At 50.1% G+C, this 57,671-nt stretch carries 59 protein-coding genes and 1 pseudogene (2 of these 60 only partly in view); 4 read left to right on the forward strand and 56 right to left on the reverse strand.

Going from position 1 to position 57,671, the window contains the following annotated elements; all coding sequences use genetic code 11:
* The 6 genes from BFJ94_RS08290 to BFJ94_RS08315 all read right to left on the reverse strand — a co-directional run.
* Nucleotides 1-693, reverse strand: partial view of a pyruvate, water dikinase regulatory protein gene (locus BFJ94_RS08290; RefSeq protein ID WP_120462235.1) — the 5' portion only. The gene continues 117 nt to the left of window position 1, outside the view; 693 of the gene's 810 nt are visible here — the first part of the coding sequence; it begins with the start codon at nucleotides 691-693; its stop codon lies off the left edge, out of view.
* A gap of 18 nt (nucleotides 694-711) precedes the next feature.
* A complete protein-coding gene (locus tag BFJ94_RS08295) occupies nucleotides 712-1,335 on the reverse strand; it encodes a helix-turn-helix transcriptional regulator (RefSeq protein WP_188831493.1) in 624 nt (207 codons plus the stop codon).
* A 196-nt stretch (nucleotides 1,336-1,531) separates the two neighbouring features.
* Nucleotides 1,532-4,231: a pyruvate, phosphate dikinase gene (gene ppdK, locus BFJ94_RS08300; RefSeq protein WP_120462237.1), complete on the reverse strand. Its 2,700-nt coding sequence runs from the start codon at nucleotides 4,229-4,231 to the stop codon at nucleotides 1,532-1,534.
* A 267-nt stretch (nucleotides 4,232-4,498) separates the two neighbouring features.
* The gene (locus tag BFJ94_RS08305) at nucleotides 4,499-5,614 is read right to left on the reverse strand and encodes a hypothetical protein (protein WP_120462238.1); all 1,116 of its coding nucleotides are present in this window, start codon (nucleotides 5,612-5,614) and stop codon (nucleotides 4,499-4,501) included.
* 19 nt (nucleotides 5,615-5,633) lie between these two features.
* Entirely contained in the window at nucleotides 5,634-6,086 is a 453-nt protein-coding gene (locus tag BFJ94_RS08310; RefSeq protein ID WP_120462239.1) for a hypothetical protein, read from the reverse strand.
* Complete coding sequence (locus BFJ94_RS08315; RefSeq protein ID WP_229717146.1) at nucleotides 6,086-6,709, reverse strand: RNA polymerase sigma factor; 624 nt, start codon at nucleotides 6,707-6,709, stop codon at nucleotides 6,086-6,088. The genes BFJ94_RS08310 and BFJ94_RS08315 overlap by 1 nt, the downstream gene beginning before the upstream one ends.
* Nucleotides 6,710-6,935: 226 nt before the next feature.
* On the opposite strand from BFJ94_RS08315, the gene BFJ94_RS08320 reads away from it, so the two are divergent.
* Both BFJ94_RS08320 and BFJ94_RS08325 read left to right on the forward strand, forming a co-directional pair.
* On the forward strand, nucleotides 6,936-8,126 hold the full coding sequence (locus BFJ94_RS08320; RefSeq protein ID WP_120461011.1) for an IS256 family transposase: 1,191 nt from the start codon (nucleotides 6,936-6,938) through the stop codon (nucleotides 8,124-8,126).
* A 678-nt stretch (nucleotides 8,127-8,804) separates the two neighbouring features.
* Nucleotides 8,805-9,632 carry a lytic polysaccharide monooxygenase gene (locus BFJ94_RS08325; RefSeq protein WP_229717067.1) on the forward strand — a complete coding sequence of 276 codons (828 nt, stop codon included), beginning with the start codon at nucleotides 8,805-8,807 and terminating at the stop codon, nucleotides 9,630-9,632.
* A 79-nt stretch (nucleotides 9,633-9,711) separates the two neighbouring features.
* Here the strand turns inward: BFJ94_RS08325 and BFJ94_RS08330 are convergent, their stop codons facing one another.
* The 22 genes from BFJ94_RS08330 to BFJ94_RS08435 form a co-directional block, all read right to left on the reverse strand.
* Entirely contained in the window at nucleotides 9,712-10,404 is a 693-nt protein-coding gene (locus BFJ94_RS08330) for a DnaD domain-containing protein (RefSeq protein ID WP_120462241.1), read from the reverse strand.
* Nucleotides 10,405-10,418: 14 nt separating this feature from the next.
* Entirely contained in the window at nucleotides 10,419-11,714 is a 1,296-nt protein-coding gene (gene asnS / locus BFJ94_RS08335) for an asparagine--tRNA ligase (RefSeq protein WP_120462242.1), read from the reverse strand.
* A gap of 119 nt (nucleotides 11,715-11,833) precedes the next feature.
* Nucleotides 11,834-13,039 (reverse strand): acetate/propionate family kinase, encoded by a 1,206-nt coding sequence (locus BFJ94_RS08340; protein WP_120462243.1) that lies wholly within the window; start codon nucleotides 13,037-13,039, stop codon nucleotides 11,834-11,836.
* The gene (locus BFJ94_RS08345; protein WP_120462244.1) at nucleotides 13,036-13,908 is read right to left on the reverse strand and encodes a 3-hydroxyacyl-CoA dehydrogenase family protein; all 873 of its coding nucleotides are present in this window, start codon (nucleotides 13,906-13,908) and stop codon (nucleotides 13,036-13,038) included. The genes BFJ94_RS08340 and BFJ94_RS08345 overlap by 4 nt, the downstream gene beginning before the upstream one ends.
* Before the next feature lie 136 nt (nucleotides 13,909-14,044).
* Nucleotides 14,045-15,547, reverse strand: a complete 1,503-nt coding sequence (locus tag BFJ94_RS08350; RefSeq protein WP_120462245.1) for an AAA family ATPase — start codon at nucleotides 15,545-15,547, stop codon at nucleotides 14,045-14,047.
* Nucleotides 15,540-16,073, reverse strand: coding sequence for a hypothetical protein (locus BFJ94_RS08355; protein WP_120462246.1), 534 nt, complete (start codon nucleotides 16,071-16,073; stop codon nucleotides 15,540-15,542). The genes BFJ94_RS08350 and BFJ94_RS08355 overlap by 8 nt, the downstream gene beginning before the upstream one ends.
* A 284-nt stretch (nucleotides 16,074-16,357) precedes the next feature.
* Nucleotides 16,358-16,843 carry a cell wall elongation regulator TseB-like domain-containing protein gene (locus BFJ94_RS08360; RefSeq protein WP_120462247.1) on the reverse strand — a complete coding sequence of 162 codons (486 nt, stop codon included), beginning with the start codon at nucleotides 16,841-16,843 and terminating at the stop codon, nucleotides 16,358-16,360.
* Between the two features lie 56 nt (nucleotides 16,844-16,899).
* On the reverse strand, nucleotides 16,900-18,198 hold the full coding sequence (locus BFJ94_RS08365) for an amidohydrolase (protein ID WP_120462248.1): 1,299 nt from the start codon (nucleotides 18,196-18,198) through the stop codon (nucleotides 16,900-16,902).
* Between the two features lie 7 nt (nucleotides 18,199-18,205).
* Nucleotides 18,206-18,838 (reverse strand): redox-sensing transcriptional repressor Rex, encoded by a 633-nt coding sequence (locus BFJ94_RS08370; protein ID WP_120462249.1) that lies wholly within the window; start codon nucleotides 18,836-18,838, stop codon nucleotides 18,206-18,208.
* 33 nt (nucleotides 18,839-18,871) lie between these two features.
* Entirely contained in the window at nucleotides 18,872-21,733 is a 2,862-nt protein-coding gene (gene dinG / locus BFJ94_RS08375; RefSeq protein ID WP_120462250.1) for an ATP-dependent DNA helicase DinG, read from the reverse strand.
* Nucleotides 21,734-21,898: 165 nt separating this feature from the next.
* Nucleotides 21,899-22,528 (reverse strand): tetratricopeptide repeat protein, encoded by a 630-nt coding sequence (locus BFJ94_RS08380; protein ID WP_308424694.1) that lies wholly within the window; start codon nucleotides 22,526-22,528, stop codon nucleotides 21,899-21,901.
* Between the two features lie 120 nt (nucleotides 22,529-22,648).
* The gene (gene panD, locus BFJ94_RS08385) at nucleotides 22,649-23,032 is read right to left on the reverse strand and encodes an aspartate 1-decarboxylase (RefSeq protein ID WP_120462251.1); all 384 of its coding nucleotides are present in this window, start codon (nucleotides 23,030-23,032) and stop codon (nucleotides 22,649-22,651) included.
* The gene (panC, locus tag BFJ94_RS08390) at nucleotides 23,025-23,939 is read right to left on the reverse strand and encodes a pantoate--beta-alanine ligase (protein ID WP_120462252.1); all 915 of its coding nucleotides are present in this window, start codon (nucleotides 23,937-23,939) and stop codon (nucleotides 23,025-23,027) included. The genes panD and panC overlap by 8 nt, the downstream gene beginning before the upstream one ends.
* Nucleotides 23,936-24,805 (reverse strand): 3-methyl-2-oxobutanoate hydroxymethyltransferase, encoded by an 870-nt coding sequence (panB, locus tag BFJ94_RS08395; RefSeq protein ID WP_120462253.1) that lies wholly within the window; start codon nucleotides 24,803-24,805, stop codon nucleotides 23,936-23,938. Before panB ends, panC begins: the two co-directional genes overlap by 4 nt.
* A gap of 284 nt (nucleotides 24,806-25,089) precedes the next feature.
* Entirely contained in the window at nucleotides 25,090-26,064 is a 975-nt protein-coding gene (locus BFJ94_RS08400) for a biotin--[acetyl-CoA-carboxylase] ligase (RefSeq protein WP_120462254.1), read from the reverse strand.
* Nucleotides 26,054-27,388 (reverse strand): CCA tRNA nucleotidyltransferase, encoded by a 1,335-nt coding sequence (locus BFJ94_RS08405; protein WP_120462255.1) that lies wholly within the window; start codon nucleotides 27,386-27,388, stop codon nucleotides 26,054-26,056. Before BFJ94_RS08405 ends, BFJ94_RS08400 begins: the two co-directional genes overlap by 11 nt.
* A gap of 75 nt (nucleotides 27,389-27,463) precedes the next feature.
* Nucleotides 27,464-28,621 carry an N-acetyl-alpha-D-glucosaminyl L-malate synthase BshA gene (gene bshA / locus BFJ94_RS08410; RefSeq protein WP_120462256.1) on the reverse strand — a complete coding sequence of 386 codons (1,158 nt, stop codon included), beginning with the start codon at nucleotides 28,619-28,621 and terminating at the stop codon, nucleotides 27,464-27,466.
* A 40-nt stretch (nucleotides 28,622-28,661) separates the two neighbouring features.
* On the reverse strand, nucleotides 28,662-29,375 hold the full coding sequence (gene bshB1, locus BFJ94_RS08415; RefSeq protein ID WP_120462257.1) for a bacillithiol biosynthesis deacetylase BshB1: 714 nt from the start codon (nucleotides 29,373-29,375) through the stop codon (nucleotides 28,662-28,664).
* On the reverse strand, nucleotides 29,375-29,794 hold the full coding sequence (gene mgsA, locus BFJ94_RS08420) for a methylglyoxal synthase (RefSeq protein WP_120462258.1): 420 nt from the start codon (nucleotides 29,792-29,794) through the stop codon (nucleotides 29,375-29,377). Before mgsA ends, bshB1 begins: the two co-directional genes overlap by 1 nt.
* 13 nt (nucleotides 29,795-29,807) lie before the next feature.
* Complete coding sequence (gene dapB, locus BFJ94_RS08425) at nucleotides 29,808-30,614, reverse strand: 4-hydroxy-tetrahydrodipicolinate reductase (protein ID WP_120462259.1); 807 nt, start codon at nucleotides 30,612-30,614, stop codon at nucleotides 29,808-29,810.
* Nucleotides 30,615-30,635: 21 nt separating this feature from the next.
* Nucleotides 30,636-31,169 (reverse strand): tetratricopeptide repeat protein, encoded by a 534-nt coding sequence (locus tag BFJ94_RS08430; RefSeq protein WP_120462260.1) that lies wholly within the window; start codon nucleotides 31,167-31,169, stop codon nucleotides 30,636-30,638.
* A 59-nt stretch (nucleotides 31,170-31,228) separates the two neighbouring features.
* The gene (locus BFJ94_RS08435; protein ID WP_120462261.1) at nucleotides 31,229-31,561 is read right to left on the reverse strand and encodes a nucleotide pyrophosphohydrolase; all 333 of its coding nucleotides are present in this window, start codon (nucleotides 31,559-31,561) and stop codon (nucleotides 31,229-31,231) included.
* 133 nt (nucleotides 31,562-31,694) lie between these two features.
* Here BFJ94_RS08435 and BFJ94_RS08440 point away from each other — a divergent pair, with 133 nt between their 5' ends.
* The gene (locus BFJ94_RS08440) at nucleotides 31,695-32,561 is read left to right on the forward strand and encodes a YitT family protein (RefSeq protein ID WP_120462262.1); all 867 of its coding nucleotides are present in this window, start codon (nucleotides 31,695-31,697) and stop codon (nucleotides 32,559-32,561) included.
* Between the two features lie 52 nt (nucleotides 32,562-32,613).
* Here the strand turns inward: BFJ94_RS08440 and BFJ94_RS08445 are convergent, their stop codons facing one another.
* From BFJ94_RS08445 to BFJ94_RS08495, 11 genes are all read right to left on the reverse strand, one after another.
* The gene (locus BFJ94_RS08445; RefSeq protein WP_162944221.1) at nucleotides 32,614-33,501 is read right to left on the reverse strand and encodes a sporulation protein YpjB; all 888 of its coding nucleotides are present in this window, start codon (nucleotides 33,499-33,501) and stop codon (nucleotides 32,614-32,616) included.
* Nucleotides 33,502-33,587: 86 nt separating this feature from the next.
* Nucleotides 33,588-34,214, reverse strand: a complete 627-nt coding sequence (locus BFJ94_RS08450; protein WP_120462264.1) for a DUF1405 domain-containing protein — start codon at nucleotides 34,212-34,214, stop codon at nucleotides 33,588-33,590.
* 78 nt (nucleotides 34,215-34,292) lie between these two features.
* A complete protein-coding gene (locus tag BFJ94_RS08455) occupies nucleotides 34,293-35,174 on the reverse strand; it encodes a menaquinol-cytochrome c reductase cytochrome b/c subunit (protein ID WP_120462265.1) in 882 nt (293 codons plus the stop codon).
* A gap of 65 nt (nucleotides 35,175-35,239) precedes the next feature.
* The gene (qcrB, locus tag BFJ94_RS08460; protein ID WP_120462266.1) at nucleotides 35,240-35,911 is read right to left on the reverse strand and encodes a menaquinol-cytochrome c reductase cytochrome b subunit; all 672 of its coding nucleotides are present in this window, start codon (nucleotides 35,909-35,911) and stop codon (nucleotides 35,240-35,242) included.
* A gap of 16 nt (nucleotides 35,912-35,927) precedes the next feature.
* Nucleotides 35,928-36,470 carry a Rieske (2Fe-2S) protein gene (locus BFJ94_RS08465; protein WP_120462267.1) on the reverse strand — a complete coding sequence of 181 codons (543 nt, stop codon included), beginning with the start codon at nucleotides 36,468-36,470 and terminating at the stop codon, nucleotides 35,928-35,930.
* A gap of 196 nt (nucleotides 36,471-36,666) precedes the next feature.
* The gene (locus BFJ94_RS08470) at nucleotides 36,667-37,086 is read right to left on the reverse strand and encodes a DUF2487 family protein (RefSeq protein ID WP_120462268.1); all 420 of its coding nucleotides are present in this window, start codon (nucleotides 37,084-37,086) and stop codon (nucleotides 36,667-36,669) included.
* 93 nt (nucleotides 37,087-37,179) lie between these two features.
* Entirely contained in the window at nucleotides 37,180-37,362 is a 183-nt protein-coding gene (locus BFJ94_RS08475) for an IDEAL domain-containing protein (RefSeq protein WP_120462269.1), read from the reverse strand.
* 143 nt (nucleotides 37,363-37,505) lie between these two features.
* Nucleotides 37,506-38,594, reverse strand: a complete 1,089-nt coding sequence (locus tag BFJ94_RS08480) for a hypothetical protein (protein WP_120462270.1) — start codon at nucleotides 38,592-38,594, stop codon at nucleotides 37,506-37,508.
* Nucleotides 38,595-38,700: 106 nt separating this feature from the next.
* Nucleotides 38,701-39,282, reverse strand: a complete 582-nt coding sequence (locus tag BFJ94_RS08485; RefSeq protein WP_120462271.1) for a histidine phosphatase family protein — start codon at nucleotides 39,280-39,282, stop codon at nucleotides 38,701-38,703.
* A gap of 86 nt (nucleotides 39,283-39,368) precedes the next feature.
* The gene (locus BFJ94_RS08490; RefSeq protein ID WP_120462272.1) at nucleotides 39,369-39,968 is read right to left on the reverse strand and encodes an anti-sigma factor; all 600 of its coding nucleotides are present in this window, start codon (nucleotides 39,966-39,968) and stop codon (nucleotides 39,369-39,371) included.
* On the reverse strand, nucleotides 39,965-40,558 hold the full coding sequence (locus tag BFJ94_RS08495) for an RNA polymerase sigma factor (RefSeq protein WP_120462273.1): 594 nt from the start codon (nucleotides 40,556-40,558) through the stop codon (nucleotides 39,965-39,967). The genes BFJ94_RS08490 and BFJ94_RS08495 overlap by 4 nt, the downstream gene beginning before the upstream one ends.
* A 291-nt stretch (nucleotides 40,559-40,849) precedes the next feature.
* Between BFJ94_RS08495 and BFJ94_RS08500 the strand changes: the two genes are divergently transcribed.
* Entirely contained in the window at nucleotides 40,850-41,173 is a 324-nt protein-coding gene (locus tag BFJ94_RS08500) for a hypothetical protein (protein ID WP_120462274.1), read from the forward strand.
* A gap of 245 nt (nucleotides 41,174-41,418) precedes the next feature.
* On the opposite strand, the gene BFJ94_RS08505 is transcribed toward BFJ94_RS08500, so the two are convergent.
* The 17 genes and pseudogenes from BFJ94_RS08505 to BFJ94_RS08575 all read right to left on the reverse strand — a co-directional run.
* Nucleotides 41,419-41,928, reverse strand: coding sequence for a DUF3189 family protein (locus tag BFJ94_RS08505; protein WP_120462275.1), 510 nt, complete (start codon nucleotides 41,926-41,928; stop codon nucleotides 41,419-41,421).
* A 718-nt stretch (nucleotides 41,929-42,646) separates the two neighbouring features.
* Nucleotides 42,647-43,741 (reverse strand): prephenate dehydrogenase, encoded by a 1,095-nt coding sequence (locus tag BFJ94_RS08510; protein WP_120462276.1) that lies wholly within the window; start codon nucleotides 43,739-43,741, stop codon nucleotides 42,647-42,649.
* Nucleotides 43,742-43,771: 30 nt separating this feature from the next.
* On the reverse strand, nucleotides 43,772-44,869 hold the full coding sequence (gene hisC / locus BFJ94_RS08515; RefSeq protein WP_120462277.1) for a histidinol-phosphate transaminase: 1,098 nt from the start codon (nucleotides 44,867-44,869) through the stop codon (nucleotides 43,772-43,774).
* 28 nt (nucleotides 44,870-44,897) lie between these two features.
* Entirely contained in the window at nucleotides 44,898-45,704 is an 807-nt protein-coding gene (gene trpA / locus BFJ94_RS08520; protein WP_120465155.1) for a tryptophan synthase subunit alpha, read from the reverse strand.
* Between the two features lie 14 nt (nucleotides 45,705-45,718).
* Nucleotides 45,719-46,915 (reverse strand): tryptophan synthase subunit beta, encoded by a 1,197-nt coding sequence (trpB, locus tag BFJ94_RS25805; protein WP_229717072.1) that lies wholly within the window; start codon nucleotides 46,913-46,915, stop codon nucleotides 45,719-45,721.
* A 27-nt stretch (nucleotides 46,916-46,942) separates the two neighbouring features.
* A pseudogene (locus BFJ94_RS25810) lies at nucleotides 46,943-47,587 on the reverse strand (phosphoribosylanthranilate isomerase); the annotation flags it as partial.
* Nucleotides 47,574-48,413 carry an indole-3-glycerol phosphate synthase TrpC gene (gene trpC, locus BFJ94_RS08530; RefSeq protein ID WP_120462278.1) on the reverse strand — a complete coding sequence of 280 codons (840 nt, stop codon included), beginning with the start codon at nucleotides 48,411-48,413 and terminating at the stop codon, nucleotides 47,574-47,576. The gene trpC and the pseudogene BFJ94_RS25810, both read right to left, overlap by 14 nt.
* Complete coding sequence (trpD, locus tag BFJ94_RS08535; RefSeq protein WP_120462279.1) at nucleotides 48,403-49,443, reverse strand: anthranilate phosphoribosyltransferase; 1,041 nt, start codon at nucleotides 49,441-49,443, stop codon at nucleotides 48,403-48,405. The genes trpC and trpD overlap by 11 nt, the downstream gene beginning before the upstream one ends.
* 5 nt (nucleotides 49,444-49,448) lie before the next feature.
* Entirely contained in the window at nucleotides 49,449-51,023 is a 1,575-nt protein-coding gene (gene trpE, locus BFJ94_RS08540; protein WP_120462280.1) for an anthranilate synthase component I, read from the reverse strand.
* 450 nt (nucleotides 51,024-51,473) lie between these two features.
* On the reverse strand, nucleotides 51,474-51,845 hold the full coding sequence (gene aroH / locus BFJ94_RS08545) for a chorismate mutase (protein WP_120462281.1): 372 nt from the start codon (nucleotides 51,843-51,845) through the stop codon (nucleotides 51,474-51,476).
* Entirely contained in the window at nucleotides 51,838-52,941 is a 1,104-nt protein-coding gene (gene aroB, locus BFJ94_RS08550) for a 3-dehydroquinate synthase (RefSeq protein ID WP_120462282.1), read from the reverse strand. Before aroB ends, aroH begins: the two co-directional genes overlap by 8 nt.
* Nucleotides 52,941-54,110 carry a chorismate synthase gene (aroC, locus tag BFJ94_RS08555; protein WP_120462283.1) on the reverse strand — a complete coding sequence of 390 codons (1,170 nt, stop codon included), beginning with the start codon at nucleotides 54,108-54,110 and terminating at the stop codon, nucleotides 52,941-52,943. Before aroC ends, aroB begins: the two co-directional genes overlap by 1 nt.
* A gap of 366 nt (nucleotides 54,111-54,476) precedes the next feature.
* Nucleotides 54,477-54,653: a hypothetical protein gene (locus BFJ94_RS25345; RefSeq protein ID WP_162944075.1), complete on the reverse strand. Its 177-nt coding sequence runs from the start codon at nucleotides 54,651-54,653 to the stop codon at nucleotides 54,477-54,479.
* 72 nt (nucleotides 54,654-54,725) lie between these two features.
* Nucleotides 54,726-55,556 carry a CheR family methyltransferase gene (locus BFJ94_RS08560; protein WP_240431901.1) on the reverse strand — a complete coding sequence of 277 codons (831 nt, stop codon included), beginning with the start codon at nucleotides 55,554-55,556 and terminating at the stop codon, nucleotides 54,726-54,728.
* A complete protein-coding gene (ndk, locus tag BFJ94_RS08565; protein ID WP_120462284.1) occupies nucleotides 55,547-55,990 on the reverse strand; it encodes a nucleoside-diphosphate kinase in 444 nt (147 codons plus the stop codon). The genes BFJ94_RS08560 and ndk overlap by 10 nt, the downstream gene beginning before the upstream one ends.
* 102 nt (nucleotides 55,991-56,092) lie before the next feature.
* Nucleotides 56,093-57,067, reverse strand: a complete 975-nt coding sequence (locus BFJ94_RS08570; RefSeq protein ID WP_120462285.1) for a polyprenyl synthetase family protein — start codon at nucleotides 57,065-57,067, stop codon at nucleotides 56,093-56,095.
* A protein-coding gene (locus BFJ94_RS08575) for a menaquinone biosynthesis protein (RefSeq protein WP_120462286.1) crosses the window boundary here: on the reverse strand, nucleotides 57,064-57,671 show its 3' portion. The gene runs 259 nt beyond the window's last position; the window shows 608 of its 867 coding nt (coding positions 260-867); the start codon falls outside the window, past its right edge; the stop codon is at nucleotides 57,064-57,066. The genes BFJ94_RS08570 and BFJ94_RS08575 overlap by 4 nt, the downstream gene beginning before the upstream one ends.

A 57,671-nucleotide genomic window follows, 5' to 3' on the forward strand; every position in this document is an offset into this window, starting at 1 on the left:
CTCAACAATGCGTTCTAAAGAGGCATATCGCGATAGTACAGGCAACCCCATCGTCTTCAATCTCCCAGAGCGGATCTTTAATAAATGCTCGGCATCCATAGTCAGACCGATGATCTGGCCTAGGGATTTTCGATATAGCTGCTCCGGCGGCTGGATTTCCGGCACGACCGGGTAATTAACCACTTTCTTGCCCTTATGGGCCAGATATACACTAAGTGGCGTCTTGGATGTACGGGACACTCCCAGCAATATAATATCCGCCTTCAGGATCGCACTCAGATCCTTGCCATCATCACATTTTACGGCAAATTCCACAGCCTCAACACGCTGGAAATAATCCGCATCCAAGCGATATTGCAAGCCAGGCTTGCTCTTTGGCTGATCCGCAAATGTGTCCACAATCGCTTGAATCATCGGCCCCATAATATCCACCACCCGCACATTCAGGCGAATGGCATGCTCCTTGATCGACGCCCGTAATTCCGGTTGTACCAAGGTGTAGGCTACGAATCCCCCGGTCTTGGAGGTCTCCTCCATGAGCAGGCGCAGCTCTTCTTCATTCCTTATATTGATATAGCGTTTAATCTTGATTTCCGATGCTTCAAATTGCCGAACAGCCGCCCGTGTCACTGCGTCCGCTGTCTCACCGACGGAGTCGGAACATATGGTTATCGTATACGCCGTTGTACTCATGCTTGTTTGTCCCCCTGCTTATTCCTGCTCCATTTGATCGAACAGCAGCTTGATAATGGTTGTCTTCGTAATCCGACCTACGACATTGAACTCCGAATCAGAGGAAGGCTCCTGATCCGTATAGGATATGACGGGCAGACTATCCACCTGATGATGAATCATTTTACGTGCCGCTTCATAGACCGATTCGTCTGGAGTAATGGTTATAATATTAGGCTGTCTGGTCATCACCATGCTGACCGGCATTGACGCCGCATTCGAATTTCCTAGCGTCACTTTGAGTAGATCCTTGCGGGAGAGAACCCCCGCCAGCTTTCCATTCTCATCTGCAACCACAAGACTTCCGATATTCTCCAGGAATAAGGTGACCACCGCATCCTGTACCGTCGTCTTCACATCTACAACGATCGGTATACCTTGAACTTGTCCGACCTTCATCTTGCGTAGAATATAGGATTCCGACTGCTCTCGTTCGGCCCTTTTTCCAGGAAAATAGCCTACCTTGGGCTTGGCGGAGATATAGTCCAGCATCACCAGGAGCGATAAATCCGCGCGGATCGTCGGACGAGTCACGGTCAGCATTTCTGCGATTTGCTCTCCTGTAATAGGCGCATGCTTCTTGACGATATTAATAATCTCCAATTGCCTGGCTGTTAGTTCGATGGCGCTCTCCTCCTGCTCCTGTCCGTATGATTTGCCTTAAGCATACACTGCCAGCAAGCAATATATTCAGATTATAGCATTCCGGGTGGAAAGCTCACAGCTCCCCCCTATATGAGCTTGAACCTCCACCCGGATTCATCGTTCTATACCTATTCTAATTTATAATTCCCTTGAATCAGACAGCCGTCTGTTCTTCATCCAAACCAGCTTCCACCTGTTGGGCCAGCTCAGATTGCATGATGATCTGCGCTTGTGCTGCGGCGATCCGGCTCACAGGCAATCTGTAAGGCGAGCAGCTGATATAGTCCAGTCCGATCCGAGCACAGAACATGATCGATTCATAATCACCGCCATGCTCCCCGCAGATGCTCGTAGTAAGCATCGGATTACGTGCCCGTCCCTGGGTAATCGCCATTTCGATCAGCTTGCCGACCCCTTCCGTATCTAATACCTGGAATGGATTATTCGGCAGCAGCTTATGCTCGATATAATGCGCCAGGAATTTGCCCTCCGCATCATCCCGGCTATAGCCGAAGGTCATCTGTGTCAAGTCATTCGTCCCGAAGGAGAAGAAGTCAGCGGAGCGGGCTATCTCCCCAGCGGTCAGCGCTGCCCGCGGCACCTCGATCATCGTGCCGACTTTGTACAGGCAATAGCGTTTCTCTTCACCTAACACTTGCTCGGCTACCTGATCTACCATGCAGCGCAGCAGATGCAGTTCATTCACATGCCCGACGAGCGGGATCATGACCTGCGGCAGTACGATGACTCCATCCCATAGACAACGCAGCACAGCCTGGAAGATCGCTTCCACTTGCATTTCGTAAATCTCTGGGAACATAATGCCTAGGCGACAGCCGCGTTGACCCAGCATCGGGTTGGATTCATGCAGATCACGGACCCGGCGGATCATCTGTTCCAGCTTCAACCGCTCAGCCGCAGCTCCCTCGCCTTGGGATGGCAGCGCTGCCAAGCGCTCTGTCAGCTCCTCCATATTCGGGAGGAATTCATGCAGCGGCGGGTCAAGCAGCCGGATCGTCACCGGATGTCCATCCATCTCCCGGAAGATATCCTCGAAATCCGATCTTTGCATCGGCAGCAATCGATTCAATGCCACCTGCCGGTCGCTCTCGGTCTCCGCCATGATCATCTGCTGCACAATCGGCACACGCGCCGGAGAGAGGAACATATGCTCCGTTCTGCACAAACCGATGCCTTCCGCACCAAATTCTCTAGCCTTACGAGCGTCGAGTGGTGAATCGGCATTAGCCAGCACCTTCATTGTGCGCACTTCATCGGCCCAGCTGAGGATCATCATCAGCTCTGGCGGCAGATCAGCTTCCTGCAATTCCAGTCTGCCTGGAATGACTTGACCGGTACTGCCATCGATGGTAACCCAATCTCCCTCGAGGATGATGATTCCGCCTCCGGTCAGTTGCTTATGCTCTTCATCCATCTGCATCGTCTCGCAGCCGCAGACGCAAGGCTTACCCATCCCGCGGGCTATAACAGCAGCGTGACTGGTCATTCCCCCGCGCAGCGTAATGACGCCTTCCGCTGCAATGACGCCGTGTATATCCTCTGGGGTCGTCTCCATACGCACAAGAACGACCTGTCTACCTTCCTTCTTCCATTCATCCGCGGTATCCGCAGTGAATACAACCTGACCACAGGCTGCCCCCGGAGAAGCCGGAAGACCTGTTGCCATAACCGTATGCTCCGCATCCGTTGCAATCGAACGATGCAGCAGATGATTCAAATGCTGCAGATCGATCCGCATCAAGGCTTCTTCCTTGGAGATAAGACCTTCCTCGACCAGATCCGTCGCTACCTTGAGCGCCGCCTTAGCGTTCCGCTTCGCATTACGGGTTTGCAGCAAATACAGCTTCCCGTTCTCAATCGTGAACTCAATATCCTGCATATCGCGATACTGCATTTCCAGCTGCTTGGCACATTGGGAGAGCTCTTCATAGGCTTGAGGCATCGTCTCTTTCAGCTCAGCAATCTGACATGGCGTTCTAGTACCGCCTACAACATCTTCCCCTTGTGCATTCATAAGAAATTCACCGAACATCACGGGTTCACCAGTCGATGGATTTCGTGTGAACAGAACGCCCGTTCCGCTCGTCTCGCCCATATTACCAAACACCATGGACTGTACGTTGACGGCTGTACCCTGGTCGTCCGGGATAAGATGCACTTTACGATACACCTTCGCTCTTGGACTAGACCAGGATTGGAACACCGCTTCAATCGCCCCTTTAAGCTGCTGCTTCACATCCTGCGGGAAGGAGCGCCCCGTCTTCGTCTCGATCAATTTCTTGAATTGATCTACAAGTGAAATCAACGACTCTTCGGACAGCTGCTGATCCTCCAGACAGCCTACGAGCTGCTTCTCCTGTTGAATCAGACGCTCAAAATGAACTCCTTCAATGTTGTACACAACCGAGCCATACATTTGGATCAAGCGGCGGTAACAATCATAAGCGAAGCGACGATGATTCGTCAGCTTAGCCAATCCTTCTACCGTTTCATCATTCAATCCGAGATTCAGAATCGTATCCATCATCCCTGGCATCGAGGTGACTGCGCCTGAACGTACAGACACAAGCAATGGATGCTCTGCATGGCCGAATTCCCGATCCTGCTCCTTTTCCAGCTCAACCAAAGCAGCGAGCACTTCCTCCATTAATCCTTCTGGCAATCGGCAGCCGATACGATAGAACTCTCTGCAGACCTCTGTCGTAATCGTGAAACCGAGCGGAACCGGAAGTCCCACTTTAGTCATCTCTGCAAGGTTGCCACCCTTGCCGCCCAGAAGCCCCACATTCTCCTTACCACCATTTCGAAATGAATTTACTCTTTGTATACTCATGTTGAAGCTCCCTTCCTGTTTTCGGCACTTTGGTTTTTGTAGTTTGTAGCAGGCCCTTTTTCGCCCACCTATATAATACGTCATATTTATCGTAAATTCAATAATTAATACGCACAATAAATAATTTTCCAGTTATATATGCGTTATAAATAAATTTTTAAATATATATTACGTATTATATATCTACACAAATCTGATTAGTACCTATTAATTGCTGCAACACAAAACCCCTCCGCCGGATTATCCAGCAGAGGGGTTCAACTATTTTTATAGCGTCGATTTATTGCGTGTACCGTTTACCAGCTTCAATCCTCCCCCGATCAACAGGAAGGCGATGAGCACCGGACGCAGATAATGATGAATGAAATAGGTAAGCTTAATCCCCGGGAAATACCTCTCCACCATCGGGACTAGTAAATCCATAGATACATAATATATTCCAAGCACAATCAGAATGATGCCGAGCCAGTGCTGGTAATTACGCTTGCCATCGATCAATGGGCGATCCTCCAGCGGCAGAATGCCATAGCGGCTAATCTGCTGCAGACCATCGAACAGACTGAAGAACCAGATGATAGGGATGATGAACAGGAACACCTTCAGTCGTAGTACATCGATGATGTAGAAGCTCCCCAAGAACATCACCATTAACTGCAGACCGCGCTTCTGCAAGCCCAGATACATTTGCCCTGCCCCTGGAAAAGCTGATAGCAGCGTGGCGAGAACCTTACTGCGTCTGCCTTCGCCTCGTCCGGATTCCCACTCATCGAACAAGGTCCGGTCCTGAATACTCATTCCGGCCTGCTTGCGATGGACAAGCCCGACCGCATCGAACATCGAGTAGAGCCAAATGATCGGCAAGAGACCGAGGAACAGAAGGAAGACCGACTCATGGGTAATCCCGGTCACGAACAGCAGCATCGTGAACAGACCGAAGAAGGAAATCAGAAACGAAAGCCCTCTTTGCATCAATCCCATCTGAAAATGACCGAGCCCGGGCACGAATGACAGCAGAATGATATAGAAGCGCTCTCTGTCCTGGTCTTTCTTGCTCATAGGCGGAGGCATAATGCCCAAGGGGTCAAGCGGATCAATCGGTGGTGCTTGCTGCTGAACGGATGGATATACCTGTGTAGGTTCTCGTAACAGCACAATGATCAGATCTAGCATGGAAATACACCAGAGAATAAATGCCGCCACCACCGTAATTCCCAGAAAAACTTCATCGCTTGAAGCTACCGACAGCAGGAATCCAAATAAGATTCCGCCGAAGAAGAACATCGGATAGAGCACCCCTCTTACCTTTTTCCCCCAATATAGATGCCCCAAACCAGGAATCAGGTTCAAAATGAGCGCAAGCAATCTATTGCGATATTGTGTCAATATAATCCTTCCTTTCTGTTCATTTTTTCATTTTGTCGAACCAGCTTGTAGCTGTATCCATTAACTGATCACTCACCGAAATATCGTTAGAATGATGCATCGCCTCATTAGCCCGTGAGAATAAAGCATCGAAAAATCCGCTAGTCATCAGCAATAAAGTAATCGAAGCCGCGATGACGTACTGCAGCCAAGGCTGGGCGAACCATTGGGCGACCTTGCCTAGTTCCTTCGCACGATCCGAGGATGGCTCCGGAACCGCTGGCAGCGCGGACATCAACTCATCAAGCCATAATTCCTCTTCACTCATCAACGGCATTTCATTCTCTAGTAGAGAGAGGGCCTCAGCATAGAGCTGTACGGATTCTTCATCTTCAAGCAGCATTTTCTCCAGCCGCTGTTCTTCCTCCAGGGGAAGCTGCCCCTGAATATACGCCTTCCATACCTGTAGAGATGCATGAGTATGTGATTCCATTACCAATCCTCCTCCTTCCAGTGCTCTCTCATCCACATCCTGGCGCGATATAACTTCGATTCCACGGTCTTCTCGGCGATATTAAGCTCCATCGCAATCTGTCCGTAACTCTTCCCTTGCAAATAAAAAGCAGTAATAATCGTCTGATGTCCAGCCGGAAGCTCCTCGATCTTCTGTCTAAGCTCCTGTCTTTGCTCTTCGTCCAGCAGTCCCTTAAGCACATGCTCGGATGGAGCCGACATATAGGATGCGATTTCCATCACGTCCCCTTGCTGTTCCTTGCGGCGCTCGCGCTTACGCTTCAAATCAATCGCTTTATGTAGAGCAATCCGGGTTAGCCATGTCTTGAAGCCTTGCTCACGGTATTCAGAGAGAGATTTATAGATTTGCAGAAAGGTTTCCTGGGCCGCATCCTCCGCTTCCTGCTCATCATGCAGTACGGAGTACGCTACCCGATAGACATGATTCCGGTAAGTCTGTACGAGCTCGCGGAACGCTTCCCGGTCTCCTTGTCTAAGCTGTTGAATAAAGTGCAATTCGTCCTTTTCGCCAATCTTTCTCCCCTCCTTCTCCATATAATAGACGTAAGCAACACAGGCCACCCCTGCATATTTTTCAAACAAATTTATTTTTTCTAGAAAATCAATTCGATTCGCCGTATTCCACAGAGCCACTTATTCCACAGAGCGCACGAACATAATAGCTGCAGAAATACACTTATTCTAAATAAACCAGCCTGAATCAGATGACGTAAAATAAGTTGTGTACCATGATTTGGAGTCTATCCAAAACATAAAAAAGTAGGGTATCCTCGAGATTGCGAAATCACCAAGAAAGGAACCCTACTCGATGACTATGATACCCGAAAATTCAATCAAAAATCTATTTGAAAATCTTGTCACTCAATTTATAAAAGAAAATCTGGAATCCATCATGAAAGCAGAGATTAAGCACTTCATGGCAGATGATAAGAATGAACATAACAGCCGAAACGGCTACTACAAACGTGCGTTGCACACGAAATACGGACACATTACCGATTTGGAAGTCCCACGGGATCGCAACGGTGTGTTTCAAACCCAGGTATTTGAGCCCTACCAGCGTCGAGATGGCTGGCTAGAGGAGGCCGTTATTCAAATGTACAAAAGCGGCATGGGTACGCGTGATGTCGCTCGATTTATTGAAAGTATGTTTGGCAGCCACTACTCACCAACGACGGTTAGCAACATTACGGCCACCGTTCTGGAGGATATCCAGAATTGGCAAAAGCGTTCGTTAAAGAAACGCTACAGCGTCATCTACCTGGATGGCCTATACGTCAAGCTCAAACGCAGTACGGTAAGCGGAGAGGTCATCTACTTTGCCATGGGAATCGATGACGAAGGACATCGTCAGATTCTAGGTTTTTACGTAGGCGGTCAAGAGAGCTCAAATGGCTGGAAGAGTGTCCTTACGGACCTGTACAGCCGTGGTGTTCACGAAGTGCTGCTGGGCGTGTTTGATGGGCTACCGGGACTGGAGCAAGCCTTTAAAGAAGTCTATCCCCAAGCTGATGTTCAGCACTGTGTGGTGCATAAGGTGCGTTCCACTTTTCCGAAAGTTCGTGTCCAGCACAAGACCGATTTCATTGAAGATCTCAAAACGATCTACAACGCTCTTGACCATGACTGTGCTCTTGCTGCCTTTGATACCTTTAAAAGCAAATGGAACAGATTGTACCCCAAGGAAGTGAAGTCGTGGGAAGAACAACTGTCGACGCTTCTGACGTTCTATCACTATCCCGCTTTAATCAAGGAGGCGATCTATACATCCAATCCGATTGAACGAATGAACAAAGAGATTCGTAAGCGCCTGAAACCGATGAACAGCTTAACGAATATGGATGCGGCTGAGAAGATTGTCTACTTGGATGTGATCGCCTACAACGAGCGTTTTGAGAGCCGTGTGATTCGTGGTTTCGGTGATCCACGAGTACGGGAGGAGCTGAACCAAATGTTTGAAGAACGTTATCCGAGCTCAGACGCACTGAACGAAAACTAACCAAATACTGTACGGCCTGGGTTGGGTGGGGGCGGAGGCCTCCGCCCCCACCCAACCCTCTCGCAACTCCATCTCAGATGGATACTTTACTGGCTTACACAAACTTCTTGACGCTACCCTGAATCAAGAAAATAACTGCGGATGTACAACTATTTCTTTATTTTAGCCGCCTTCAACAGAAAATCCGACCAAGTAAGTGTATAAAAGCAGCTATTTCCCATATAGTGAGCCAAATCCGCCAAAATAGTTGCATATATGCACTTATCATCCTCACCTAACCGCACTTGCTAACTCCGACTCAGCCCCAAAACAGAGGTATGATTTGCAATTATACTAGCGGGCGCTAACTATTTAAATTTAATAATATAGTTGACAATACCATTTTTTAGAAATAAAATAATAGCAAAATTTACTAATCAATCCATGATCTCCAATGATGATGCTCTATCCTGTCATCAATTCCCGGAGAATTCGCCGCAGGAGATGAAGCTACTTACTATAGTAAATAATATAGCCCTCTTCAGGATTTGATAATAATACCAGAATGAAGGGAGGATCGCTGTTTAAAAAGGGACCCCGTGCACTTTTCAGACAGAAGCAATCAGTCATATGTAAGCGCTGACTTTGTATTAACTAGAATAAACAGATTTTTATTTTATTTAAACGAAGGAGGAGTACATGATGACGAACCAAGCTTTTGCCAGCGCCAGAACTCATTTCTCAAGACTGAAAATGCTCTATGTCACCGCAGGTAGCTTATTCCTCATTTTTGCCTGTTCCCTCATCTTTGCCAACAGCGCATCAGCCCATGGCTATGTTGTCGATAGCCGGGCTCATCTATGCTCAACTGGACAAAATACGAACTGCGGAGCTGTCGTGTATGAGCCATACAGTGTAGAAGGCCGCGGCGACTTCCCGGAAATCGGTGTACCTGATGGTAAAATCGCCAGCGCCGGAGTATTCCTGGAGCTCGATGAGCAAAGCTCAACTCGCTGGTCCAAGGTGAATATGACGGGCGGCGAGCATACTTTCCATTGGAAGCTCGTAGCTAACCACAGCACGAATACCTGGGACTACTATATTACCAAAAAAGGCTGGGACCCTAATTCACCACTGAAGCGCTCCGATCTGGAGCTGTTCTGCAGATACGTCGATGACGGAGCCATCCCGCCAGATGATGTCTATCACGATTGCTTCGTACCAAATGACCGCGAAGGCTATTATGTCATCGTAGCTGTGTGGGATATCGCGGATACGGATAATGCCTTCTATCAAGTGATCGATGTAAATCTATCCAAGAATCCTGCGGCACCCACTTATCCAGAGCCTGGATACCCAGGGGACCCAAATCACTTGGGTGAATACTTCCCTTGGAACAGCAACAAGGTGTACGACGAAGGTGATATCGTGCTCTTTAACGGGCAACTCTGGAAAGCGCTCTGGTGGACACAAGGCGAAGAGCCTGGCAGCCCTTGGGGCTCCTGGGAGCTGATAGGTGACGCATAATACTCATTAATTAGCAATAAGAGCCAGGCCCCCTATTGGAGCCTGGCTCTTATACTATTATACTATTACCCCATACAGCTTAACGCGCACCGGTCCGGAACTTCTGAATATGAGCCTTGGCGTCTTCAACCGTCTTGACGCGATTACGGCTCCATTCCAGCAGAATACGGTCGATATAGCGAAAATGAACCTTGCCAGCGAATACCGCTTCCTTCAAAGCCAGCAGAATCAAATCCTCGGGATATCCATCCTGATCTACCCAGCCGGAGATCGTCTCACATTCCATCGGCGATAAAGGGCGAGCAAATTCCCGTTCGAAAATGACGAATATGTTCTGCGCTTGCCCTTCCTTCGGCTTGGGAACAGGGACTTCCTCTTCCGCTGGCCGTCCTGCGGCTGCGCGCTGCTCAGCCAGGCATTGCCCCAGCTTCTCATACATCCCCGACAGATTATACCGTTCAGACCGAATCCCCGTAGACTCGTCTACCAACTCATCGATGCTGAACCAGCCCTCCTTCATCAAGCGCCTGATGACAGGAGATAATTCGCCGGGAGCTGTACCCATGCGCAGCTCCAGTTGATCGATAGAAGGAAAATCATTATGCTCCACCTGTTTGAAAGAAAGCAGCTGAACGAGCAGCATCACTTCCATTTCATCCAAATGCAGCCGCCGGTAATGGACGAATAGAGCATGCGGAATATTCACCATCGCCGCCTCTAGCCCGAAGGAGATTCCCTTCGACCATACTTTCCAGCTATCGTTCATAGCCATGTCCTCTCACCTGCTTATGGATATAGGCGATACAGCATCCGTGGGAATGGAATCGTCTCACGAACATGCTCAATTCCACAGATCCAGGCTACTGTACGTTCCAGACCTAGACCGAAACCGGAATGCGGTACAGATCCGTATTTGCGCAGATCCATATACCATTGATAGGTCTCTGGGGACAGATTATGCTCCTTGAAGCGTTCCTCCATCAATTCAGGATCATCGATACGCTGCGATCCTCCGATAATCTCGCCGTAGCCCTCAGGTGCGATCATATCGGCGCATAGAACGACTTCAGGACGATTAGGATCAGGCTTCATATAGAACGCCTTAATGCCTGCCGGATAGTTCGTAATGAATACCGGCTTGTCATAGCGTTCTGCGATCGCCGTCTCATGCGGCGCACCGAAATCCTCGCCCCATGGGATATCGAAGCCTTGCGTATGCAAATATTCGATCGCTTCATCATAGGAAATACGCGGGAACGGTGCCTTGATATTCTCCAGCTTGGAGATATCGCGGTCCAACGTCTCCAACTCATGACGGCAGTTCTTCAGCACCGATTGCACGATATGAGAGACGAAGTTCTCTTGCACGACGAGGCTCTCTTCATGATCGGTGAAGGCCATCTCCGGTTCAATCATCCAGAACTCGATCAAATGGCGGCGAGTCTTCGATTTCTCAGCCCGGAATGTCGGTCCGAAGGAATAGACCCTGCCAAGCGCCATCGCTGCAGCTTCCATATAAAGCTGACCGCTCTGTGTCAGATATGCATCCTCATCGAAATATTTCGTATGGAACAGATTCGTCGTTCCCTCAGCTGATGTTGGCGTCAAGATCGGCGGGTCCATCTTTGTAAATCCATTCGTATGGAAGAACTCCTGAACCGCGCGGATGATCTCGGCACGAATTACCATAATCGCCCGCTGCTTTGGACTGCGCAGCCATAGATGACGATGATCCATCAGGAAATCTACTCCGTGCTCCTTCGGCGTGATCGGATAATTCTCCGTTAATTGAATGATCTCGATGTCCGTTACGGTCATCTCGTAGCCGGAATGACTGCGAGGCTCCTCGCGAATGACCCCGGTCACATACATCGAGGATTCATGGGTCAGGCTCTTCGCCTTCTCCCATACCTCTTCGCTCACTTCACTCTTCACGACAACCCCTTGAATATAACCGGTACCGTCGCGAAGCTGCAAAAATTGAATTTTACCGCTCGAACGCTTGTTGTTAAGCCAGCTGCCGATTACAACCGTCTCACCGACATGCTCGTTAACTTGACGGATCACACTTTTGATCGTCATGCCATATCTCTCCTCTTAATAGGTCGTTCAAAAAGTCCGCTTTGCATCACAAAATGAATCAAGCCGTGATCTCGGTGCTGAAAGCGGTCTTTTTGAACTCACATTTTAAGTCATTGTTATTATTGGTTCTCTTGAACGATGCGGTACGTATCCCGCGCGATCATCAATTCCTCATTGGTCGGAATAACCAATACTTCGACCTTGGAATTTGGCGTGGAAATACGACGCGGATCACCGGAGCGAACCTTGTTCAATTCAGGATCGATCTCAACGCCGAGATAAGTAAGGTTCTCACAAACCTTCTCTCTCACAATCGCCGAGTTCTCACCGACACCGGCCGTAAATACGATCACATCGACCCCGTTCATAGCCGCTGCATAAGATCCGATGTATTTGCGCAGGCGATATTCGTACATTTCAAAGGCCAGCGTGGAATTTGGATCGCCCTCGGCCATGCCATCGGTGATGTCGCGCATATCACTGCTGCTTCCAGAGATCGCCAGCAAGCCGCTATGCTTGTTCAACATCGAGTTCGCTTCACTCAGCGACAGTTCTTCCTTGTTCATCACGAATGTAACTACCGCTGGATCAAGATCGCCACTGCGCGTTCCCATCATGAGACCCTCAAGCGGAGTCAGACCCATCGACGTATCGGTAGATACACCGCCCTGAACAGCCGTCATGCTGGCACCGTTACCGATATGGCAGGTGATGATCTTCAGATCTTCAATCGGACGGTTCAGGTAATCTGCGGCTACCTTGCTAACATATTGATGAGAGGTACCGTGAGCTCCGTAACGACGAACGCGGTGTTTCTTATATAATACTTTCGGGATCGGGTACAAATATACCTTCTCTTCCATCGTCTGGTGGAAGGCAGTATCAAATGCAACCACCTGTGGTACGCCTGGCATATTCTTCTCCGCAGCGTTAATCCCCAGAATGGCTGGCGGATTGTGCAGCGGCGCCAAGTCGAACAGACGGCGGATTTCCGCTTTTACTTCACTTGTTACGAGCGCAGAGCCCTTGAATGCTTCCCCGCCATGAACGACGCGATGTCCCACGGCTTGGATCTCTTCAACAGACTCAAGCACACCATGCTCTTTATCCGTCAATTTCTCAAGCACCTTGCGAATCGCTGTCGTATGCTCGAGAATTTCACTCACTTCGGTAACTTCCTCTTTGCCAGTCGGCTTATGGGTAAGGATCGAGGAATCCATACCGATCCGTTCTACCAGACCTTTAGCCAATACCGATTCATCCGTCATGTCATACAATTGATATTTCAGAGATGAGCTTCCTGCATTGATTACGAGCAATTTCACACCCGGTCACCGTCCTTATTGTATTTGAAAAATCCTTCGCCTGTCTTCACACCGAGCGATCCGGCGCGAACCATTTTCTTCAACACGAAGGAAGGGCGGTATTTCAATTCGCCGAATTCACGGAACATGCGCTCCAGAGCAGCCAGGATCGAATCCAGGCCAAAGCGGTCAGCCATTTCCAGCGGTCCATATTGGAATTGATAACCGATGCGCATAGCATCGTCGATATCTTCCGCCGAAGCAACGCCTTCGCCAAGCACATGCAGCGCTTCATTGATCATCAGACAGATGATGCGGGAAGTGACGAACCCTGGGGATTCATAGACCATAATCCCATGCTTGTCTACGACTTCTTCCACGAAATGCTTGGTTTCTTCGAAGGTTGCCTCCGAAGTTTTCAAGCCACGAATGATCTCAACCAGATTGATCTTGGCAACAGGGTAAATAAAGTGCATGCCAATCACACGCTCCGGATATTTCGTAGAGCCGGCAATTTCAGTCAAGCTAAGCGTTGACGTATTGCTGGCCAGAATAATATTGCTTGGACATACTTGGTCAAGCTGCTTGAACACCTGTCTCTTGGCATCCAAATCCTCCGAAATGGTCTCGATTACCATATCGCAGGTACCGAGTTCGGCAAAATGAGTTACTTTATGAATTTTGGATAAGATCAATTTCTTCTCAGCCTTCGTAATCGCCCATTTCTCCAATTGCTTATCAAGGCTAGTCTCAATCATGCTGTAGGCATGATTCAGTTTGTCAGTTGTCTCCTCCACGAGTAGCACATCGAGTCCTTTGGCTGCGAGCATTTCTGCAATGCCTTGCCCCATTGTGCCGCCACCAATGACACCTATTTTTTTGAAATTCATGGTCTTCTCGCTCCATCCTTTCATAATCTCACGTAATATTGTACCCCAGATGTCGAATAATACATCTTTTTATACCCAACATATAATAATATCTTAGCATGAGGAAAAAGTAAAAAAAAATAACCGGCATCATGTTTTATGCCGGTAAATTTGTAAATTCACTAAATTGACATCGGAATTGTTCTCCAGACAGTCTTTCTTCCTTCAACAGAATGTCCAGTGAATGCTCGAATACCGCTGCATGATCCAACAGAATTTGCTTGGATTTGGCAGCCAGCTCATCGAGAATCCTGGAATTCTCTCTCATCAGCACTTCCTTGGTCACCATGTCCATATTCATAATGCCCAATGAGGTAAGCCCGGAGGTCATCATCGTCTCCACGATATTCAAGGCCTGCTCGAAATCATTACTGGAGCCGGTACTACGGCCGCCATAATAAATTTCCTCAGCCGCTGCTCCGGCCAATGCAACCATGATCTGACCTTCCATATATTCCTTGGTATACAGATATTTTTCATCCTGGGGATTGTGGCGAACATAGCCAAGCGCGCGCCCCCGCGGACTCAATACCACCTGATTGACACTGCCCGGCGAGACAACCTCGGCAGCGACCGCGTGGCCCAGCTCATGCACGGCGACGCGTCGTTTCTCTTCCACCGTGGACTCGCGATCCGTCTTCTCACCTAGCATCACCTTATCGATGGCCAGCGACAGATGAAGCTGAGTGATCAGCTCCTGCGAATCGCGCAGCGCATAGATCGCCGCTTCATTCATGACGCTCTCCAGCTGCGCACCGGAGAAACCAAAGGTCTCCTCCGCCACTTTCTCCAGATCCACATCCTCTGCCAGCGGTTTATTTCCGGCATGAAGCTGCAGAATGTGCATACGCCCTCTTTTGTCAGGCAGATCTACTTGTATATGACGGTCAAATCGCCCCGGACGGAGCAAGGCATTATCCAGCATCTCTTTACGATTCGTCGCAGCAACTAACAGAATACGTGGCGTATCTGAAGTGTAGATTCCATCCATCTCCGTCAGCAGCTGGTTCAGCGTCTGATCATATTCCCGCTGTTGACCGCCCTCGCGTTTACCGCCAATTACGTCGATCTCATCGATGAAGATTACGGCACTCTCTTTATTCTCCTTCGTGGCCCGGGTGCGCGCCTCCTTGAACAGATCACGGATCCGGCTTGCCCCGACCCCGACATACATTTCAACGAACTCACTCCCCGATGCAGCCACGAACACAGAATTCGTATACTGAGCCGCAGCTTTTGCTAGCAGCGTCTTCCCCGTTCCTGGCGGACCGGTTAACAGAATTCCCTTGATCGGTCGAATCCCGAACTTCGTGATCTCTTCGTAACGGACCATGAAGTCAAGCGCTTCGATTAATTCCTGCTTGGCGCTCTCCTGTCCGCCGATATCAGCGAAGGTCAGCTTGGCAGGTCCCTTCTTTCTACGTCTACGGTCATGGGCTGTACCTATCGCAATCCCGCCACGCATCTTGGCAAGGACGAATACCCCTCCTGCCAACAGTCCAAGCAAGACGACAGGCGCGATATTAACCCCTGTAAAGGCTAGAAAAATGAACAGCACGGGCACAAAACCGATCGTGATCTCAACGATTCTTTTACGCATTAGGCCATACCCCCATTCGCTCTGGAACACGGGGTAAAATAATGAACTTGCTTGCCTGGCCATCCGTCAACGTAATATATACATTCTTCTCATCCATCTCAGCCCGGGCTGTCACTGATTTATGCTGTTGCTGCAGTTTGTCCAATGTCTCATTGATTTCAGTATATTGCTTATTCTCCATCGCTTCGGCGACCGGGAACAGCGCTTCATTCCAGAGCTGGTTCAGCTCATGATTCGATTGATCCTGGATATCAAGCTCAAGCTCACGTTTTCCAATCCACTTCTTGCCATCCTGTCTAATCTGTTGAACCAGCTCACCAAGATTCGTCCCGGGCTTCAAGTCCAGCTTCAAAGCGACCTGCTGTCTATTTATATCCGATTGAACACTGTTCACACCGTCAAATTGCTTCACTATGTTCTCGAATGGGCTCTCTACCGCCCAATGCTGGTAAGCATACCAGCCCCCAAATAACAGCAGCGCCGAAACTGCAACGCTAGCGACAATTGTTCCAATTCGCAGTTTCACGAGATGTCCCCCTTATATAATGATATATCTTCTATATATACTTTCGTCTATCAAAACAACTGGGTTAAGTATATCATATCTTCTATAAGAGGACGAGCGGATGTGTGAAAATTATTTAAAATTCGGGATATTAATTGTTCCCATAACTGCCTGCAACTGACTTTATCCATACAAAAACAAGCCCTGTTCAAAGAAGGCTGATCGGGGCATAACTACGGCTAATTCCGTGCATGCACCTTTTCATCAACCTCTCTTGAACAGAGCCTGTCCTCTTCCTTACCGTCTTAACGATTCGGCAAAGTAAACACTTCCGTTAAGGATTCCCCATTGCTATAGCTGAAGAATCGGTAATAATGGTGAGTCTTATCCTTATAGAATAGTTCCCAGACATATTGATTGTTATATATACCGGGAGTCAACTTTACAACATCGATGTCCGGTAGAGTCTCTTCGATGATCTTGCGCATCTGCGGCTCGGATACCCCTTCAGACAGCGGCTTCTCTTGCGCCTGCTTGCCCTCTGGCAGCCAGACCATAACCTGCGTTCCGTCCGCCGTCTTCCCTTGAACCACCCAGCATACTTCATCCCAGACAAACTTCCAGACGCGCTCGCCTTCTACTAATCCGGTCTCCTGTCTGGCCCGCTGTATCGCCTCGTTCTCTCCTCGCCAAATGTCCTCATGTACGTATAAATAATAACGGTAAAGGCCGAAGAACACGATCAGCAGGAGCACAATCGAGAGCAGAATCCACTTGGTTCTATTCTTCAACCTTCTCTTTCCTTCCCAGCTAAAATATGAACTACAGGCAAGGGGGCAACCCCGCCTTAACGAGTGAGAAGGCCTTCAAAGGCTGCTTGCGCTTCGAAGCGAATGCGCTCTTCATCCAGCGTCAGGCACTCCCCGTGGCGAATCACTTGCTTGCCGTCCACCCATACATGCTCGACATCCTTAGCACCTGCTGAATAGACGATATGTGAAATATAATCCGTCTGCGGCAAGAAATGAGCCTGATCCGTGTTGACAGCGATCATATCCGCCTTCATTCCCGCAGCCAATTTGCCGACTTGGTTAAGATAGAGCGATTTCGCCCCATATTCTGTGCCCATACGCAGCGCCTCCAGAGCAGGAACCGCCGTCGGGTCACCGGACACCCCTTTATGGATCAGAGCAGCCAGCCGAATCTCTTCGAACATATCGAGATTATTGTTGCTTGCCGGTCCATCCGTTCCGAGCGACACAGTAACGCCCGCTTTGAGCAGTTCAGGAACCCGTGCGACTCCGCTAGCTAGCTTAAGGTTACTGCCTGGATTATGTGAGACAGCTACGTTGTGAGCAGCCAGAATCTCAATCTCTTCATCCGTCAGATGCACCGCATGTGCTACCAGAGACGGCCGAGAGAAGAAGCCGAGATTAAGTAGATGTTGAACAGGACGAACACCGTACTGATCAACATTTTGCTGAACCTCCGCCTTCGTCTCAGACATATGCGTATGCAGTGGCAAATCGAGGTCATGTGCTGCTTGGACGAACTTCTCGATATAGTCAGGAGGGCAGGTATACGGAGCGTGCGGCGACATCATCGTAGTGATCCGTCCATCTGCCTTACCGTGCCAATCACGGGCAATACGTATCGCTTCTTGCAATTTCTGAGCTTGTACTTCAGGCGGGCACAGGCCGATTACGCCGCGCATCAATACAGCGCGAATGCCTGATTCCTCAACCACCTTGCCGACTTGGTCCATATGATCATACATATCCAGGAAGGTCGTAGTACCTCCCTTAAGCATTTCCAGCACGGACAGAGCGGTTCCCCGATACACATCCTCAGCGGTAAATTTCGCTTCCATCGGCCACATTTTTTGCTCTAGCCATTCCTGCAGGACCATATCATCTCCATAGCCGCGGAGCAAGGACATCGCCGTATGCCCATGAGAATTGATCAGTCCGGGCATGAAGAGCAATCCTTTGCCATCATAGGTCTCAGCGCCTTCAACGCCTTCAGGACGCTCTTCACCAATATAAGAGATCGTATCGCCTTCAATGAGCATATAGCCCTGGACGATCGGCTGCTCTTCATTAAGAACTACAAAAGTACCATTTTTAACTAAACATTTCCGACTCATTTTCCAGTTATTCCTTTCCACCTTGTAAATAGTAAGCAAGACTAATCAAGTCTGTTGTGAAATCTGCCGCATGGATACGCACGCCAGACGGAACCTTCAGGATCGTAGGCGCAAAGTTCAGGATCGCTTCGATTCCCGCTGCGACGAGCTGATCAGCGACACGCTGCGCTTCCACATCAGGAACCGTAATAATTCCGATCTTAATATGTTTGTCTCTTACGGTCTTCTCCAGCTCATCGATCGGCTGGATCGTAATATCCTTGACCTTCTGGCCCACTTTATCGGGAGAGTCATCGAAGATCGCAATGATCCGCATATTATCCTTGACGTAAGTATTATAGTTGGACAAGGCTTGTCCCAGATTACCGGCTCCGACAAGAGCTACATTAATCTGTTGATCCAGATTTAGAATTTGCCGTATTTTCTCAATCAAATAAGAGACATCATACCCGATCCCCTTGCGGCCGAAATCGCCAAAATAAGCGAGATCCTTGCGAATCTGCGCCGGATTCAGATCCAGCTTCTGTCCGAGCTCCTGGGAAGAAACCGTCAAGACCTCGCGATGACTTAATTCATTAAGGAACCGCAGGTATACAGGCAATCTGCGTACAACCGCATCCGAAATTTTATCTGATTTCATATATTTTCCTCCTACAGGTGCAATTCGAAGAAATTACGACTCTTCGTTATCGTCTAGCCATTCCGAAATACGAGGGACCATCTGTGCTAATGTCATATGTTCCATCTTCGGTCCCGGCAAAGAATACAGGAAGTATTTCCCATAGTAAGATTCCAAGATGCGAGTGTCATATACGACGACAATACCTCGATCTGCTGATGAACGGACAAGACGTCCGAACCCTTGTTTGAAGCGGATGACCGCCTGTGGCACAGACAGCTTCATAAAAGGATTCTTCTTCTCCCGCTGCAGCCGCTCACTCTTTGCCTCGACCAACGGGTGACTCGGCGGCTGAAACGGCAAGCGGACGATCGCCAGGCTGGTCAGCGCTTCACCGGGAATATCCACCCCTTCCCAGAAACTGCTCGTTCCCAGCAACACCGAAGCCTGCTGTCCTTGAAAGCGACGGGTCAGCTTCGTTCGGCTACCGCTATCCATCCCTTGTCCGATCACAATGATGCCCTCGTCAGCGAGGCGCTCTTTGAGCGGATCATATACCTGCCTGAGCATGCGATAGGAAGTAAATAGCACCAGCATACGCCCTTTGGTTACAACAGCAGTGTCCGCTAAAGATTTCACAAGCGTCTGAACGAAGTAATCATCGCCGACACTCCCCTTAACGCTCGGAAAATCCCGAGGGATGACCACTAACGCCTGCTCCCGATAATTGAACGGGGAGGGCAGCATCGCGGTCATGAGCCTGTCAGCGCTATCCGCTTCCTGCAGACCTAGCTGGTCGATCACATATTGGAAGGATTTATCTACCGTTAAAGTGGCGGATGTCATCACTACACTCTTTTTCTTGTCGAAGAAATACGACTTCAATTGGCTGCTGACATCGATCGGAACTGCAAATAATTGCAATGAACGATTGCGATAGTTCCCATTGGCTTCGAGCCAATAAACCGTATTCTCATCCTCCAGCTTCATGAAGAAGCGAAGCGTATCGCGCTCCTTGGCCAAATCCTTGAATAATCCGCTAATATCCGTCAACAGGTTCTCCGAACCATAATCATCCTGTTCCTCACGGAGTTCAGTCAGCATCCGCTCTCCTTTGCGGAGAATGTCCCCTAATGTAATAAATATCGAATTCTCTAATGTAGTAAGAGCATCCCAGGCTTTGGGCTTCTTATCCGGCAGAAGCCGGTTGACGAACTGTCCCGGATCTCCGGGAGCCGCATCCGATCGCTCCGACATTAAAGCAAACAGCATTTCACTTAATTTGTCCCAATTCTCCTTCACTTCGATCAGAGAAGGATACAGGTCATTGATCACCGATATCCATTTCATCGCCGCATCGGTTCCCGCTTGCTGGAGCAGAGTATGCAGGGCTGGAAGCTGCCCTGTCTTGCTGTCCTTGAACAGACGGGTAAGCGTATGGACGACAGAGAAGTATTTCAGCTGCAGGCCGAGATGCTTGCCCGCGACCTCTTCAAGATGATGGGCTTCATCGATGACCAAGCGTTCATAGCCCGGCAAGAGCTGATGTCCGGCCTGTATGTCGGTGAACAGCTTCGAATGATTCGTAATGACTACGTCGGCCACACCCGCTTCATGTTTGGCCCGGTGATAGAAGCATTTGCGGAACCATGGGCAAGAACGTCCCAGACAGGAATCCGAATCACTGGCGACGGTTTCCCAGAAGTCTCCGCCCCGATTTCCAAGATTGAGTTCCTCATCATCTCCAGTCTCCGTCAGGGCAAGCCATACGATCATTTGCGCAGCAGTCATCACCTCTTCTTTAGGGGATGCAAAGTCTCTTCTATTTATTTTATGTTCAAATTTGCGCAAACACAAATAGTGTTGCCTACCTTTGAAGATGGCCGCCCGGAACGGAAAAGACACCACTTCCGTCAATAAAGGAAGGTCCCGTTCTCTGAGCTGCTCCTGCAAATTGATCGTATGCGTGCTGATCATGACCTTCTCATCCTGCTTCACGCTCTGATAAATCGCGGGCAGAAGATAACCGAGGGATTTCCCGGTGCCGGTGCCGGCTTCGATGAGCAGATGCTTGTCCTCCGCGAAGGCCTGAATCACCTGCTCCAGCATGATACTCTGCGCTTCTCGCTCCTCATACTCAGGCAGCTTCAGGCGCAGCTGCTCCCTAACCTGCTCCATGAACTGTTCAAAGGAGATATCCTTAAGCGGATTCCCCATTTGATTCCGGGCTGGCTCAATATCCATCCAATCTTCAATCTGCAGCGCAAATTGGCGATAGTATGTAAAGCCGTCCGGGTTGATCCCCAACTCCTGCTGCTGCTTCTGCTGCAGCATCGCGTCAAAGAACCAGGCCAGATCGCTATCCTCACGATCGAACAGATCGGACAGCCGCTGCAGCGTGAGCAGAGGCAATTGCTCGATCTCCTCCAAGCACTTCAGGAAGATCAGAGCGGTGGCAAGCGCGTCGCTATCCGCCTGATGCGGCCGATCATGCTGAACATTGAATTCCTGGGACACCAGTCCAAGCTGATAAGTCGACAGCGAAGGAAAGAATATCTTCAGGAAGTCCATCGTATCGAGAATGCGCCCCGCGAAGGGCAAATATCCCGTTTTGTCGAGCGCGCTCTGTAAATAATTGAAGTCAAAGGCCACATTATGCCCGACCAGAACTGCATCATTAAGTAATGGAACCATCTCCATCATCACTTCGTCCAGTTCAGGCGCATCTTTGACATCCTCCTCCGTGATCCCGGTCAAGCCCGTAATAAATGGAGGAATCGGGATGCCTGGTTTCACGTAGGAGCTATATACTTGAGTAATTGTCAAATCATGGTCTATAATGGCTAGTCCTGCCTGAATGATCTCATCGGAGGACTGATTACCTGTAGTCTCAAAATCAAGTACAGCGTATTTCATTTCTCGTTCCTAAGTCCCTTCAATCCAGTCTCATTAACAGCATAACAGAATAAAGCCATTTTGAAAATTAACTAACATTTTAATAAACAAAGCGATGCATCATAAATTATGAGTGCATCGCTGGCAAGAAAAACGCTGTTAAGCTCGGCTCGATTCATTCTGGTGTTACATTAAGGGAGACAACTCATCTCCAAATTTCAGCTTCCCCGAGCTGTGATCGCAGGCCTGCAAATTCGCCAGCGGTTCAGGCAGCGTCGGGTCGCTCTGGTGGGCCAGCGCGAAGTATTCCTTCGCTTTCAGGCGCTTCCCCCTCTGTGCTTCGATGCAGCCCAGCGCATTATAAATGATGGAACGCAAGCGGCTGCTGGTCGCCCGCTCCAGCACGGCAGTGAAATGCGAAGCGGCTTCGGATAATTGCTGCAAATGCAGATGACACATCGCTAAATAAGTTCGGCCAACAAGACTGTCCGGATAACCTTGCACAACGATCTTGAACTGCTCCAGCGCCTTGGAGAACATCAGCAGCTTGTAATAGCCCTCCCCTTTTTCATAAGCATCGCATTTCATTTCAGGAAGGACATAGCTGGAAGCATCCGCTTCATTCCAATTCTCCCGGACAGAGCCCATCTTCTCTTCAAAGCTCAGCCATTCTTCAATAATTCCATCGCTCATATTCTTGAGGAGGTTCCATTTATGCGTGAGTTCCTGCTTCTGTGTTCCCTGGGCCATCGGATAAAACTTGGAGATCTCATCCAGCATTTCGTTCATTTCCGCAAACATATGTTGAAACATCATCCGCATCCCACCCCTTAAAAAATGAAATCAGTGCGAGCCTTAAGTTCATTTTTTGTTCCGGGGACGCTTTTCATTCCCGCAGGGATTAATTGCATACCGGTTAGATGGGAGTACAGCTAATTAACGGATGGTCGAATGCAATTCCTTCGAAGCTGTCTCGACCGGCTTATTATCTTCTCCGACGAAAACCACGGTCGGTTTGTAATTTCGGATCTCTTCATCAGATAATTGCGCGTAAGAAATAATAATGACCGTATCCTCAGGTTGTACCAAGCGCGCTGCGGCTCCGTTTAAACAGATGACCCCGCTGCCTCTTGGCCCAGGGATGACATAGGTCTCCAGACGGGCTCCATTGTTATTATTGACAATCTGTACTTTCTCATTCTCCAGAAGATCAGCAGCTTCCATCAAATCCTCATCAATCGTAATGCTGCCGATATAATTCAGATTGGCCTCTGTTACCGTCGCGCGGTGAATTTTCGACTTCATCATCGTTCTATACATGGATAGCCTCCCCCTTTCTGGTTAACAATACATTATCGATCAGTCTCGTGGCCCCGAATTTTACGGCTACAGCGGCGAGAATCCCTCCGTGGGCTTCAAGCTCACTATTCAAGGAATTTGCCTCCTGAAGAGGTTCCATACTCGGAAAAGCCACCATCTCCACATAGTCGATCTCAGCCAGCGGCTCACTGCCAATATGATGGAACAGCTGCCCTTTTGCTTCTCCGGTGGTTATCGATTTGCCACTAGATACTTCGGCTTCCAACTGCTTCAGGCTACGGGAGAGAACCAGCGCCGCCGCGCGCTGCTCAGTGCTTAAATACACATTGCGTGAGCTGAGCGCCAAGCCGTCGCTCTCACGAACGATCGGGCAAGGGACAATCTCTACGTCAAAGTTCAGATCCTTGACCATCCTGGCCACCACAGCGACCTGCTGAGCATCCTTCTGCCCGAAATAGGCCCGCTGCGGGGATACAATATGAAAGAGCTTGCTGACCACCGTCGTTACACCGTCAAAATGTCCCGGACGGGAAGCTCCACATAGCAGCGAGGTAAGTTCCGCCACAGCAACCTTGGTTCTGATCGGCTGGGGATACATTTCCTCCACGCTCGGCATCAATACCGCATCGACGCCTTCTCGCTCAGCAAGTGCCAGATCACGCTCGGCATCTCGCGGATATCGATCCAGATCTTCATTTGGCCCAAATTGAATCGGGTTCACGAAAATGCTGAGGACGACAAGGTCATTCTCCGCCCTGGATTTCCTTAACAGACTGGCATGGCCTTCATGCAAATATCCCATCGTAGGAACCAGGCCAACCTGCAGCTCTTTGCCCTCCCTTGCAGCAGTCATACGCTGCGATTTCAGGAATTTCTTCAATTCAGGGATCTCGGTAAATACTTTCATGAATTACTTTCCGCCTTTCCTTTGCCGTACAGATTGTCCAATACTCCGTCTTCGGCGGCAAACACATGCTCTTCAGCTGGGAACTGCCGTGCTTTTACTTCCTGCACATAAGCTGTGATGCTATTACGGATTTGCTCCCCTATATCTCCATAGGTTTTGACGAACCGCTTATTCCGATAATTTGAAGTATATTTAAGTACATCATGATAGACAAGCACCTGACCGTCACAGCCTCTGCCAGCGCCAATGCCGATCGTCGGTATCGACAGCTGGGATGAAATATAAGCGGCCACTTCCTCGGTCACAAGCTCCAGTACGATGCCGAATGCACCTGCTTGCTCCAGCGCTCTGGCGTCCTCAAGCAGCCGCTTGGCATCCGCTTCATCCTTGCCCTGGATTCGATACCCGCCGATCTGATTAACCGATTGCGGCGTGAGTCCGATATGTCCTAACACCGGAACGCCGGATTGCACGATAATCTTAATCGTATCGGCGATTTCCGCTCCGCCTTCCATCTTTACAGCATGAGCATGCCCTTCTTGCATAATTCTGCGCACGCTGCCAAGTGTCTCGTTAATTCCCCCGTGATATGTCATAAACGGCATGTCAGTAACGATAAATGTGTGCTCGGCACCTCTGGCTACCGCACGGGAATGGTAGACCATATCGTCTAAGGTCACCGGAATCGTCGTATTATATCCGAGCACGACATTTCCAAGGGAATCTCCTACCAGGATCATATCTACCCCTGCTTCCTCAGCGAGCACCGCTGACGGATAATCATAGGCAGTGATCATGGAGATCGGTTCCCCTTCCTGCTTCATCCGTTTCATTTTCACAATATTTAATGCATGTTTTCCAGCCATATTCACATCTCCCTTTGGTATGGGTCGTTTCGACGCGGCAGCACTCGAACACAACAAAAAAACCTTTTAGTTACGTACTAAAAAGGTCCGATTCCAAAGAAGAGTCACTTTCGATCGTCCCTTCTGTCTCGGTCCCTTCGGCTCAGAGCAGAATCCAACGCAATCTGACAGTTATTCACTTATCCTTAAATCTGCTAACGCCATGCAATACCGCTCGAAAGAGTGCAGCTCGGTCTGGCCGATGCCGCCTCCTGCGATCAGTATAACAAATTATTTTTCATTTTTCATCTACCAAGTTGTATTTCCCCTGAGAAAATTGTCCGGGCCTTCCCATGATCATCTGTCATCAGCAATGCACCCGTAGAATCCAGCCCGGTAGCAAGCCCGCCTAGCTCCCCTTCCGGCGTCCTGATCTTCACCCGCTGACCGATCGTCACGGATAAGGCTTCCCATAAATGACTGATCGGAGCAAAGCCCTCCTGCTTGTACAAATCGTATAACTGCTCCAGCTCATGCATGATCTCAGCGATCAGCTTCGCTCGGTCCTGTCGGGCCCCACTCTCGATTCGTAAGGATGTCGCCACGCTGCGCAGCTCCTCAGGGATATCTTCCTGCTGCAGATTAACATCTATTCCAATGCCGACAATGCAATACTTGAGCAGTTCATCCTCGCTGATCGATTCAACCAGAATCCCGCACAGCTTCTTCCCCTGAACGAGCAGATCATTCGGCCATTTAATGCCGACATCGGCTCCGCTCACCTTCCGCATCGCCCGGCAAACCGCGACTGCGGTTAACAGCGTCAGCTGGGCAGCAAAAACGATCGGCTGCCCCGGCCTTAGCAGCAGGCTCATCCAGATGCCTTGTCCGGCTGGAGAATACCATTTGCGGCCATGTCTGCCACGGCCGAGGGTCTGCTCCTCAGCGATCACTAGCGTCCCTTCAGACGCCCCCTGCTCAGCCAACTTGCGAAGCTCCTCCTGGGTCGTCTTCACGACCTCCAGAACATAGAGCGGCTGCCCGAACGCCTTGGTTCGCAATTGGGATAACACCTCGGCGCTCTGGATACGCTCCGGCGTATGAACGAGCCGGTATCCCTTGCGTGAGACTGCTTCAAATTCATACCCCTCCTGCCGCAGCTTATTAATTTGCTTCCAGACCGCGGTCCGGCTGATCGACAAGCGGCGGCTCAGCTCTTCACCGGAAATATATTCTCCCTGATGACCCCGCAGCATCTCTAATAAACGGTTAGATTCCATCTTGATTCATCACGTCCTTCGCATACTCCAGCAAAGCTTCACGCTCATTATTCAGCTTGCCCAGGGCTACCCGCTCAAGCAATTGCTTCATCAATTGCCCAAGCCAAGGCCCCCCCTTCATCCCCAGGCCTTCGATCATATCGCTGCCAGCTACAGCCAAATCTCGCAGCTCATACACCTTCATCTCGTCATGCCACTTACTGGCTTGTTCCAGATATTTATGTAAATGAGCTACAGTTAGTTGCTCCTCTTCCAATACAAGACTGCCAGCTTGTACAAGGGACTGCAGCAGTGCTTGATGACATTGCAGCCATGCAGCTGTCGTAGCTCTGCCGTAGGCCAACTCCAAGGAAATCCAGGCCTTGCGCAGCTCTTCCCGCTCCTTCGGTTCAGCTTCATAAATGACTAGCTGAGCCAACCACTGTTCATCGAATTGGATCAGCTTGGTCGTCTGTTCAGCGATGCGATTGGGAAATGTCCACTGCTTCAGCCATTCAATCGCGTCATCACCGCTCATCCTCACCCCTCTGAGTAGCAAATAGAGGCGCTTCTCCAGGCCCTTAAGCGAAGGCATCTCCAATGTCTGCAAATAGCTCTGACGCAGCGGCAGTTCATAAGTGAGCGGGTATTTGACGTAATTAATCACTCCGCTGCGGTGAATGAGAGCCAGCCCACGCAGCGGGTGAGGGCCTTCGAGCATTCGCTCCAGTTCAGCCCGAATTCGTTCCATCGCGATGAAGGTCAGCTTCTCTCTGCCTATAAGCAGGGCCCGCCACAGACTCTTCACCGGCTTGAAGCCAAATATAGAGGCGAAGCGTATCGCCCGCATCATCCGCAACGCATCCTCTTCGAACCGTTCCTCCGCAGCACCGACACAGCGGATCTGCCTCGCTGCAATATCCTCGCGGCCGCCAAACGGATCGATCAGCCGCCCGTCTATGCTGAGCGCCATCGCGTTCATCGTAAAGTCACGCCGCTGCAGGTCTTCCTTAATCGCATCGACGAATTCAACCCGGGAAGGTCTGCGATGATCCTCATAATCCGCTTCCTTGCGGAACGTGGTCACTTCGAAGGAATGATCCTTCATCAGCACCATGACCGTTCCATGCTGAATGCCTGTAGGGACCGTCCGTTCAAAGAGTGAAATCACCTGCTCCGGTCTGGCGGAGGTAGCGATATCCATATCATGAACCTCGCGGCCCATCAGTTCATCTCTGACGCATCCCCCGACAAAATAGGCTTCATAGCCTTGATCGATTAATATGCGTAGCACCTTTTCCCCCTGATGATACATCAGGGGGTCTACCTGTTTCCAAGAATTCATCGAATTGAAAGCCTCCAAGCGATTAGTCGATCTATCTGTGTGAATTTGCGAACTGAGGCCTGCTTCCGCTGAGGATCAGCTCACCGGTGTCAGATCAGGCACTTCACGATTCAGCACGCGATAATAGATCGCTTCATAGATCGAAGTGATGCGGTCGCTGCTGAAATGATTTCTGGCCCGCTCCAGGCACGCCTGCTTCATATGGCTGGTAAGCTCATCATTCGTTAATAGCGAAATGCAGAGCTCTGCCATTTGATCCGTAGCGCCGATCGGCGCCAGGAAGCCGGTCTCACCGTGAGCTACCAGTTCCGGTATGCCACCGGCTATCGATCCAACCGTCGGTACTCCGCAGGCCATAGCCTCCAATGCGACGAGCCCGAAGCTCTCCTTCTCGGACGGCAGGAGAAGTACGTCCGCCATCGAGATCACCTGTGCGATATCATCCTGCTTGCCGAGGAAATGGACCCGTTCACTCAGTCCCATCTCTTTGATTTTACACTGAATCTTCGGCAGATCGGGACCCTCGCCCACTAGCAGCAGCTTGGCTGGTAGACTGGCATTGACTTTCTCGAAGATATCGATTACATCGCTAACCCGTTTAACCGGCCGAAAATTGGAAATATGCATCAGCACCTTTTCCTCGGGGTCGGCAAAATCATTGCGGCACTCAAGACAAGGCCTTGGATAATACACCCGCTCGTCAACGAAATTATAAGCGAGATCGATATCCCTTGAAATATCCAGAACCTCGCGGGTCTCCTTGATCAGATCACGAGAGACAGAGGTAACGGCATCACTATTGTTAATGGCCAAGCGAATCAGATCCTTGAGCGATTCATCCTGAGCCAGTACGGTAATATCCGTTCCATGCAATGTTGTAACCACCTTCAGTTGCTCCCCGACCATCTGCTTGGCCAGATAAGCGCACACCGCATGCGGCATGGCATAGTGTACATGCAGGATATCGAGCTTCTCCATTTTTGCTACTTGAGCCATTTTGGTCGCTAGAGACAGATCATAAGGCGGATAACGGAACACGTAATAGTCGCTGACTCCGACCTCGTGATAGATAATATTTTTATGGAAGCTACCTAATCTGAAAGGTACGCCATGACAAATAAAGTGAACCTCATGTCCTTTCTCTGCCAGCAGTTTACCGAGTTCGGTCGCTACAACCCCCGAACCTCCCAGTGAAGGATAACAGGTAATGCCAATTTTTAGATGCTGGTTCATCGGTGGGGGCCTCCTTTAATGTAGTTGTTTCTGATATAGCTTATGAACTTCGGTTCCCAAATAGATTAACAACATAAGGGGTCTTGACCGCGAACCCCTCTGCATAAGGGATCAGCTTACGCTGGCCTAGCAAGGAATCCCGAGCCTTGACCCGTTCGACATAGCCTTGATTCAGCGGCGTAAGGGCAATGTCCTCCCCTCGCGGATCATGGCCGAACTGCGACCGGTAGCAGCCTAATGCCTGCTCCTTGAGCGCATAGCAGTCGGTAACATCCACGAGTAAATCAGGAGTCCTCCAGTCATTAATGAAATAGAAATATAGCTCCGGCGCAGCGACCGCAGGCTTGTCCGGCATATATCGACGCAGCTTACTATTGAAGGCTGCTTCCTCGACCAGCTTACTGCAGGCGACATGATCCGGATGACGATCCTCCCAATACGGGGCAAAAATAAGCGCCGGCTGATATTCACGGATCACCGCAGTCACAGCCGCAATCTGCTCTGCCGAGCCAGTTATGCCGCGATCCGGTAAGCCAAGATTCATCCGTCTTGTCACACCGAGCACTTCGGCGGCGGCGGCGGCCTCCTGCTTGCGAAGCGTGACATTTCCGTTAGAAGACAGCTCCGCTTCGGTTAAATCGCAAAGCCCGATCCGATAACCCGCCGCAATCTGCTTGGCGATCGTCCCGGCCATACCGATCTCGGCATCGTCTGCATGCGCGCCGAAAATCAATATATCCAGCGGCTCGCTCATTATTTCAGCTCCGGCTTCAATAACTCAACCAGCTCGCGCCAGGCGAAATCTCCGCGATCCAGCGCACGGACCAGAATTTCTGCGGTGGCCATATTCGTAGCTACCGGAATACCGTGAACGTCGCAAAGACGAAGCAAAGCGGTGATATCTGGTTCATGTGGCTGAGCCATCAGCGGATCACGCAGGAAAATAACCAGATCCATTTCATTCTGAGCAATCAACGCCCCGATCTGTTGATCCCCGCCTAGTGGACCGGATAGGAAGCGATGAATCTTAAGATCGGTAGCCTCCATGATGCGCTGTCCTGTCGTACCGGTGGAGAATAAATTTTTGTCCTTAAATACATGTTCATAAGCAACTGCGAAGTTTACGATGTCTTCTTTTTTTCTGTCATGGGCAATAAATGCAACGTTTAGCATTAGACCTCATCCCCTACTCTTCCATAAGATGTTCAAATCCGTAAATCATACCTTTACAGGCCAAAACTTTCTTTACTGCTATATTAACACCTGGCATATACCCAGCGCGATCATAAGAATCATGGCGAATTTTCAAAGTTTGCCCGAAGTCCCCGAACACGACCTCCTCTTGAGCAAAAATCCCTGGCAGCCGGACGCTGTGGATCCGGAATCCATTATAATATCCGCCGCGCGTCCCTTCGATCGTCTCTTCCTCATTAGGATTGCCTTGTCTATGCTCTTCCCGATTCATCGAGATCATTTCAGCGGTCTTGATCGCTGTCCCGGAAGGTGCATCCAGCTTCTGGTCACTATGATATTCGATGATCTCCACATTAGGAAAATACTTCGCCGCTTCGGCAGCAAATTTCATCAGCAGAATAGCGCCGACGGAAAAATTGGGGGCAATCAGCCCGCCCAACCCTTTATCAAGGCATAGCTTGTCCAGATGCTCGATCTGCTCTGGCGTAAAGCCCGTCGTACCTGTAACTGGAGATACTCCATGTCTGATCGCCAGCTCAGTATTCGTATAAGCAGATTGAGGTGTGGTGAAATCGACCATAACCTGCGGCTTGCTCTCAAGCAGAGCCAGCTCCAGATCCGAGGTAATCGCAACGCCGCAAGGCTGCTTGCCAACCAATGTACCCGCATCGAGCCCTTCCTCAGACGGGCTTACAGCCGCCACTAATTGTAGCTCCGGGTCCTCTAGTACCATTTTGACGACTTCTTTACCCATTTTACCGGCAGCGCCGACAACGGCTACTCTTATTTGTTCCCCCATTTTTAATCCCCCTTCACTCAATTAAGATGATGATTTATTCAATCTGTTCTCCAACTGTTGTTCCAATTCGGTGAGCTGCCTCGCAATCCCTTCGTCTTGAGGAAGAGCATAGGCTTCTCGCAATGTGCGCAGCGCGGCTTCATATTGTGCCATTTCTCCATAGGCGATCGCCAGCCAAATCTGCACCTCGACCGATAGCGGATCGAGCTCACCCGCTCTCTCCAGCAGACTGACCGCCCTTTCGGACCTGAATACCCGGTCTTCGACCGAGTTCTCCAGATGATTTCTCGCCATTACAGTCAGTTCCTTGGCCCTCAGCCGATCATAATGCAGCATATATTCCTTATGGTCAGGTGCCAGTGTCGCCGCCAGACGAGCATGAGCCAGAGCTTTATCCAGCAAATTGCTACGGGCACTGGTGATCGAATGACGATAATGGATATCGGCATTATCCGGTTCAACGCCGAGCGCCTGCTCGAACCAATAGAGCGCCTGCTCAAAATCATTCTCATATATGCTTCGGTATGCTTTGCTTAAATATAGTTCTGCCTTCATTTGCTGTCCCTCCCAAACAGAAGTGGGCTAATTGCTATTACAGCATATGAAGGCGCGCCTTATTCGGTGTCCTTTTTCGTCCAACGATCTGCATCGCGGGTTGAAAATTTACGCATTACATTATTATGGGCCTCAGTCAGATCCATTCCGAGCGAGTTGGCGAAGCAAATCGTAATGAAGAGGATATCTCCCAGTTCCAGTTCAATCGAGCCCTCTGGCTCGTCCGGCTTCTTGGGCTTCTCTCCATATGTATGATTCACTTCCCGGGCCAGTTCGCCGAGTTCTTCGCTCATTCGGGCGATTAACGCCAACGGACTGAAATAGCCCTCTTTGAATTGCGATATATATTCGTCTACTTCTCGCTGCATCTCAGCCAGAGTCTTCTCCTTCATCCTATCACCCCATCTTCTTTGTCTAGATTAATTCTTATGTTATCGTAACAGGAAATTGAAAACAAACTCTTTTTGTATATACTAAGGAAAGAAATACGTAAAATGATTATACTACTCACTCGTAAAGGAAGAAATGAGTATTATGAAAAATATCACAATGCATGTGAAATCGGTCATACCGATCATTATTGGGACGGCGATCTATGCTTTTGGTTTACTCTATTTTATAATACCGAACCATCTCATGGAAGGCGGGGTCACAGGGATCACGATTCTGTTGAAATATGCGTTCAGCATATCCCCGTCCGTCTCGAACCTGCTCATCAATATTCCTCTGTACCTGCTCGGCTGGAAAATCCTCGGCGGCCGGCAAATGATTCTGACCGGGGTCGGAATCTGCTCTTTGTCCTTCTTCCTTTGGCTATTCGAGCGTATTCTGAGCCAAGGCTGGATCGATATGCTGGAGACCGATTATATTCTTGCCGCTTTATACGCAGGCGTGACGCTTGGAGCCGGCCTCGGCATCGTCTTTCGCTTCGGAGGCACGACAGGCGGGTCCGACATTATCGCCCGCATTCTAGGGCGTAAATTCGGCTTCAGGATGGGGCAGGTCATTCTGAGTATCGATGTGATCATCATCGGCCTCTCTCTCTTCTATGTACGTAAAGAGAATATTCTATACACGCTTGTAGCTGTATTCATCGCTTCCAGGATGATCGATTTCATCCAGGAAGGGGCCTATGCGGCCAAAGCCTTCATGATTATTAGCGATCATGCGGAAGTCATTGCAGACATCATTACGAAGGAATTAGAGCGGGGTGTTACGCTAATTCCGGCCAAAGGTGCCTATTCCAAGCAGGATAAGCCGATGGCTTACTGCGTCGTGTCAAGGCAGGAGATCAGACGTCTTCAAGGTATCGCCAAATCGGTAGACCCCCGGGCCTTCATCATTATTAGCGATGTCCGCGATGTACATGGCGAAGGCTTTCGCGAAGAATAAAGAAGAGGTGCCCCGAGCGAGATTGATCAGGGGCACCTCTTCTTTCGTGGAATCAGAAGCGAAAGCGGTCATTCTTTTCTTTTTGGCCAGGCGTTGTAATCACCGTTTGGTTCGCCCGATATTTCCGGTAAGCAGTATAGAACAGAGCAAGCAGAATCCAACCACCGATCAATAGACTCCAATTCCAGGGATTTCCGTAGCCAGCAATGGGAACGAAGACGGGTTCATCTGTTTTTTTGCCGAATAACTCCTTCACCAGCTGCTCCCCCTGCTGCAAGGTTCCCGATAGCACGGACTCGTCCTTGTTCTTCTCACTTGTCAGACCATCGACATAGGATAGCCAGGAATCAAAACGATGGATCTCCGATATATTCTTGCGTATGACAGCCGCCGGACGAATTAATTCATAATGCGATCTCAGACTCAGATATGCCTCTCTTAATGAGGTCGCATCGCCTTCTACTCGCGCCTTGATCATCTGCTGCAGATCCTCACTAAGCACCTTGTAATATTGATGCCAGAACGCCTGCTGCGGATGGGTAAGACTGTTAACCGCCAGCCTGAGCCTGGCGGAGGAAGTGATCCAATCCTCCTGACCGTCTACCGCCCTGGCCAATGTCTCTTTGACATCCATAATCGTGCCCGCCAGAGCATGGATCCCCTCGACCGAGGTCAATCCCTTGAATGACAGATGCTCCAGCGCCCCGATCACCTGCTCCATACTCTGATTGGCCTGCTTCGTATTCCCTTGCTGCATATCCTGATATAGCGATTCCGTTGCGGCTTCAAGCTGTCGTAGCCTCTCGGCCCGCTCCTGCTCCGTTAATTCGATATCCGCTGCTGAGCTGACGGACAGCAAGGCAGCATTCGCCTGAGATCCTTGCAGAAGCAGCAGAACGATCGATAAAGCCGCTAATAGACTAGCTCCTTTCCATTTCACGGACATCCCTCCCTACCATCATGCTATGGCAGGCTGTCCATGCTTAGAACCTGATATTTAACACCTTCATCGCCCCGACCTGTCGCCTATCGTCGCTTCGCTCCCCGAAGTGCAGCCCACCCGGCCAACGCGCTGGCACAGGTTAGAGCGAAGGTAAATACCATCACTATATTTACATCATTCCACAGCACCTCAGGGAGCCATGGATAGACTCCGAAGCTGTAGTCGATCATATCATTCAGCAGCGTCCAGCTCCAGGCACCAACCAGCATAAATGTCCCGAATTTGAACAGCCGGACATATAAGAGGGCCTCTACCACCATGGCCAAATGGGAGCCGACCAGCATCCAATGCTGCCACACCAACGGCTCACCCTGCGCCGCTCCGGCGAAAATAATCGCCACCGCCCATAAGCCATATTTGACGCTCGTCACGACAGCCAGGCCCTCGATGATCGTGCGGACGATATAGAATTTCCCTAATCTGTGCGGAAACAATAGAAATAATAACGCCAGCGTAAAGAATAGACTGGCCGTAGGGCTGTCCGGCACGAAAACAATGAGCCAATGCGGCTGCGTCGCCCATGTCTCCCTCAATTGATCATCATACCAAATATAGCCGTAGATCGTCCCCAGCAAATTGACGATGAACAGGCTCCATAATATGTATCGGTTACCTAATAGGGACTTGCCCCAGAATGACGACAGCCTCAAACGAAAAGCTCCTCTCTATAGCAGGATGACAATATGTAAAAAACCTGATCGTCATTTACGATCAGGTTCGTTATACGACTATTCTACTGCCTCTGCCTTCTGCTTCGCAAGCCACTCGGCCAGATGATCGATATCTTCGTCGCTCAGGCCGTTCTCTTTGGCTGCTGAGTACACTTCAGGCATTCTACCGTTCAAGCCTTCTTTAATAATAGTAAGAATTCCTTCCTGATCATGCTTGTCGCCAACGCCGCGCAGTGACGGTCCGCCAGCCCCCTTCAGATCAGCACCATGACAGCTAACACAAGTCGCCTTCTTATAGAACTCCATCGCCGGATCATCTTTGTCCACAATAGCGACTTCCTGATCCTGAATCGCATTGGTCGTCGGTAAGCCTTTCTCTCGATTTTCCCGAGCCTTCTCCTCACGCTGGATATGCTCCGGCTTAAGGCCGCTGGCCTCAAGCTCATTCTGATAATGAGTCCAGGCGAAATTCGTCAGATAGACTAGCGAGGCGATCGATAATAACATCAATGATGAGGCGATCGGGCGCCTGTAGAATCTTCGCTCTTTGCCACGGTCAAGGAACGGAGCCAGCATCAATGCGCCAAACGCGACCCCCGGAATCCCCAGCGTCCCTAGCGTAATATAATCCCCCGAAGCATACGGATACTTCAAATACTGATAGAGGAATAGAAAATACCAGTCCGGCATCGGAATGACCTGAGCATTCGGGTTAGCCGGATATCCAAGCGGTGCCGGCTCCGCGATCGTCAACACCAGAAACCCGACTAGTACGACAACACCGACCATCCATTCCTTGAGCAGAAAATTCGGTATGAATGCTTCTGATTTTCCCGGGTAAGCCGTGTAGTCGGGAGGTGTAACGAAGCCTTCGCCTTTACGGATACGCGAATCACCGACATATACGACCTTCTCTTTCGATTTATCCTCATGAGCCATGTCAATGCCCCCCTTCCTTCATTTTCATAATGAATTTAATTCAGAATGTGCTGAGCAACGGAATTCTATAGAGGACCTGAGATCCCTTGCTTCCGAATGATCAGGAAATGTCCTACCAGGAGAAGCAGCAGCACAGCCGGAAGGAAGAAGACATGGATCGCGAAGAAGCGGGTCAGCGTCTCGGCGCCGACAATAGTTCCACCCTGCAGCAATTCCTTAATTACAGGTCCCAGCACAGGAACCGAATTGGCGATCTCAAGGGTAACCTTGGTCGCGAAATAGGACTTGTTATCCCATGGCAGCAAATAACCGGTCAAGCCAAGCCCGATCATCACGAAGAAGATGAGCATGCCCACGACCCAGTTCATTTCCCGTGGAGCTTTGTAGGAGCCGGTAAAGAATACTCTTAGTGTATGAAGGAACATCATGACGATAACAAGGCTCGCTCCCCAGTGGTGCATCCCGCGTACGATTTGCCCGAAGGCTACCTGGGTCTGCAAATATTCAACACTGGCATAAGCATTCTTAATATCAGGGACGTAATACATCGTGAGGAACATCCCCGATAAAATCTGGATGATCGTAATGAAAAACGTCAAACCGCCGAAACAATATACAAACGCTGAGAAATGATGCGCCGGATTGACATGCTCCGGTACTTCATGGTCAGCAACATCTCTCCAGATCGGCGTGAAATCGAGACGTTCATCTATCCAGTTATAAACATTCTTAAACATCCGAATCTACGCCTCCTTACTTCACTCTTGTATTAGCGATAATGTCGCCGAGATACACCCAATCATCCTTCACCATCACCTTGTACTCGTCCAGCGGCTTCGATGCGACAGCAAGCTGTTTGCCTTCCCTCGTATAATGAGCCCCATGACATGGACAGTGATATTCATCCGGGAAGTTCTTGTCGCTATTCCAGCCCACTGTGCATCCCAGATGTTTACAAATCGGTGAAAGCGCATAAATTTTACCGCTCTCGTCTTTACGAATCCAAGCCGTTAGCGAAGCGATGCTGGAATACCAGCCGTCTTGCTGCGGCAGTTCAAAATTGAACTCCTGCGGCTCATTCGTTATTTTGCTGACCTCAACCACTTTGATGAAGCTGCCCTCGCCCTTCTTATGCAAAATCGGATCTACGGCAAAACGAACCATCGGAAGCGTCACTCCGCCTACCATGAATGCGGTAGCGCCTCCCAAGGTGTATGTAAGGAATTGTCTTCGTGACATTTCCTTACGGATGGGCGGTTTATGCGACGATTCATGCTCGTCATGCTGATTGCTCATACTGTCTTCAACCCCCTTTTACGCCAATTGATCTTTAATGATCTTTCCTTTTCAATGACAATAATCACATGAATATGTAAGACAGTTTAATAATATATTAGCGTTTTGAGAGCGTCAAGAATTGGACACATATTTTCCAAGGATAAACAGTAGGTTTATATCAAAAGTGTCGATAATTTGTCACAATTATTCTACTCTAGCTTTGCCATAATAGCTGAACCGCTTGTCTAATCTGTTCGGATCCTGTAGACTCCTTATAATCTGGAAAAGCCTGCGCTGTAACGATCACATCCGCATCTTCCAATTGCCCCGCCTCCCACTCTACGTCAGCCGAGACGACGATCACATATTTAAACCCCGATAACTTGGTGTTACGGCATATTTCATTGATAAACGCGGCGATCTCCGCTCTCCCATATTGAACTGACGGATAGGTGACAACCCGGCCTTTGAACGGAATCTCCAGGCAATCCATCAAATCCCGCAGTCGCTCCAATTGTTCCGTCACTTCATAAGGCTGTTCCGACCCGGTAAGCCCGGTGACAGGAATCAGACAGGTATCCAGATAAGGACGCAGCTCTTCCCAAGCCGATGCTTCGATTTCACTAAATTTCATATTTATTCCTCCCCGCTCCCCCTATTATAGTCACATATATGACACATTTGGAAGTGAATCCGCATAAAAAAAGAAATGCCCCATGGCATTTCTTTAATGCTCCAATGTCTTCAGTTCATCCGTAAGAAGTCGGAAGGCCACCTCATCGCCTTTAGCCAGAGCGGAGTCAATTTCACTGTATATTTGCTCCGACCGGTGCTTACGCAGCGCCTCATCCCAGACCATTTCCGCCGCTAAACTGAGCATCGCCTCATAAGCAACCTTCATTTGATCCATAGGATGCACCTCCAATTCATTGTCAAGAGATCCTATATTCTTTACTTTTCACTACATAACGATCCTGTTCCTACTAAAGCATATTCACCAGTCTTGGCCTCGTTTTAAGACGATGGCCCCCATCTCGATTAATATACCCTGGCCTATTCCTTATATAGCTGCCGAACCGCTGTTTTGCCAAATCCCGTGGCCTGGACATACCGTTCCCCTGTCTCATCCTCTCCGATTCGGATCATGCCCAGATGCAGCAGCATCCGGAGCACTCTCTCCTCGAATATCGATTCAGGAGTATCATAGAAGAACGGTGAGATCAGGGGTTCAAGTTGCTGATACAATGACCTCTCACTGATCCAGTCTGCGGCCGAGCAGTTGATCCAATAGATGATCGATAGCAGATTCGGGATCGGTATTCTGTATAGTCTTAACCAGAATGCAACGAACTGCTGCATCGCTTCCCGACGCTCTTCCTTCAGATAGGACAGACCGGATGAAGTCAGTGTTAGACTGTCTCCCTCCTCTTTGACCAACCGGATATGAAAAGCGTAGTCATACAGCAAGGAGAAGCGACTCGGGTAATCCTTAAAACGGCGTCCATAACCAAATCTCCAGCCCTTGCCAACTAATGGCTCGCTAACATGTAGCAGCTCCATAATCTGCATCTGGCTGCGCCGATACATGACTCCCTCTGCATTGAGGGCGACATGATGCCCATTCACATATTCAAGGAATAACAGCAAATCAGCGCTCATCAGCTCCGGTTCTTCCCGGTAGATCACCGGCTCGGATTCAGCCCGCAATATCCCCGATTTAATTCGCTGCTCAAGTATCTCGCGCAGCCTTCGCCGCAGATCATCAGGAACCTCGAACAGATAACGGGTCCTGGGAGTCGCTCCTTGAAACAGCCAGGCACGCTGCCTGAATCTGGAGATGATCTCCCGCGGATTTTCCCGCTCCTGCTCGTCCTTTATTTTACGCGACTGCTTGGCGCAAGCCATAAGATCCTCCAAGCTGAATTGCTTGCGTCCATCGAACAGAAGTGTGTTCAAGAAACGCATATCCTCTGTGCTCATCCCGTCCAGATAATGTTCAATGAAGCCGCGTCGGCCAATCGCTTGCAGAATGGACTGGATCAGCTCATGCTTGGAATTTCCGTTGCATTCGCACTGGTAATGGTTAGCGATCCTGCTGAGCTGTGTAATGTCGGCATAAGTTAACATATCCGCCAGATTCATAGGTTACCGCCTCGCCGTTTTAATACCATTATGGGAATTTTGACGGTAATTATTCCTTTATCCATAAAAAAATCCGGCCCCTTAAGGTCGGATTCTCATTCAAAAGCTATTTCTCTTCGAGATGGCGCGAACAATTGTAGAGACGCATATCCCAATTATGGTCATTCTTCTCTAAGATCGTTAAAGATAAATTGCCGATTCGCTCCGTGCATTTATTCTTATAAAGTGCCGTAAACAGCTGTGCCAGCAGCCCACCGTGAGAGATGACCAGCACATTGCTATCGCTATATTTCTCACCCAGCTCCTTCAGAAAGGACAATGCCCTCTCTTGAATGGCCTCATCTCTCTCCTGACCGAGATCATGTTGATTCCAATCCGCTCCCCAGAGCGTCTCCCTCTCCGCCGCCGTCATTCCTTCCGCCTTGCCGAAGGCCTTCTCCACCAGGCGTGAATCGGGATCATACAGCGGAATCTTCAAGGCATCAGCAATGATAGCTCCCGTCTCTTGAGCGCGTGACAGGCTGCTCGTGATGACGAAATCCCACTTATACTCTTCCTTCAATAGACGCTCGGCCAGCTTATGCGCCTGTCTACGTCCTTCATCATTAAGGGGAATATCGCTCTGCCCCTGAATTCTCCCAATCTTATTCCAATCGGTTAGCCCATGGCGTATCAAACCAACTAGCATAATCAACCTCCCAAGCTAAAATCTCATATCAAAAAGAGAACACTCCTCCCCTGGAAGAAGCGTTCATCTTAAGAGCAATTATCACGCTATCTCTTGGAACGGCGTATGCCTTTCCAGGATACAATGGCAAGCACCATTCCACCCATCGATAAATACATCCAATACTGCGGATAAGTCGGGCCCATCTGCACTACGAACGGGTCTACAACGCCGCGGACCTCGGTCGGCAAACTTATGGAAATATCGTTAGTCTTCTCGCTATCCGTCGCGGCCACCGCAGTCGGCAGCACACCGGTCAAAGGCTCATATTTAGCATCCTTCTCCATTCTGCCGCCCATGACGAACAACAGAGCGCTGCATAGGAACACGACGAGAAAGCAAGCCGCCCATATGGAGACACGCCGGCCAATCCGCTTATGGAAGCCGGGATCACGCCGATCCGGAGCCAGCCATGGCGACTCCGCGTAGATCCTATCCATCACCTTGCGGTTCACTGACTCCGCCTGTTCATCGGAAATATCAATCGACAATCCGTGAACAGCTTCCAGGCTTTCCTGCCAAAAACGATATTCTGCTGCACAAGTCTCACAACCTAAAATATGCCACTCCAGCATTTTTCTCCGGGGGTCTTCCTGCGGAAGATCCGGAAGTAGTGCAAATAATTGCTCCGCCTCTCTACAGTTCATCTGCTTTTCATCCCTTCATAATGCTCATAGACCGGCTCGTAGAAATAGGGTTCAAGCTGACTTTTTACGCTGCTTCGTGCTCGGAATAACAATGATTTCACGGCACTGACGCTCTGACCGAGGATATTGGCGATCTCCTGATAATCCAATTGGTCATACTCACGTAAAATTAGAGCCGATCGCTGCTTTTCCGGAAGGTTATTGATCGCTTCACGCACCAGGCCAACGCGTTCATTTCGCAGAATAGCCTGCTCAGGTACGAGTTCGTGCGGAGCAACCGGTATGTACCCACTCTCCTCCAGCGGAACGTTGCCGCTTCGCTGTTTGCGCAATTCGCTAAGAACTGTATTTCTCGCTATCGTGTAGAGCCAAGTAGAGAAGGAAGCATCCACTTCACGGAAAGAGTGTAAACTTCGAAATGCTTTGTAAAATGTTTCAGAACAAATGTCCTCTGCCATTAATTCTAACTGAGCGCTCTTTAACATGTGATATACAAATGCCAATATCTTCCTTTGATACCTTCGCATCAACTCCGAGTACAACTCGGTATTGCCTTCTTTTATTTCACGAATCATCTGGGAATCCGTCATTTAAGTGCGAACCTCCTCGCCCATCCATGCGCTTATTCCCCGTTCGAGCCTTCTAACATTATTACCGAACAGGAGTAAAAAAGTTGCGGTTGCTTATCAAATTATTAAAAAACATCCATATGATGGCGTCATTATCAATTCATACTGCAATCCTTCAATATTATACCATAGAAGTCAGGAGTATAAAAATATGTCCAAGGGGTGACAGCCTCATAGGGTCGAATGGGATAACACTAACTGTGATCGCAGCATATCTATATTTATAATTCACATACGGAAGAAGGTAATGACATGTCTTCTCCCGGCAAGAACAATAAAACTAAAAATGGCAGCTCCAAAAATAGCAACTCAAAAAATAAGTCTACCAAAACAAAGCAGCAAAAGCCAGGCAGTATTGAAGCTGCTGTGGCCGCGCTGCTGTTAACCGGAAAGTTAAAGGTGGATTCAGTCGAATTGTTCAGGGAAGCATCCGTCGTCATCAGCCTGATCGGCCAATATAAAACCCTCGGCTCCGGCAACGGATCAAACATAGATACGCTGGTCTCATTTTTTCAGAGCAACGGCGATCTCACTTTGAATGACGTGTTTTCTGCCATGAAGAAGATGACGGATTAGCTATTTTTTCGAATATTTTATTTTGAGGTAAAGGGGGCCAGTCCAGAATGGGAGAGTTTGACGGTGAAAAATTTGCTGAGTTCCTTATCTTGGTGATCGTCATCGGGTTGCTGTTCTATGGATCAACGGACATCGCCGATTACATAACCGGTCCAACGCCGGTATAATCAGACTGCGATTGGGCTGGATAACGATAACGGCCCAGAAAGGGCCCAGAAACGACTCAAGAACGGATCAAGAGCATCTTAGGGCTTGAACTCCGTATTGTTCAGAAGCAGCACCTTTGCAGGCGCGGTATGGCCGCTCTGGATTGAGGCGTCGACCAAGTTGATGATGTTTTTGTAGGTTTTCTGGGCACCGAGCACCAGGAACATACGTCCAAGCGTTGTCAATTTCAGAGCTCTGGAGCAGAAGCCTCCAACCGTCATCAACCAGGGAACTGTCGGCGAGGTGTTCGATATCACCACCGTCTCTGACAGTTCTCCTCTGTTCTCCATGAGCTGAAAAGATCCGTAAATGCCGGGAATGACCGCCTTGGAGGAGCCACGTCCAACACTGAAGACATCATTGCCCTGATCGTCTTTACCATGATGGATCAATTTCCCATGATCATTAGAGGTCAGCTTATCGAATAAATACGAATTTAAAATTTCTTCCTTAAGGGGCTTGCGATCTCTGGGCAATCGGTTCAAATGATACGCCGCCGCCAAAGCTGAAGTATGCGTCCCGCCATAACAGTTGTAAATATATATCATTTTCCTATCCCTTTCTTGGCTAGTTGTTAAAGTCAATTTGTCCTGTTCCATGCCAAGATATACTTCGCGCCCCTGGTTAAAATGCATGATTTGGAAAATTTGTTGGACATCTGTAATGAAAGCGCTAAAAAAGTGTTGACAGAATGAAAACGGATACATTATAATAAACGTACAGTATGGTTTCTCTCCACTCCTATCCAATATCATTTGCTCGTTGATGAGCATACGTCACTTCAATACGAAGTGGCGTTTTTTTATGTATTTGGAGCCTTGGGCTAGGATGTTTTTTAGAAATTACTGGGATGACGGACTTTTAGGCTGTTGAAAAGTTCTGGGAGGTCCTTCAGAGTTCTAACGAAACTCCATGTCGCTATTTCCACGAAATCAGCGTCCACTCAACTCTAACGAAACACCATATCGTTATTTGGGTAAAAACCTGCATTTTTGCCCCTGATCTGTCCCAGTAGCGCTACCCCGTTTCGTTACAGTTTAGAGCAGCTTAGATTAGTCTCTGTGTTGCGCTCTCAAAGTCTCATATTTTTATCAAAGCCTGCAGGGATTCGCAGAAATTTTCTCACAATGGGCGGTTTTTCAGGACTAAATACCTGCATTTTTGCAACTTTGCTGGAGGCAGTTCGAGCGAGGATGCCGCGCTGGTTGTAATTGCTAATACGCAAAAAGCAGGGCCAAGATGGCCCTGCTGCTGACTAGATCACGGTTAGACATAAACTAGATAGCCCATCGATTGCAGATGCTCCTTGGCGCGCTCCATCGCACTCTCCTGACGGAAGGATAGATGCAGCAAGCCCGGTACATCCTCACGGCTCTCGACGATCTGAATATTGCTAATGTTGATATTCTGCTGACCCAGCTCGGTAGTAATCTGCCCGATAATCCCCGGATGGTCAGGAACATCGATATACAGCTCGAACAACGACGAAATGACACCCTTACGCCGTTCAGGAAGCTCGCTGCGGAACTGGTTCGCCTTGACGAAGGAATCGACGATGCCGTCCCCATTCCGCTCCTCCAGCATGGAGATGAAGCTGCCGATTTCGTCATTCCAATCGTTGAGCAGAGACAGGACAACATCGCGATTGCTGAGCAGAATATCCCGCCATATAATCGGATCACTGGAAGCGATCCGGGTGATGTCGCGGAAGCCACCGGCAGCAAGCGTGCGGTACAAGCCATTATCAGCGTTATAATCGCAAACCTGATTTACAAGCGCCACAGCAATAATATGTGGCAGATGGCTGATCGCTCCCACGATCTCATCATGCTGCACCGGATCAACACGAACGACTTGAGCTCGCGTCAATTGGAGCAGCTCCTCAAGTCGGGTATAAGCCTCCTCGGGAACGCCAGGCGCCGGAGTGAGTACATAGTAAGCATTCTCGAACAACAGTGTAGAAGCAGCCTCTACGCCGGATCTCTCGGAGCCAGCCATAGGATGCCCCCCGATGAAATAGACATCCGGGCGAGACAGGCTCGCGGCAGCCGCTGCGATCGAGGCCTTCGTACTGCCGACATCGGTAATAATACAGCCCGGCTTGAGCGGCAGCTGATACAGCTTCTCCAGATACTCTTCCAGATTGCCTACAGGCACACACAGGAATATGAAGTCGGCATCTCTCACCGCTTCTTCCATTGACAGAGTCGCGGCATCCACGACGCCGCGCTCCAACATCACTTCCAATGATTTAGTACGAGGGCTATGGCCGACGACTTTAAGCCCTGGCTTGCCGCGAAAGCAAAGAGCCAGGGAGCCGCCGATCAGCCCTACCCCAAAAATTGCAATTTTTGTAGTCATAAATCTCCACTCAATTTCTGCTAAGTATAGTTAGACACGAGCCTTGCGCTGCTGGAGCGCCTGCTCCAGAGCCGAAATAAACTTCTTGTTCTGGCTCTCCGAGCCTACCGTAACCCGAATCGAGTTTGGGTATTTGGAGAAACCAGCGCGCACAATGACGCCTAGCTTAAGCAACTCCTCGAACATTTCCTGTGCCGGAGCCTGCACATCCACCATAATAAAATTGCCATGGGCCGGGAAATAAGTCAGATTCAGGCGCTCAAACTCGCCGTTCAGATACTTAATTCCCTTCGCATTCTTCTCTCGGCAATCTGCGACAAAGTCATGATCGGCGATTGAGGCTCTCGCTGCCGCCTGTCCAATCCGTGAGGTATTGAATGGCTCACGCACCTGGTTGATCAGCTTGATCACGGCCGGTTGGCCCACTCCATAGCCGATCCGCAAGGAGGCCAGGCCAAAGATTTTGGAGAAGGTACGCAGCACGATCAGATTCGGATATTTATCGAGCAGACGGATACCGTTAGCATAGGACGGATCGGTCACAAACTCGGCATAGGCCTCGTCAAGCACCACTAATACTTGACCCGGAATACGGTCCAGAAACGCAGTCAATTCCGCCTCGGATACGATCGTACCTGTCGGATTGTTCGGATTACAGATCCAGACCGCCTTCGTCCGGTCCGTAACCGCATCAAGCATCGCGTCAAGATCATGGGTCCCATCGCGCAGAGGAACCTCGATACTGACCGCGCCTTCAATATCAGCATTGCTCTTATAGACCGAGAAGGTCTGGTCAGCCATGACCGTCTCGTCTCCCGGAAGGAAGAAAGCTCTGGCGATCAGAGCGATAATCTCATCCGACCCGCAGCCAAATATAATTTGATCTTGGTTCACGCCCAGATAACCGGCCAACTCCTCGGTTAATTCCACCGCGCTTCCGTCAGGATAAATGCTGAGATTGGCAAGCTCAGCTTCTATCGCTGCGCGAACGCGAGGGGAGCATCCATATGGATTCTCATTCGATGCAAGCTTGACCACTTCAGTAAGGCCAAGCTCCCGCTTGACTGCCTCAATCGGTTTACCAGGCTGATAGACCGGGAGGTTCACGATTTGCGGTTTAGGCAGCATACATATTCTCCTCCTTCGTGCAAATAAATTACACTCTTAATTGTGCCACAAAGTCACGAATTTGCAACAAGCCCTGTTCCTTGGAAGCTTCATTCTGCAAGAGCGACAACGACTCTTCAATCTTGCGGACGATGGCGCTGCCTACGACCACCCCATCACAGAAGCCTGCGAAGTGCTCGACCTGCTGCCGACTGCAGATCCCGAAGCCTACGGCGACAGGAAGAGAGGTTCCCGCCTTCACGGTCTTAATGAAATCATCTACCTCCTGGGCAAAAGAAGCGCGCTCCCCTGTAACTCCAATGGAGGATACACAATATATAAAGCCACGAGCACGGGCTAAAATTTGATGAATTCGCTCTCTGGAGGTCGGGGCTACAAGCGGGACGAGATGAATATTAGCCTCATCGGCCTGCCGCAATACCTCTTCCGACTCCTCATAGGGCAAATCTGGGATGATGAGTCCGCTTATTCCCGCTTCCTTCACCAATCGGAAGAATCGTTCAAGCCCGGTCTGTAGAACCGGATTATAGTAAGTGAACAGGACGATCGGCATTTGCAAGCCTTGCTCGCGGGCTAAGCGAGCTGTCTCAATACAGGTCTCGATCGTCACCCGGTGAACAAGCGCACGCTCCGATGCGCGCTGGATGACCGGACCGTCAGCCAGCGGATCAGAATACGGAACGCCTAATTCGACGATATCAGCGCCGGCCTGCTCAGCCATTCTTAGTATATCCAATGTCGTCTCCATATCTGGATCGCCAGCCGTGATGAAGGGCATCAGCGCGGTTCTGCCTTCCTGGTGAAGCCTGGCGAAGGTCTGATCCAGCAGATTCATTTCCGTTGCACTCATCACGCTTCTCTCCCTTCTGTGTAGGCCATAATCGATTCAACATCTTTATCTCCACGTCCGGATAAGCAGATCACTATAATCTGCTCTCTGCTCATTTCAGGCGCCATCTTCATCACTTGGGCGACGGCATGGGCAGATTCCAGCGCCGGTATAATTCCTTCGGTCCTGCTGAGAAGCTGCAGAGCATCTAAGGCCTCTTTATCGGTAATCGGGTAATAGCTCGCACGCTTGATATCCTTCAAATAGGAATGCTCTGGTCCAATGCCCGGGTAATCAAGACCGGCTGAAATTGAATGTGCCGGCTGAACCTGTCCATGCTCATCTTGCAGCAAATAGCTGAGTGAGCCTTGGAATACCCCCTTGCTGCCCTTCGTCATCGTCGCTGCATGAAATTCAGTATCAACGCCAAGGCCTGCCGCTTCAGCGCCCACAAACTGCACAGACGTATCCTCGATGAACGGGTAGAACATACCGATGGCATTGCTGCCCCCGCCAACCGCTGCGACCAGCATATCAGGCAACCGCCCCTCGGCCTCCATGATCTGACGGCGGGTCTCATCGCCGATAATCCGCTGGAAGTTGCGGACCATCATCGGATATGGATGCGGTCCAGTGGCTGAGCCGAGAATGTAGAACGTATCCTCGACCTGACTGACCCAGTAGCGCAGCGCTTCATTACAGGCATCCTTCAGTGTACGGGTGCCAGATAAAACAGGGATCACTTCCGCTCCCAGCAGCTTCATGCGGAACACATTGAGCTGCTGGCGCTTCGTATCCTCCTCACCCATGAATACCTTACACTCCAGCCCCAGCAAGGCAGCGACCGTAGCGGTAGCCACCCCGTGCTGACCGGCGCCCGTCTCGGCGATCACCTTTTTCTTGCCCATGCGCTTGGCGAGGAGCCCTTGACCGATCGCATTGTTGATTTTATGAGCACCGGTATGATTCAGATCCTCACGCTTGAGATAGATTTTGGCACCACCCAGTGTCTCCGTCAGCCGTTCGGCATAATATAGCGGGGTCTCCCGGCCTGAATACTGCTTCAGCAGGTAAGCGATCTCCGCTTGAAAATCCGGATCATCCTTGAATTTCTTATAGGATTCCTCCAGCTCGATTAATGCGTTCATTAATGTTTCTGGGACATAACGGCCACCGAATGGACCAAATCTTCCATGTTCATCAGGTACTTGTGCCATCTTCCCCTTCACCCTCTCCACAAATGCTGTTATTTTATTTAAATCCTTGACGCCGTCCGTCTCCACACCGCTCGATACATCCACACCGTCCGGATTCATCTTCATGATCAGTTCTGCAACATTATCTGTATGAAGTCCTCCGGCGATCCAGCAAGGAATACCCTGCTCTCTCGCCCATAATTGATAAGGCAACGCCTTCTCCCAAGTGAAGGTCACCCCCGACCCACCCCCATACACCGGGTCATATGTGTCCAGCAGAACGCCCCTCACGACGCCTGCATAATCTTCAATATTCATTCCCCCATGCAGTGTTCCGTTCTCCTGCACCGAGAATGCTTTAATCACCTGAACGCCAAGCCGACTACCAGCCTCCCGGCAGAATTCCGGACTCTCGGCGCCATGTAGCTGAATGATGTCGAGACCGACCCTTGAAGTGATCTCGGCTAACTCCGACATCTCCGGGTTTACGAATACACCGACACTTTTCGGGGCTCTAGCTGACTTCCATTCCCGTAACACTTTTACCAGCTCGGAAGCCTGATCTGCATTGACTTGACGCTTGCTTCTGGCGAATACAAATCCGACATAGTCCAGCGGTAAACGTATCATAGATTTTAGCACTTCAACGGATTGAAGTCCACAAATTTTTATCGTTGTTTCAGCCATGTTCATACCTATCCCTTCCAAAGGCAGCCGGAACTTCAATTTGCTCTGCTGCCCCCAGCAGCTCGTTCACAGCTTCGTCCACCTGTGCCTGCCTCATAAAAGTCTCACCAATAAGCAGCCCCTTCGCACCAGCCCGGGCCAAGTATTGCACATCCTCGCGGGTACGGATTCCGCTCTCGCTAATCAGCGTCACTTCCGGCGGCACCATCGAGGATAATTGGGCTGTCGTCTCCAGCCGCGTCTCAAAGCTGTGCAAATTACGATTATTAATCCCGATCAAGCCTGTATTACCCAGCGCTAGAGCCCGTTCCATTTCTGCCCGGTCATGAACCTCAAGCAGGACATCCAGGGTGAGCGATGCCGCAGTCCGCATAAACTTGCGCAGCTGCGCATCATCAAGGATAGCGGCGATTAATAGAATCGCATCGGCTCCCAGCAATCTGGCCTCATAAATCTGCAGCTCATCGATGATGAAATCCTTCCGCAGTAGCGGAAGTTTGACGTTATCACGGATCTGCTGCAGATAAGAGCCGCTCCCCTGGAAATAGAGCTCATCGGTTAATACCGAGATGCAATCAGCAGCAGCGAGCTCATAGCGTCTGGCAATCTCCACCGGATTGAAATCAGGCCGGATCAGGCCCTTGGATGGCGAAGCCTTCTTGACCTCGGCAATTAACCCTAATTCACGTCTGCGTCCCGTACTGAGCGCCTGCTGGAATCCCCGGGTCGGTGGAAGCAGAGCGATTTGCCGCTCCGCCTCTCCATAAGTCAGCCGCTCTGCTAATTTCTGTACTTCCTGCTTCTTCGTCTCCACGATTCTATCAAGATACATAGCTCAGATCCTCCGTCGTATGAATAAGCTGCTCCAGCTTGCTGTAAGCTTTGCCCGAATCGATGGATTCCGCGGCGATAGCTACCCCCTCACGGATGCTGTCAGCAAGCCCCGACACATATATACAAGCTCCGGCGTTCGCCAGGACAACATCGCGATAGGCTCCCTTCTCGCCCTGGAGCACCCGTGAGATGATCTCAGCATTCGCAGCCGGGTCTCCTCCCATCATCTCATTTAGCGGATAAGCCCTTAAGCCGATATCGCTCGGCTGAATCTCATACGTCTGCACTTCTCCGTCTTTCAGCTCGGAGATCAGAGTCGGTGATGAGATACTGATCTCATCCAGCCCTTCCCGGCTCGTGACAACTAACGCGCGCTTGGACCCCAATTCACGAAGCACGCTGGCGATGGTGTGTGTCTTGTCGGCATCATAGATGCCGAGCACCTGCCGATCTGCCCCCGCCGGATTCGTCAGCGGGCCGAGCATATTGAATACCGTCCGTACTCCCAGCTCTTTACGCGGCCCTGCCGCATATTTCATCGATGGATGATATATCTGCGCGAACAGGAAGCAGATTCCGATCTGGTCCAGACAGCGTTTCGCTTGCTCTGCATCCAGATGGATATTCACCCCTAGCGCTTCCAGCACATCTGCACTACCGGCCCGACCGGAAGCAGAGCGGTTGCCATGTTTGGCTACCCTGACCGATACCGAGGCGGCTACGATCGCCGATGTCGTCGATATATTAAACTTATGAATGCCGGAGCCGCCGGTGCCGCAAGTATCCAGCAGCCGCGTCGTCTCTGTATACATCCGGTTGCCCTGCGAACGCATCGCTTCGGCGAAGCCGGTAATTTCATCGATCGTCTCGCCCTTGATTCTCAAGGCGGTCAGCAGACCCCCAATCTGCGCCGGGGTCGATTGGCCATTCATGATCACTTTCATGACATCTCTGGCCTCCTGCCGAGCCAAATGCTGTCCTGCAATCACCCGCTGCAGCCCGGTCTGTACAATACGTTGTCCGTCCATCTGCTCTACTCCCTTCTCGCCCCAGCAGGCATATATTCGTATAAATAGTCCTGGTTGATCACCGCTTCATCCTCCGCCTGTGACGGGAACATCTGCTCCGCGATCCGAATCGCTGTTAACAAGGCCTTCGCCTTATTGACCGATTCCTGATACTCCATCTCCGGTATAGAGTCCCATACGATCCCACCCCCAGCCTGAACATAGGCCTTACCATCCTTGAAGACGATCGTCCGGATGGTGATGCAAGAGTCCATGTTGCCGGTGAACCCGAGATAGCCAATAGCTCCGGCATAGGTCCCTCTAGCCTGATTCTCCAGCTCAGCGATAATTTCCATCGCCCTTAGCTTCGGCGCTCCGGATACCGTTCCCGCCGGCATGCAGGACAGGAAGGCGTCGAAGAAATCTTTGTCGCTTCGCATTTTGCCAGATACTTTGGAAACCATATGCATGATATGCGAATAGCGCTCGATATTCATGTAGGACTCACATTTGACGCTGCCGAACTCCGAGACTCTTCCCAGATCATTACGACCCAGATCGACCAGCATCAGATGCTCAGCTCTCTCCTTCTCATCCTGAAGCAGCTCCGCCTCTAACAGCAAATCCTCTGCCGCATTCGCTCCGCGCGGTCTGGAACCGGCGATCGGCCTCGTCTCCACGCGATCCCCCACCACCTTCACCAGAACCTCCGGCGAAGTACCGACGATGATCGCATCATCCATTTTCAGATAATACATATAGGGCGATGGATTCAGCGTTCTTAGAACTCGGTACACATGGAGCGGATCGACCGCTGTCTCAATATGGAACCGCTGCGATAGGACGACCTGGAAAATATCGCCGGCACGGATATAATCCTTGCCTTTCTCCACATTCGCTATGAACTGCTCCTTGGTCAGATTAGAGCGAACATCGCCCAGCTCCACCTGCGCCGGTATCGGCTGACGGTTGAATTTCTCTACCGGTCCCTCTTCCTGAAGGAAGGCTGCTGCTTCATCAAGCTTCGATTCGGCCACTTGATACGCTCTTCTAATATCCTCCTCCAGATCGCCGTCCTTGATATGCACATTGGCAATCAGCAGCATCCGCTGCTTCACATGGTCAAAGACGATAATCTGATCACAGAACATAAATTGCAGATCATTCATGTTCAAGTCATCGACCCGATGCTCCGGCAGCCTCTCATAATATTGCAGCAGATCATATCCGAAGAAGCCGATCGCTCCGCCTGTAAAAGGCGGCAGTTCAGGCAACATCGGGCTGCGATAGCCCCTAAGGATCGAGCGAAGCTCTTCCACAGGCTTTTGTGACTGTTTCGTTTCCTTGACGCCCCCACGCTCTATAACAAGCTTTCCTTTCTTGGCGGTAATCATCATAAACGGGTCTTTCCCGATAAATGAATAGCGCGCCCAATTCACACCACCCTCTACACTTTCTAGCAAAAATGCCCGTTCCCGTTCAGCAATCCGCCGAAAAATACGAATAGGCGACTCCGTATCCGCCAACAATGTACGCACGATCGGAATCAAATTATGGTCTTTCGCCAGTACGATTACCTGCTCAACCTGTGGGGTTGTCATGCTCGATCACTTCCTTCTTCTCAACATTTAACTGCCTCTATGGACAACAAAAAAACCTCTACCGAAGTAGAGGTTACGTAAGATTTGCAGTATGAAGTCATAACTGTCCCAATAAACAAGCCAATAGGTGCAGACAGGAAACGAATCCTGGGAGACAGCATACCTCAAATAACAGGCTACCCTTGGAAACAGTGAATACACCTGTCCCCCGCCCATAGATCCCCTATAGATTTATCCTCTGTACTACCTAACTATCCTGGCTTGACTCATTGAACCAGACTATTCTCTCAGCTCAAACTCAGCTCTGCTCATCTCAACTCTACTCAGCTAAAACCATTCTTAACCAAAATCTTAAAATCAATATACATGATTCTTTGCCAGTTGGCAACTTTCTTTTTATGGCCCTTCTTCTTGCCTGCTAAACCATTACTGAATATCAGCTGTCAGCAATTAAGCACGCCCGCTAATATCCGGACGCAAGCGCTTGGCCTCGTTCATATAGATATGCTTCATTTCTCGCTGTGTCTTGTTCGTATTGACATGCAGTAACAGACGGATACATCTAGGAAGACCGGTCTTGACCGGAATCTCAGTTGAACACATCAGCGGAACCATATCGAAGTTCTTGAGCACACGAATCGCCTTGGCTGGAAATGCGGCATCGAGATCCGGGGTAACCGTAATCCAGACACTGCAAATATCCTCTGGCAAAATTTCGTTGGCATCAACTATTCTCTCCAGCAGTTCAGCCGTAGCCGTTAAAATTTCCTGTTCCTCATTGTGAGCTACTGTCGTTGCTCCGCGGATGCCGCGATTATACATTCTGTCCTTCCCCTTTCAATTCCGCGATAACCTGCCGCACCTCTTCCAGCATCACATCGGAGACGATCTCAACCTCTCCGATCCGAACCGGAAGCACGAATACAATCTTATTCTCCGTAAACTTCTTATCATGCATCATCGCAGAAATCAGTTGTTCTTCCTTCAAATGCTGCGGCATCGCTGTCGGAAGTCCGAAGCCCTTCAGAAGCTGGATCGTCTTCTCATACAGCGAAGCGTCTCTGCCGCGATGAACGGCAATTAAAGCGGCAGCGGCCATACCGATGGAAATGGCTTCGCCGTGCAAATATTCGCCATAGCCTCCGGTTGCTTCAATCGCGTGGCCCAACGTATGGCCCAGGTTGAGAATAGCGCGAAGCCCCTGCTCCCGCTCATCGGTAGCAACGACCTTGGCCTTGATACCGCAGCCCTGGATCAGCCCGTATTCCAGGGCGTCCGCGTCCAGGGCCAGCAATTTATCGCAATTGTCCCCGCACCAGTTAGCGAATGGCTCATCCCAGATCAGACCATGCTTCACCATCTCAGACAAGCCGGCGCGAACTTCACGATCCGGCAGAGTCTGCAGAGAGTTGACATCATAGAGAACCATCTCCGGTTGATAGAACGCGCCGATCATGTTTTTGGCCAGGCGATGATTCACTGCTACCTTGCCGCCGACGCTGCTATCATGTGCCAGAATCGTCGTCGGCATCTGTACGAAGGTTACGCCGCGCATGTAAGATGCAGCGACGAAACCAGCCAAATCGCCGACAACGCCTCCTCCCAGAGCAACGACGGAGGATTTGCGGTCTAATCCGTTCTCAATCGCCGTCGTCATGACCTGCTCGAAGACAGCCAGGGATTTGGAGGGCTCTCCAGCCTCCACAATATGACATACTGTGCGATAGCCGCTGGCCTGCAAAGAGGCTTCCACCTTATGCAAATGCAGCGGAGCTACATTCTTATCCGTAACGATCAATACAGGGCTTTTCTTAGTCAATCCATGACGCTCGAAATAGGCTCCAGCTTGCTTGAGCAAATCCCCGCCAATATAGATCGGATAGGATCGATCGCCTAAATCTACTTCCAGCGTTCTCATCAGTAGGCCTCCAATTGAGCAAGGTAACCCTTGTAGTTGCGTTCAACCTCTTCGATCGAATCTCCGCCGAATTTCTCCAGGAAAGCCTTGGCGACTTCCCAGGCTACGACATGCTCCAGCACTACGCTGGCCGCCGGAACTGCGCAAGCATCCGAACGCTCCACCTGAGCCGTGAACGGCTCCTTCGTATCGATATCGATGCTCTGCAGCGGTTTGTAGAGCGTAGGGATCGGCTTCATCACCCCGCGGACGACGAGCGGCATCCCGTTGGTCATCCCGCCCTCGAAGCCACCCAGACGGTTGCTCGCCCGATAGTAGCCGCGTTCCTCGCTATACATGATTTCATCATGTACCTGCGAGCCTGGCAATGTGCCCGCTTCAAAGCCGATGCCGATCTCTACGCCCTTGAAGGCGTTGATCGACATGACGGCCTGAGCGATCCGGCCGTCCAGCTTGCGGTCATACTGCACATGGCTGCCAAGCCCGACTGGCACGCCTTCCACGATACATTCTACGATTCCGCCGATCGAATCGCCTTCCTTCTTGATCCGGTCGATGTATTCTTCCATCTTCTGCTCGGTCGCCTTATCCGCTACGCGAACCGAAGACTGCTCGGTGATCTCGATCAATTCATCCAGAGACAGCTGATGTGGCGGAGCCTCGATCTCGCCGATTCTCTTCACCTGACCGCCGATCTTGATACCGAAGTGGCTCAAGAACTGCTTGGCGATCGCCCCAACAGCTACACGGACTGCCGTCTCCCGGGCACTGGAGCGCTCCAGAACATTCCGCAGATCCTTCAAATTATATTTCAGCCCGCCGTTCAGATCGGCATGCCCAGGACGAGGACGGTGAACCCGGCGTTTCTCCTCATCTGTGCCTTCGACAGGCTCGATATTCATAATGTTGCGCCAATGTGTCCAGTCATTATTCTCGACCACGACGGCTACCGGCGCCCCAGTCGTATATCCATGGCGAACGCCTCCGACAATGCTGGCGATATCCTTCTCGATTTGCATCCGTCTGCCGCGTCCATAACCCTTCTGACGACGGGCAAGCTCGTAATTGAGCGCCTCGAAATCCAGATGCAGATTGCTAGGCAATCCCTCGATAATAGCAGTCAACTGAGGACCATGCGTCTCCCCAGCCGTTAAGTAACGTAATGTCATGCTGCGTTCCCCCTTTAAACTGTTAAACTGTAAAGAACTAAAATCCGATAATTACTCTGCTCATTATAGTATATGATCTTTCCTTTTGACAAGAAAACCGTCTACCCCCGAGCCAGCCCGATCGAATTTAAATTCTATTCTAGCATCTCAAGTAAAATGTGACTATATCACTTGTAACGAAACTGGGCAGCGCTATACGTGCAAAAAAGGAAACCAATGGTGGATTTCCACCCTAATAACGATATGGTGTTTCGTTAGGGCTCCAGATAGCCTGGATACCTGTATGATGATCCACAACAACAAAAAACGCACCCCCTTCTGGCTAGCAAAAGGATGGGTGCGCTTCTAGTGAAGTGCCAAAGATCATTATTTCGATGCTGATGGTCTGTAGACTGCGGCGGCGGAGGAATACCGATAAATGTCATCGGCACTTTCCGCCAGCAAATCATCGAGCTGCTTCCGCTCCACACCCAGCACCTGAGCGCATTCCTGCGGAGTGAGGAACCCGCGTCGATAAGCGTTGATTACCTTTCTCTTATCCATATGCTGACCTCCACACAATACCTTTATACTCCTCATTATCGGATAAGAGCATCGGGAATATACAGCCAGCGATCAAGCTTTTTTGCGATAAAAGAAAGTCTCCGCCGTCTCGAGATCATATTGCCCTGGTGAGAAGATCTGCTCCGTACTGCCCACGAACAGAATACCGCCCGGACGCAGAGCGCGGGAGAATTTATGATAGAGGCTGTTCTTCGCCTCTTCCGTGAAATAGATCATCACATTACGGCATACGATCAAGTCGAAGCCCTCTTCAAAAGAGTCGGCCAGCAAATTCTGCTTCTTGAACGTCACATGCTTCTGCAGCTTCTCGTCGAATCGGTACATCATACCGTCCTGCCTGAAATAGCGCTGGCTGACCGCAGCCGGCACATCCTTCAGCGAGCGTTCCAGGTACAAGCCTTTCGCAGCCTTGGACAGCGCTCCTTCATCAATGTCAGTAGCCAGCAAGTAAGTGCTATGTAGCAATCCTTGATCAGCGAGGATCATGGCCAGGGTATATGGCTCTTCTCCAGTAGAGCAAGCAGCGCTCCATACTCTCAGACGTGATTTGCCGGCCGCAAGACCAGGCAGCACCTTGTCGCGCAGAACCTCCCAGCGATTCGGATTACGCCAGAATTCGGATACATTGATCGTCATCTTGTCCAGAAATTCATAGAATAGACTCTTATTCTGCGTCATCGCATTGAAAAAAGCCGTAAAAGTAGGGTACCCATTCTTGTTGCGCAGCGTGGTCAGACGCCGTTTCATTTGCGCCTCTTTATACTGTGCTAAATCGATCCCCGTGCTCTTCTTAACATTCTGAATAAATCCGACATAATCGGAATCAACATGGCCAGCTAGCTCAGTTCGCGGTGCCCCTAATCCAGTATTGCTCATATCCATGGTGAAATCGACTTCTCGTATCCTAGCAGTTCTTGCGGTTCGAAGAAATTAGCAATCTCGCGCTCCGCACTCTCTACGCCATCTGAGCCATGAATCAAATTAAATGGCGTATGGGCTGCAAAATCACCGCGAATTGTACCCGGAGCTGCCTCCGCAACCTTCGTCTTGCCAATAACGAGCCGGGACAGAGCGATCACATCATCTCCCTCCCATACCATGGCGAATACAGGAGCGGACGTGATGAAATCGACCAATTCCCCGAAGAAGGGTTTGTTCTCATGCTCGGCATAATGCCGCTTGGCTTGCTCCTCAGTTACTTGCACCAGCTTACCGGAAATCAGCTTGAAACCTTTGTCTTCAAATCTGCTAATAATTCTTCCAATGAGTCCGCGTTGTACTCCGTCCGGTTTTACCATTAAAAAAGTACGTTCCAAGACAATCTCCCCCGATTTTTTTACATTGTCATATTGCTTAGAGCTAAAAATAGCGGTTTCATTACATATTTTATCAGAAAAAGGGATCTCCGTTAAGTGGTATCAATAGGTACGTCGGTTAATAAATAAAGCGATTTCCTGTAGGTGCTTTCTCGGTTTGATTTCTGGAAGTCCAGACAATGCATCCATCGCCTTGGTAATATACCGGTCAGCAAGCTGTTCCGCCCGGGCGATTCCGTCGCTAGATACGATCATCTCGATCGCACGGGAGACCTCGCCGCTGCCGTCACCGGCATGAATACCCTGGATTTCCTTCAGCAAAGGCGCCCGAAGCTTGTCTTCCTGCAGCGCATAGAGCACAGGCAGTGTAATATTGCCTTGACGCATATCGCTGCCGGGCGGCTTGCCGATCATCTTCTCCGTACCGCATAGATCGAGCAGATCATCACGGATTTGGAAAGCCATTCCGACATTGTATCCGTACTTGTACAGAAGGGAATGAATCTCTTTGGGAGCCTCTGCAGCAAGCGCTCCCAGCTGACAGCTGATGGCAATCAAGAGCGCCGTCTTGCGGCGGATTCTAAGCAGGTAATGGCGAACCGATTGTTCCGTATTGAAAAAATCACGAATCTGCTCCATTTCGCCGATCGACATCTGTACCATCGCCTTGGCGAGAATACGATGGATTTCCGGATTCTTCAGCTCCGTCGCGATCATCAGAGCTTTCGCATAAATATAGTCGCCAGTGTACATGGCGATTCGATTATCCCATTTCGCCTTCACCGTAGGCTTGCCTCTGCGCGTTGCGGCATCATCGATCACATCATCATGGACCAGTGAAGCCGAATGGATTAATTCCAGCGGTACAGCTACATGCTGTAGCTTCTCAAGGTCATATTGTCCGAATTTGCCGCCCAGCAGGACAAATACAGGGCGAAGGCGTTTGCCGCCTGCCTTCAGCAGATGGAGACTCGTCTCGCTCAGCAGCTCATCGTCGCCCTCGATGCTGGTATAGAGCTGTCGTTCAATAAAATCCATATCTTTTTTCAGCGCGCCGAAAATGTCTATTAGCTTCATTCTTTCACCCGTGTCAGCATATTGTCATTCCATACATTGATCTTAACCCGATTCTTCAGCAGCCCCATTTCATAAGCATAAGCGAAATATAAGGCTAGACCGTTCTGTACTTGATCATTAAAATCATAGCATAAATTATTGAAATAATGGTGCCAGTATTGCCGCGTTCCTCCGATTTCCCGGCAGGCCGCTTCAACGAGCGGCGAGAGATCGCCCAGACTGCGGCGTTTGCTGTCCTGAAAAGCTTCGCTAATCTCGGCCAGCAGCCGCGGATGCTGATCCGCAAACGATCGCTGAACCGCCCATACCGCAAAGGTCATCCCATAGCCGGTCCATCGTTTCCAGACTTCCCCTAAATCCGTGACGATAAACTCCCGGTTATGCCAGGAAGCCGAAATCGCGTTATCTCCGATAAGTAAGGCAGCATCGCTGGTCGCCATCATAAGATCCAGATCAGGCTCGCTGTCCCAATAAGTTGGTCTTCCCCCATAAGCCTTCTCCATAATAATCTTCAGCAGGTTTACGGAAGTAGCTGAAGTATTCGTCAACGCAATGACTCCGTTCTTAATCTGTTCCGGAGGCTTGCGCGAGAAGAGCAGGATAG

Origin of the sequence: Paenibacillus aceti (assembly GCF_003614185.1) — a bacterium.
GTDB classification, from domain to species: Bacteria; Bacillota; Bacilli; order Paenibacillales; family Paenibacillaceae; genus Fontibacillus; species Fontibacillus aceti.

Bases quoted from the DNA above. Each gene is read 5' to 3' on its own strand.
- BFJ94_RS08465 (WP_120462267.1), bottom strand. From the start codon at position 36,470: ATGAGCAATCAGCATGACGAGCATGAATCGTCGCATAAACCGCCCATC.
- BFJ94_RS08510 (WP_120462276.1), bottom strand. From the start codon at position 43,741: ATGACTACAAAAATTGCAATTTTTGGGGTAGGGCTGATCGGCGGCTCC.
- BFJ94_RS08400 (WP_120462254.1), bottom strand. From the start codon at position 26,064: ATGGAATCTAACCGTTTATTAGAGATGCTGCGGGGTCATCAGGGAGAA.
- aroC (WP_120462283.1), bottom strand. From the start codon at position 54,110: ATGACATTACGTTACTTAACGGCTGGGGAGACGCATGGTCCTCAGTTG.
- BFJ94_RS08500 (WP_120462274.1), top strand. From the start codon at position 40,850: ATGTCTTCTCCCGGCAAGAACAATAAAACTAAAAATGGCAGCTCCAAA.
- BFJ94_RS08475 (WP_120462269.1), bottom strand. From the start codon at position 37,362: ATGGATCAAATGAAGGTTGCTTATGAGGCGATGCTCAGTTTAGCGGCG.
- aroH (WP_120462281.1), bottom strand. From the start codon at position 51,845: ATGTATAATCGCGGCATCCGCGGAGCAACGACAGTAGCTCACAATGAG.
- BFJ94_RS08490 (WP_120462272.1), bottom strand. From the start codon at position 39,968: ATGAACTGTAGAGAGGCGGAGCAATTATTTGCACTACTTCCGGATCTT.
- trpC (WP_120462278.1), bottom strand. From the start codon at position 48,413: ATGTATCTTGATAGAATCGTGGAGACGAAGAAGCAGGAAGTACAGAAA.
- panB (WP_120462253.1), bottom strand. From the start codon at position 24,805: ATGGCTGGAAAACATGCATTAAATATTGTGAAAATGAAACGGATGAAG.
- BFJ94_RS08325 (WP_229717067.1), top strand. From the start codon at position 8,805: ATGATGACGAACCAAGCTTTTGCCAGCGCCAGAACTCATTTCTCAAGA.
- panC (WP_120462252.1), bottom strand. From the start codon at position 23,939: ATGAAAGTATTTACCGAGATCCCTGAATTGAAGAAATTCCTGAAATCG.
- BFJ94_RS08440 (WP_120462262.1), top strand. From the start codon at position 31,695: ATGAGTATTATGAAAAATATCACAATGCATGTGAAATCGGTCATACCG.
- BFJ94_RS08455 (WP_120462265.1), bottom strand. From the start codon at position 35,174: ATGGCTCATGAGGATAAATCGAAAGAGAAGGTCGTATATGTCGGTGAT.
- BFJ94_RS08380 (WP_308424694.1), bottom strand. From the start codon at position 22,528: ATGATGTTTCAACATATGTTTGCGGAAATGAACGAAATGCTGGATGAG.
- BFJ94_RS08330 (WP_120462241.1), bottom strand. From the start codon at position 10,404: ATGGCTATGAACGATAGCTGGAAAGTATGGTCGAAGGGAATCTCCTTC.
- aroB (WP_120462282.1), bottom strand. From the start codon at position 52,941: ATGAGAACGCTGGAAGTAGATTTAGGCGATCGATCCTATCCGATCTAT.
- BFJ94_RS08320 (WP_120461011.1), top strand. From the start codon at position 6,936: ATGACTATGATACCCGAAAATTCAATCAAAAATCTATTTGAAAATCTT.
- BFJ94_RS08345 (WP_120462244.1), bottom strand. From the start codon at position 13,908: ATGAATTTCAAAAAAATAGGTGTCATTGGTGGCGGCACAATGGGGCAA.
- BFJ94_RS08310 (WP_120462239.1), bottom strand. From the start codon at position 6,086: ATGGAATCACATACTCATGCATCTCTACAGGTATGGAAGGCGTATATT.
- trpE (WP_120462280.1), bottom strand. From the start codon at position 51,023: ATGACAACCCCACAGGTTGAGCAGGTAATCGTACTGGCGAAAGACCAT.
- dapB (WP_120462259.1), bottom strand. From the start codon at position 30,614: ATGGGGGAACAAATAAGAGTAGCCGTTGTCGGCGCTGCCGGTAAAATG.
- BFJ94_RS08495 (WP_120462273.1), bottom strand. From the start codon at position 40,558: ATGACGGATTCCCAGATGATTCGTGAAATAAAAGAAGGCAATACCGAG.
- BFJ94_RS08370 (WP_120462249.1), bottom strand. From the start codon at position 18,838: ATGAAATCAGATAAAATTTCGGATGCGGTTGTACGCAGATTGCCTGTA.
- trpD (WP_120462279.1), bottom strand. From the start codon at position 49,443: ATGGACGGACAACGTATTGTACAGACCGGGCTGCAGCGGGTGATTGCA.
- mgsA (WP_120462258.1), bottom strand. From the start codon at position 29,794: ATGCTAAACGTTGCATTTATTGCCCATGACAGAAAAAAAGAAGACATC.
- BFJ94_RS08505 (WP_120462275.1), bottom strand. From the start codon at position 41,928: ATGATATATATTTACAACTGTTATGGCGGGACGCATACTTCAGCTTTG.
- qcrB (WP_120462266.1), bottom strand. From the start codon at position 35,911: ATGTTTAAGAATGTTTATAACTGGATAGATGAACGTCTCGATTTCACG.
- BFJ94_RS08560 (WP_240431901.1), bottom strand. From the start codon at position 55,556: ATGGATATGAGCAATACTGGATTAGGGGCACCGCGAACTGAGCTAGCT.
- BFJ94_RS08570 (WP_120462285.1), bottom strand. From the start codon at position 57,067: ATGAAGCTAATAGACATTTTCGGCGCGCTGAAAAAAGATATGGATTTT.
- BFJ94_RS08435 (WP_120462261.1), bottom strand. From the start codon at position 31,561: ATGAAGGAGAAGACTCTGGCTGAGATGCAGCGAGAAGTAGACGAATAT.
- bshB1 (WP_120462257.1), bottom strand. From the start codon at position 29,375: ATGAGCGAGCCGCTGGATATATTGATTTTCGGCGCGCATGCAGACGAT.
- trpB (WP_229717072.1), bottom strand. From the start codon at position 46,915: ATGGCACAAGTACCTGATGAACATGGAAGATTTGGTCCATTCGGTGGC.
- trpA (WP_120465155.1), bottom strand. From the start codon at position 45,704: ATGAATCTGCTGGATCAGACCTTCGCCAGGCTTCACCAGGAAGGCAGA.
- asnS (WP_120462242.1), bottom strand. From the start codon at position 11,714: ATGACGATCAAAAGTGTGATCCGTCAAGTTAACGAGCATGTCGGTGAG.
- BFJ94_RS08485 (WP_120462271.1), bottom strand. From the start codon at position 39,282: ATGCTAGTTGGTTTGATACGCCATGGGCTAACCGATTGGAATAAGATT.
- BFJ94_RS08480 (WP_120462270.1), bottom strand. From the start codon at position 38,594: ATGAATCTGGCGGATATGTTAACTTATGCCGACATTACACAGCTCAGC.
- BFJ94_RS25345 (WP_162944075.1), bottom strand. From the start codon at position 54,653: ATGGATAAGAGAAAGGTAATCAACGCTTATCGACGCGGGTTCCTCACT.
- BFJ94_RS08430 (WP_120462260.1), bottom strand. From the start codon at position 31,169: ATGAAGGCAGAACTATATTTAAGCAAAGCATACCGAAGCATATATGAG.
- BFJ94_RS08350 (WP_120462245.1), bottom strand. From the start codon at position 15,547: ATGCGTAAAAGAATCGTTGAGATCACGATCGGTTTTGTGCCCGTGCTG.
- BFJ94_RS08470 (WP_120462268.1), bottom strand. From the start codon at position 37,086: ATGAAATTTAGTGAAATCGAAGCATCGGCTTGGGAAGAGCTGCGTCCT.
- panD (WP_120462251.1), bottom strand. From the start codon at position 23,032: ATGTATAGAACGATGATGAAGTCGAAAATTCACCGCGCGACGGTAACA.
- dinG (WP_120462250.1), bottom strand. From the start codon at position 21,733: ATGAAATACGCTGTACTTGATTTTGAGACTACAGGTAATCAGTCCTCC.
- BFJ94_RS08405 (WP_120462255.1), bottom strand. From the start codon at position 27,388: ATGAATTCTTGGAAACAGGTAGACCCCCTGATGTATCATCAGGGGGAA.
- hisC (WP_120462277.1), bottom strand. From the start codon at position 44,869: ATGCTGCCTAAACCGCAAATCGTGAACCTCCCGGTCTATCAGCCTGGT.
- BFJ94_RS08365 (WP_120462248.1), bottom strand. From the start codon at position 18,198: ATGAGTCGGAAATGTTTAGTTAAAAATGGTACTTTTGTAGTTCTTAAT.
- bshA (WP_120462256.1), bottom strand. From the start codon at position 28,621: ATGAACCAGCATCTAAAAATTGGCATTACCTGTTATCCTTCACTGGGA.
- ppdK (WP_120462237.1), bottom strand. From the start codon at position 4,231: ATGAGTATACAAAGAGTAAATTCATTTCGAAATGGTGGTAAGGAGAAT.